Annotated in this window: 54 protein-coding genes and 1 pseudogene (2 of these 55 running past the window's edge); 35 read left to right on the top strand and 20 right to left on the bottom strand. The window is 43.8% G+C overall.

Features of this window, described 5'->3' with window-relative positions:
* The 9 genes from UQ64_RS16845 to UQ64_RS16810 form a co-directional block, all read left to right on the top strand.
* A protein-coding gene (locus tag UQ64_RS16845; RefSeq protein WP_156417583.1) for a hypothetical protein crosses the window boundary here: on the top strand, nt 1-287 show its 3' portion. It extends 286 nt beyond the left edge of the window; the window shows 287 of its 573 coding nt (coding positions 287-573); its start codon lies beyond the left edge, outside the window; it ends in the stop codon at nt 285-287.
* Nucleotides 288-297: 10 nt separating this feature from the next.
* On the top strand, nt 298-459 hold the full coding sequence (locus UQ64_RS31735) for a hypothetical protein (protein WP_209445817.1): 162 nt from the start codon (nt 298-300) through the stop codon (nt 457-459).
* A gap of 44 nt (nt 460-503) precedes the next feature.
* A complete protein-coding gene (locus UQ64_RS16840) occupies nt 504-1,712 on the top strand; it encodes an S-layer homology domain-containing protein (RefSeq protein ID WP_060624578.1) in 1,209 nt (402 codons plus the stop codon).
* A 501-nt stretch (nt 1,713-2,213) separates the two neighbouring features.
* Entirely contained in the window at nt 2,214-3,389 is a 1,176-nt protein-coding gene (locus UQ64_RS16835; RefSeq protein ID WP_060624577.1) for an S-layer homology domain-containing protein, read from the top strand.
* A gap of 10 nt (nt 3,390-3,399) precedes the next feature.
* Nucleotides 3,400-3,951: a hypothetical protein gene (locus tag UQ64_RS16830; protein ID WP_060624576.1), complete on the top strand. Its 552-nt coding sequence runs from the start codon at nt 3,400-3,402 to the stop codon at nt 3,949-3,951.
* A gap of 10 nt (nt 3,952-3,961) precedes the next feature.
* Entirely contained in the window at nt 3,962-4,201 is a 240-nt protein-coding gene (locus UQ64_RS16825; RefSeq protein ID WP_245238041.1) for an HNH endonuclease signature motif containing protein, read from the top strand.
* Nucleotides 4,180-4,695 carry an SMI1/KNR4 family protein gene (locus tag UQ64_RS16820; RefSeq protein ID WP_245238039.1) on the top strand — a complete coding sequence of 172 codons (516 nt, stop codon included), beginning with the start codon at nt 4,180-4,182 and terminating at the stop codon, nt 4,693-4,695. The genes UQ64_RS16825 and UQ64_RS16820 overlap by 22 nt, the downstream gene beginning before the upstream one ends.
* A 190-nt stretch (nt 4,696-4,885) precedes the next feature.
* A complete protein-coding gene (locus UQ64_RS16815) occupies nt 4,886-5,323 on the top strand; it encodes an SMI1/KNR4 family protein (RefSeq protein ID WP_060624575.1) in 438 nt (145 codons plus the stop codon).
* 402 nt (nt 5,324-5,725) lie between these two features.
* Nucleotides 5,726-6,064 carry a hypothetical protein gene (locus UQ64_RS16810; protein WP_060624574.1) on the top strand — a complete coding sequence of 113 codons (339 nt, stop codon included), beginning with the start codon at nt 5,726-5,728 and terminating at the stop codon, nt 6,062-6,064.
* 16 nt (nt 6,065-6,080) lie between these two features.
* Here the strand turns inward: UQ64_RS16810 and UQ64_RS16805 are convergent, their stop codons facing one another.
* Nucleotides 6,081-6,770: a Crp/Fnr family transcriptional regulator gene (locus tag UQ64_RS16805; RefSeq protein WP_060624573.1), complete on the bottom strand. Its 690-nt coding sequence runs from the start codon at nt 6,768-6,770 to the stop codon at nt 6,081-6,083.
* A gap of 80 nt (nt 6,771-6,850) precedes the next feature.
* On the opposite strand from UQ64_RS16805, the gene UQ64_RS16800 reads away from it, so the two are divergent.
* The gene (locus tag UQ64_RS16800; protein ID WP_060624572.1) at nt 6,851-7,609 is read left to right on the top strand and encodes an HAD-IIB family hydrolase; all 759 of its coding nucleotides are present in this window, start codon (nt 6,851-6,853) and stop codon (nt 7,607-7,609) included.
* A gap of 115 nt (nt 7,610-7,724) precedes the next feature.
* On the opposite strand, the gene UQ64_RS16795 is transcribed toward UQ64_RS16800, so the two are convergent.
* From UQ64_RS16795 to UQ64_RS16780, 4 genes are all read right to left on the bottom strand, one after another.
* Complete coding sequence (locus UQ64_RS16795; RefSeq protein WP_060624789.1) at nt 7,725-8,924, bottom strand: MFS transporter; 1,200 nt, start codon at nt 8,922-8,924, stop codon at nt 7,725-7,727.
* A gap of 66 nt (nt 8,925-8,990) precedes the next feature.
* Nucleotides 8,991-9,608, bottom strand: coding sequence for a sugar O-acetyltransferase (locus UQ64_RS16790; RefSeq protein ID WP_060624571.1), 618 nt, complete (start codon nt 9,606-9,608; stop codon nt 8,991-8,993).
* A gap of 70 nt (nt 9,609-9,678) precedes the next feature.
* A complete protein-coding gene (locus UQ64_RS16785) occupies nt 9,679-10,635 on the bottom strand; it encodes an ROK family protein (protein ID WP_082651179.1) in 957 nt (318 codons plus the stop codon).
* Nucleotides 10,636-10,785: 150 nt separating this feature from the next.
* Complete coding sequence (locus tag UQ64_RS16780) at nt 10,786-11,295, bottom strand: GNAT family N-acetyltransferase (protein ID WP_060624570.1); 510 nt, start codon at nt 11,293-11,295, stop codon at nt 10,786-10,788.
* Nucleotides 11,296-11,410: 115 nt separating this feature from the next.
* On the opposite strand from UQ64_RS16780, the gene UQ64_RS16775 reads away from it, so the two are divergent.
* From UQ64_RS16775 to UQ64_RS16750, 6 genes are all read left to right on the top strand, one after another.
* Nucleotides 11,411-12,325 carry a LysR family transcriptional regulator gene (locus UQ64_RS16775; protein ID WP_245238037.1) on the top strand — a complete coding sequence of 305 codons (915 nt, stop codon included), beginning with the start codon at nt 11,411-11,413 and terminating at the stop codon, nt 12,323-12,325.
* 60 nt (nt 12,326-12,385) lie between these two features.
* Nucleotides 12,386-15,472 carry a hybrid sensor histidine kinase/response regulator gene (locus UQ64_RS16770; protein WP_060624786.1) on the top strand — a complete coding sequence of 1,029 codons (3,087 nt, stop codon included), beginning with the start codon at nt 12,386-12,388 and terminating at the stop codon, nt 15,470-15,472.
* Nucleotides 15,469-16,581, top strand: coding sequence for a response regulator (locus UQ64_RS16765; protein ID WP_060624569.1), 1,113 nt, complete (start codon nt 15,469-15,471; stop codon nt 16,579-16,581). The genes UQ64_RS16770 and UQ64_RS16765 overlap by 4 nt, the downstream gene beginning before the upstream one ends.
* A 353-nt stretch (nt 16,582-16,934) precedes the next feature.
* Nucleotides 16,935-24,050, top strand: coding sequence for an Ig-like domain-containing protein (locus UQ64_RS16760; protein WP_245238035.1), 7,116 nt, complete (start codon nt 16,935-16,937; stop codon nt 24,048-24,050).
* A 178-nt stretch (nt 24,051-24,228) separates the two neighbouring features.
* A complete protein-coding gene (locus UQ64_RS16755; protein ID WP_060624567.1) occupies nt 24,229-24,720 on the top strand; it encodes an RNA polymerase sigma factor in 492 nt (163 codons plus the stop codon).
* Complete coding sequence (locus UQ64_RS16750; RefSeq protein ID WP_060624566.1) at nt 24,717-25,718, top strand: anti sigma factor C-terminal domain-containing protein; 1,002 nt, start codon at nt 24,717-24,719, stop codon at nt 25,716-25,718. The genes UQ64_RS16755 and UQ64_RS16750 overlap by 4 nt, the downstream gene beginning before the upstream one ends.
* A 72-nt stretch (nt 25,719-25,790) precedes the next feature.
* Here the strand turns inward: UQ64_RS16750 and UQ64_RS30160 are convergent.
* Nucleotides 25,791-26,039, bottom strand: a pseudogene (locus tag UQ64_RS30160) (winged helix-turn-helix transcriptional regulator); the annotation flags it as partial.
* A gap of 50 nt (nt 26,040-26,089) precedes the next feature.
* On the opposite strand from UQ64_RS30160, the gene UQ64_RS16745 reads away from it, so the two are divergent.
* The 6 genes from UQ64_RS16745 to UQ64_RS16725 all read left to right on the top strand — a co-directional run bounded on the left by UQ64_RS16745 (nt 26,090) and on the right by UQ64_RS16725 (nt 30,380).
* A complete protein-coding gene (locus UQ64_RS16745) occupies nt 26,090-26,344 on the top strand; it encodes a Rossmann-fold NAD(P)-binding domain-containing protein (protein WP_060624565.1) in 255 nt (84 codons plus the stop codon).
* 22 nt (nt 26,345-26,366) lie between these two features.
* Nucleotides 26,367-26,537, top strand: coding sequence for a hypothetical protein (locus UQ64_RS31730; RefSeq protein ID WP_209445816.1), 171 nt, complete (start codon nt 26,367-26,369; stop codon nt 26,535-26,537).
* 151 nt (nt 26,538-26,688) lie between these two features.
* Nucleotides 26,689-27,348 (top strand): class I SAM-dependent methyltransferase, encoded by a 660-nt coding sequence (locus tag UQ64_RS16740; RefSeq protein WP_060624564.1) that lies wholly within the window; start codon nt 26,689-26,691, stop codon nt 27,346-27,348.
* A gap of 124 nt (nt 27,349-27,472) precedes the next feature.
* Nucleotides 27,473-28,495 carry a CapA family protein gene (locus UQ64_RS16735; RefSeq protein WP_060624785.1) on the top strand — a complete coding sequence of 341 codons (1,023 nt, stop codon included), beginning with the start codon at nt 27,473-27,475 and terminating at the stop codon, nt 28,493-28,495.
* A gap of 541 nt (nt 28,496-29,036) precedes the next feature.
* Nucleotides 29,037-29,294: an AbrB/MazE/SpoVT family DNA-binding domain-containing protein gene (locus tag UQ64_RS16730; RefSeq protein ID WP_042125931.1), complete on the top strand. Its 258-nt coding sequence runs from the start codon at nt 29,037-29,039 to the stop codon at nt 29,292-29,294.
* A gap of 360 nt (nt 29,295-29,654) precedes the next feature.
* Entirely contained in the window at nt 29,655-30,380 is a 726-nt protein-coding gene (locus tag UQ64_RS16725; protein WP_060624563.1) for an HAD family hydrolase, read from the top strand.
* A 615-nt stretch (nt 30,381-30,995) separates the two neighbouring features.
* Here the strand turns inward: UQ64_RS16725 and UQ64_RS16715 are convergent.
* From UQ64_RS16715 to UQ64_RS16690, 6 genes are read right to left on the bottom strand one after another with little or no spacing between them, the layout of a single operon-like run.
* Nucleotides 30,996-32,126 carry a YheC/YheD family endospore coat-associated protein gene (locus UQ64_RS16715; RefSeq protein ID WP_060624561.1) on the bottom strand — a complete coding sequence of 377 codons (1,131 nt, stop codon included), beginning with the start codon at nt 32,124-32,126 and terminating at the stop codon, nt 30,996-30,998.
* Nucleotides 32,108-32,626: a GNAT family N-acetyltransferase gene (locus UQ64_RS16710; RefSeq protein WP_060624560.1), complete on the bottom strand. Its 519-nt coding sequence runs from the start codon at nt 32,624-32,626 to the stop codon at nt 32,108-32,110. Before UQ64_RS16710 ends, UQ64_RS16715 begins: the two co-directional genes overlap by 19 nt.
* A gap of 25 nt (nt 32,627-32,651) precedes the next feature.
* A complete protein-coding gene (locus UQ64_RS16705; RefSeq protein WP_060624559.1) occupies nt 32,652-33,764 on the bottom strand; it encodes a YheC/YheD family endospore coat-associated protein in 1,113 nt (370 codons plus the stop codon).
* Nucleotides 33,761-35,134 carry a YheC/YheD family endospore coat-associated protein gene (locus UQ64_RS16700; protein ID WP_060624558.1) on the bottom strand — a complete coding sequence of 458 codons (1,374 nt, stop codon included), beginning with the start codon at nt 35,132-35,134 and terminating at the stop codon, nt 33,761-33,763. The genes UQ64_RS16705 and UQ64_RS16700 overlap by 4 nt, the downstream gene beginning before the upstream one ends.
* Nucleotides 35,135-36,313: a YheC/YheD family endospore coat-associated protein gene (locus UQ64_RS16695; RefSeq protein WP_060624557.1), complete on the bottom strand. Its 1,179-nt coding sequence runs from the start codon at nt 36,311-36,313 to the stop codon at nt 35,135-35,137.
* A 10-nt stretch (nt 36,314-36,323) separates the two neighbouring features.
* Nucleotides 36,324-37,691, bottom strand: a complete 1,368-nt coding sequence (locus tag UQ64_RS16690; protein ID WP_060624556.1) for a YheC/YheD family endospore coat-associated protein — start codon at nt 37,689-37,691, stop codon at nt 36,324-36,326.
* A 332-nt stretch (nt 37,692-38,023) separates the two neighbouring features.
* On the opposite strand from UQ64_RS16690, the gene UQ64_RS16685 reads away from it, so the two are divergent.
* Nucleotides 38,024-38,362 carry a YlbF/YmcA family competence regulator gene (locus UQ64_RS16685; protein ID WP_060624555.1) on the top strand — a complete coding sequence of 113 codons (339 nt, stop codon included), beginning with the start codon at nt 38,024-38,026 and terminating at the stop codon, nt 38,360-38,362.
* Nucleotides 38,363-38,481: 119 nt separating this feature from the next.
* Here UQ64_RS16685 and UQ64_RS16680 read toward each other — a convergent pair whose 3' ends face one another.
* Nucleotides 38,482-39,057, bottom strand: a complete 576-nt coding sequence (locus UQ64_RS16680) for an LURP-one-related family protein (RefSeq protein ID WP_060624554.1) — start codon at nt 39,055-39,057, stop codon at nt 38,482-38,484.
* Nucleotides 39,058-39,248: 191 nt separating this feature from the next.
* Between UQ64_RS16680 and UQ64_RS16675 the strand changes: the two genes are divergently transcribed.
* Nucleotides 39,249-39,533, top strand: coding sequence for a hypothetical protein (locus tag UQ64_RS16675; RefSeq protein ID WP_060624553.1), 285 nt, complete (start codon nt 39,249-39,251; stop codon nt 39,531-39,533).
* Nucleotides 39,534-39,896: 363 nt separating this feature from the next.
* Here UQ64_RS16675 and UQ64_RS31310 read toward each other — a convergent pair whose 3' ends face one another.
* A complete protein-coding gene (locus UQ64_RS31310; protein ID WP_167348493.1) occupies nt 39,897-40,037 on the bottom strand; it encodes a hypothetical protein in 141 nt (46 codons plus the stop codon).
* Nucleotides 40,038-40,134: 97 nt separating this feature from the next.
* Entirely contained in the window at nt 40,135-40,350 is a 216-nt protein-coding gene (locus UQ64_RS30925; protein WP_156417582.1) for a hypothetical protein, read from the bottom strand.
* Between the two features lie 329 nt (nt 40,351-40,679).
* Here UQ64_RS30925 and UQ64_RS16660 point away from each other — a divergent pair, with 329 nt between their 5' ends.
* Nucleotides 40,680-42,014 carry a DRTGG domain-containing protein gene (locus UQ64_RS16660; protein ID WP_060624550.1) on the top strand — a complete coding sequence of 445 codons (1,335 nt, stop codon included), beginning with the start codon at nt 40,680-40,682 and terminating at the stop codon, nt 42,012-42,014.
* 95 nt (nt 42,015-42,109) lie between these two features.
* Here the strand turns inward: UQ64_RS16660 and UQ64_RS16655 are convergent, their stop codons facing one another.
* The 3 genes from UQ64_RS16655 to UQ64_RS16645 form a co-directional block, all read right to left on the bottom strand.
* Entirely contained in the window at nt 42,110-42,430 is a 321-nt protein-coding gene (locus UQ64_RS16655; RefSeq protein WP_060624549.1) for a YtpI family protein, read from the bottom strand.
* A gap of 87 nt (nt 42,431-42,517) precedes the next feature.
* A complete protein-coding gene (locus UQ64_RS16650; RefSeq protein WP_060624548.1) occupies nt 42,518-43,018 on the bottom strand; it encodes a sporulation membrane protein YtrI in 501 nt (166 codons plus the stop codon).
* Between the two features lie 5 nt (nt 43,019-43,023).
* Nucleotides 43,024-43,347 (bottom strand): YtrH family sporulation protein, encoded by a 324-nt coding sequence (locus UQ64_RS16645; RefSeq protein ID WP_042125960.1) that lies wholly within the window; start codon nt 43,345-43,347, stop codon nt 43,024-43,026.
* A gap of 326 nt (nt 43,348-43,673) precedes the next feature.
* On the opposite strand from UQ64_RS16645, the gene UQ64_RS16640 reads away from it, so the two are divergent.
* The 6 genes from UQ64_RS16640 to pyk all read left to right on the top strand — a co-directional run bounded on the left by UQ64_RS16640 (nt 43,674) and on the right by pyk (nt 51,939).
* Nucleotides 43,674-47,309 carry a DNA polymerase III subunit alpha gene (locus UQ64_RS16640; protein ID WP_060624783.1) on the top strand — a complete coding sequence of 1,212 codons (3,636 nt, stop codon included), beginning with the start codon at nt 43,674-43,676 and terminating at the stop codon, nt 47,307-47,309.
* Between the two features lie 74 nt (nt 47,310-47,383).
* Nucleotides 47,384-47,884 (top strand): phosphatidylglycerophosphatase A family protein, encoded by a 501-nt coding sequence (locus UQ64_RS16635; RefSeq protein WP_060624547.1) that lies wholly within the window; start codon nt 47,384-47,386, stop codon nt 47,882-47,884.
* 146 nt (nt 47,885-48,030) lie between these two features.
* Nucleotides 48,031-48,219, top strand: coding sequence for a hypothetical protein (locus tag UQ64_RS16630; RefSeq protein ID WP_042125966.1), 189 nt, complete (start codon nt 48,031-48,033; stop codon nt 48,217-48,219).
* 72 nt (nt 48,220-48,291) lie between these two features.
* Nucleotides 48,292-49,185 (top strand): acetyl-CoA carboxylase, carboxyltransferase subunit beta, encoded by an 894-nt coding sequence (gene accD / locus UQ64_RS16625; protein WP_060624546.1) that lies wholly within the window; start codon nt 48,292-48,294, stop codon nt 49,183-49,185.
* Between the two features lies 1 nt (nt 49,186).
* Nucleotides 49,187-50,188 (top strand): acetyl-CoA carboxylase carboxyltransferase subunit alpha, encoded by a 1,002-nt coding sequence (locus tag UQ64_RS16620; protein ID WP_060624545.1) that lies wholly within the window; start codon nt 49,187-49,189, stop codon nt 50,186-50,188.
* A gap of 332 nt (nt 50,189-50,520) precedes the next feature.
* Complete coding sequence (pyk, locus tag UQ64_RS16615) at nt 50,521-51,939, top strand: pyruvate kinase (protein WP_060624544.1); 1,419 nt, start codon at nt 50,521-50,523, stop codon at nt 51,937-51,939.
* A 205-nt stretch (nt 51,940-52,144) separates the two neighbouring features.
* On the opposite strand, the gene UQ64_RS16610 is transcribed toward pyk, so the two are convergent.
* Nucleotides 52,145-52,840 carry a G1 family glutamic endopeptidase gene (locus tag UQ64_RS16610; protein ID WP_245238031.1) on the bottom strand — a complete coding sequence of 232 codons (696 nt, stop codon included), beginning with the start codon at nt 52,838-52,840 and terminating at the stop codon, nt 52,145-52,147.
* A 109-nt stretch (nt 52,841-52,949) separates the two neighbouring features.
* Between UQ64_RS16610 and UQ64_RS16605 the strand changes: the two genes are divergently transcribed.
* From UQ64_RS16605 to UQ64_RS16595, 3 genes are read left to right on the top strand one after another with little or no spacing between them, the layout of a single operon-like run.
* Nucleotides 52,950-54,134 (top strand): MFS transporter, encoded by a 1,185-nt coding sequence (locus tag UQ64_RS16605; RefSeq protein WP_060624543.1) that lies wholly within the window; start codon nt 52,950-52,952, stop codon nt 54,132-54,134.
* Between the two features lie 38 nt (nt 54,135-54,172).
* A complete protein-coding gene (locus tag UQ64_RS16600) occupies nt 54,173-54,700 on the top strand; it encodes an acyl-CoA thioesterase (RefSeq protein ID WP_060624542.1) in 528 nt (175 codons plus the stop codon).
* Nucleotides 54,697-55,095 (top strand): FxsA family protein, encoded by a 399-nt coding sequence (locus UQ64_RS16595; protein WP_042186523.1) that lies wholly within the window; start codon nt 54,697-54,699, stop codon nt 55,093-55,095. Before UQ64_RS16600 ends, UQ64_RS16595 begins: the two co-directional genes overlap by 4 nt.
* 90 nt (nt 55,096-55,185) lie before the next feature.
* Here UQ64_RS16595 and ytvI read toward each other — a convergent pair whose 3' ends face one another.
* Nucleotides 55,186-56,301 (bottom strand): sporulation integral membrane protein YtvI, encoded by a 1,116-nt coding sequence (gene ytvI / locus UQ64_RS16590; RefSeq protein WP_060624541.1) that lies wholly within the window; start codon nt 56,299-56,301, stop codon nt 55,186-55,188.
* A gap of 394 nt (nt 56,302-56,695) precedes the next feature.
* On the opposite strand from ytvI, the gene UQ64_RS16585 reads away from it, so the two are divergent.
* Nucleotides 56,696-57,671: the 5' portion of a citrate/2-methylcitrate synthase gene (locus tag UQ64_RS16585; protein ID WP_060624540.1), read on the top strand. 137 nt of this gene lie beyond the right edge of the window; the window shows 976 of its 1,113 coding nt (coding positions 1-976); it begins with the start codon at nt 56,696-56,698; its stop codon lies off the right edge, out of view.

Raw genomic sequence — 57,671 nt, 5'->3', positions numbered from 1 at the left:
TTGGTGTTGGTATCCAGCCGATTGCTCTGGTGCCAATATATAGCTCGAAAGCGAAAGCGATTGACGATGACAACCCACTTGAAGAAATCGCCAGTAAAATATGCGAAGAGATGTATTTTGTGCGAGATATTCCGGTCTACATACCGCTAAGGAATATTAATACGCTCGGAATATACGGCAAACAGCAGGAGGTTCGTGATTTCCTCAATGGTGTTCTAGTTCATTTAACAACACACCAAGGCTACGATGATGTAAGGGTAGCTGCTGGATGCATATTCCTTAGGTAGTGGGGCAGTAATGCGACGAAAGGTTCTAATAGGTACCCGGAATTCAGCTGGGCGACATATTGCTTACGGAGAAAGCTGTGTACCCTCGGGGGTTACTGTTATAGAAAGTCTGTTCGATCCAGAGGAGGCCGCGCGAAAAGGATATTTTATTGAGGATTGTGCGGTTAGGTAAATCTAGATCTATAAATACATATTAGCGACGAAAGGAAGAATTATATGAATACTCTATTAAAACTAAGCAAAAAAGCGGCTCCGGTCTTCTTATTGCTAGCTGTAAGCTTGGCTTCATCGTCAACTTCTACGGTTAAGGCTGATTCTATTCAGTTTAGTGACGTTCCGGCGAAACATTGGGCGAAATCAGGGATAGATACGGCAGTGATCAAAGGATACGTAGTGGGATATCCTGGAGGGCTGTTCATGCCTAACGCCAACGTGACCCGTGCGGAATTCATCAAAATGATTGTGACAGCAACTGGACAAAGTGTCGAGGATACCGGAGGCAAATGGTATGAAAGTTACGTCAATGCTGCGGAACAGGCGAAGTTGTACGTGGCCAGTGATTTTGCCAATTCAGAGCTGGAATGGAACAAAAAGATAACTCGTCAAGAGATGGCACGTATTGCTGCCCGGGCAACCGGCTTACAGACAAAGGAAGATGACAAATGGATGTATCTGGCTGCGAAGTCAGGCTTAATCTCTGGACTAGGCGCAGGTAAGCTTGGAGAAAAAGAAAATACAACCAGAGCGCAATCTGTTGCTACCGTAGAGCGCGTACTAACTGTAAAAGGCGGAGGAAAGCTTCCGACCGATAAGTATGCGATTAGCAGCGCTGAAATAGCTTGGCATAAGACGAATATTTTTACTGTGATGCCGGAGATTGTAGGATATCGAGGTGAAGATTGGTCGCGATATGCCAGCATTGAAGATCAATGGCGAGAAGATAAGCTAACCTTAACCTCCAAAGACAATAAATACGTAGCAACCTTGCATGAACTTGTTGCAATTGATTTAGAAGATCCGAATGATCCTAATTTAAAACAAGTACCTCCTTTAAGCACACTTAAATGGAGTTATGGAGAATATGGGAATCCTGGACATCCCGTATCGAACTATAAAAAAGCATATCTCCTCTATTGGAAGTCAACAGAGAAAAATGATGCAACGGATCGTTATTTCGGTGATGGATTTGCACAGGTAGAATTAATAGGTGTAGGATTACCCAATCCTAAGCAAGAAGAGGGTGTATTAACGATGACCGCACCAGTTTTTCACAAGAAACGAGATGATTCTCCTTATATTATTGTTCCTAAGGTCACGAAAGATAAGCTGAGAAAATCGGTAAATGTATGGATAGCTACACCGACTTCTGGATATTTCCGTTCCTTTGCAGATATTTTAATTGTAAATCCTCATAGTGAACAATAGTGAAGAGGATGTTGATGATTGCGCTGTCAAGTAGGTCTAGATTTATAAATATATATTAGCGACGAGAGAAAGTTTTATATGGATAATCTATTAAAACTAGTGAAAAAGCAGTTCCTTTCTTATTAATGCTCGCTGTGTGCTTAGTTTCATCTTCAACTTCAGCTGTTAAGGCTGATGCTGTTCAATTTAGTGATATTGCGGCGAATCATTGGGCGAAAACAGGAATTGATAGACGGTGAATAAAGGGTAGGTAGTGGGATATCTGGGAGAATGAAATTAAAGAATACGCCGAATGGGTGGAGAAAAATAAAATTCAAATTGAAGGGGCGATTGATCCTGAAGGATTATGTAATGAATACAAAATATCAATTGAATTCTTTATAACTCATTTCACACTGCATGAACGTTCCATAGAAAGGAACTTGAAAAAACGGAGGTACATAATGAAAAAAATTATTAATTAACAGTCTAATAGTAGTTTCTTTAGTTGGGATTGGTTTATTGACACAGGTTCATCCGGCGATAGCAGCAGAGCAAACAATTACATTTAAGGACATTAAAAAGCATTGGGCTAAAGCTGCTATTGATGGGGCGGTGAAAAATGGATATTTCAAAGGGTATGACGACGGCACATTCAAACCGAATGAGACAGTAACACGAGCAGAGTTCGCTGCGTTACTGGCAAGGGCATCGAAGGTGCAGGCTGAGAAGGACCAAACGAATGTTTTTGCGGATTTGGTAGGACACTGGAGTGAGGCAGAAGTAAATCGGGCAGTTTCGCTGGGTTACATCAACGCCAGTGATTATCCGAACGGATTTAAGCCTAGCACACCCATTACACGTATAGAAATTGCCAAATGGATGGCATCTGGACTTGCAGCAGCCGATGTTGATTATAAGCAAGCCTTGCAGGACACGGTGACAACGGTGCTTCCGGTAAAAGAATATTTCAAACCAGGTATTCCGCAGTCCCAATCTCCATATATTGCGGTTTCACTAGGTACGAAGCTGATGAGTGGTTATCCTGATGGATCATTTGGTTTAACTAGGCAAGCAACCCGCGCCGAAGCCTCTGCCATTCTGTTGCGTTTAAATACGGTTGGTCAGCAGAAAGCAGATAGTTTCGTGGGATTAAATGAACTGCGAGAAGTGGGAACCAAGCGGACCAATATGGAGAGTATTAGCCCTTTTTCGACAAATGGCAGCTCATTCAATGATGTTGCAGAAAAGACTGACACATTACGTAATAACGCGGGTACGATTAAATTTCATCATTTTATTATAGTAGATACACAGGATTTCAAAAACCAAAAGGGAATTTATGCGCCGATGTTTGTAGATGAAAATGAGTATGTTAGTAGTTTAGATAGACGTGGAATTTATAGAGCTTTTGTGGAAATTACGATTTATCCGAAGACTGAACATTTCTCATTGAGTCATTATTACAATGGAGCTGAGATGTTAGTGAATGGAGAAAGAAAAGTTACCGACTTTCTTCAGGAGAAATACGGGTATTTGACGTTACCCTATCTAGATACTGAGGAGTTCTTTTCTAATTACCGAAATGGAAAAGGAGTGAGGTTGTGGGTAGCGCAATTTATAGATGTTGAGTATCCTTACCGAGGATTGAAAACAGATGATGGCTCACGTGTTAGTTATGACATGAAAATAGAATAGGTGAAGTGGTATGAAAAAATGGGGGATAAGCTTTCTGTTAATAGCTTTATTAGTTGCCCAATTTCCAGTTTCATCTTACGCAATAGGATTTTTTAAGTATGGATATCCACCAGATGCTGTTGTTACTCCGCAAGGTCCTGCACCAATGCAAACTTTGAAAGTAAAAGTAACTGGAAAGAAAGAGGCAACACCTATGATCATATGGGTGCAAACAGATGGGCCGAATTGGAAAGCGACTTGGGAAGGGGGATCTGAAATAACCGATACAACTGGATCTGGAGTTAGTGCGGTACCTAATAAAAAACGTACGGATTTCATATTGGATATGAGTGTTTATGCACCGGATTTAATGGAAGACTCTAAACATAATGAATTTACTAAATCTGAAATTAAAAGTTTTGGAATATCAGATATGAAATGGATAAGCGCTAATAGCTATACGCCAGCTATAACTGGTGAAGATCCAGAGTTTCAGGTGGGGACGTTGACTGCTAACATAAAGGTGTATACAGGATATGATGATGAAGACAAATTAATATATAACGATAAGCCTGAATTTTGAGGGTGCAGGCGTGGTAGTGCATAGTGATGAGCTCCCAAAAGATTTGTGGAAAAAAGGTGATACAGAACAGTTTGACCGGTTAAATGATAATCTTCCAGAAGACATAAGAAAACTGGTTGAGAACGGATCGTATACATGGCACCACACTGAAGTCCCTGGGAAAATGCAATTGGTTCCTTATGGAATTCATAACATTACAACTCACAATGGCGGAAGGTCTACTGGAATGTGGGCAGATGCCGCAAGATAAATAAGAGGGAGGAAATTATTACGAAAATAAAAAAAGAGACTATAGTTTATCCTTTACCGTCTGATCAACTGTTATCGAAAGAAGAAGGTTTTTGGAGAGTAGAATTGCCATTAGAATATAAAGAATTTATTAAAATAAATAATGGAGGTGCTCCAGAAATTCGTTCGTTTATTTGTAATGATCATAGCTATGCAATTACTAGATTTTTATGCATTCTTGAGAATCCAACAGAAAATGAGTTTGGAATATTTGATATTGATGCTACTAAATCTCAGCTTGATGAGAGACTAATTGATGATGAGGATTTGGTAGGAGTTGCATTATTACCAGTTGCTGTTTTATTTGCTGGTGATTTTCTATGCTTAGATTTTCGTGAATCTAGAAATAATCCTAAAGTTTGTGTGTGGGATCATGCAAATTCTGGTGAATTTGACCCAGTGAGCTATCATGTTGCAAATAGTTTTGAAGAATTCCTAACAATGCTAACTGAATAAAAAACATTAAGGGCTAACTAGTACCGAATACACCCATCACTTATGTATTGCCCGAATAAAGATTTAGTCATTTCGTTTGTACGTACAGTAATGATTGAAAAGTTAACGCTAAAGCGTTACAAAAAACAGGTCGATTATGGTTTAATACCACCATGATTGACCTGTTTTTTGTGACCTGGAGGAGATTAAATTGGAGATACAAGGAAACAATGAAGTTTTAACGGAATCTAGACTTCAAGACTTCGAAAGAATAATCAGAGTTAAACTTCCTCAACAATATCGAGAATTCTTATTGAAAAACAATGGGGGTTATCTTAGACCATATTACTTTACTATTTCTAAAGAGCAAGGCAATGGTATGGTAAATATTTTCTATGGTATTGGTGAAATGTATGGCAATTTAAACAAGAAAATTGATATATTTGACGATATAATGGATATAGGATTTATTCCAATTGCAGATGATCCAGGTGGGAATCAAATTTGTTTAGGTCTTACTGAAAAGCCTTTTGGGAATATTTATTTTTGGATTCATGATGAAGACCCAGAAGATATGAATAATATGTACTTCTTTACTAAGGATTTTGAGGAATTTTTAGAGAAACTATACGATGAGACGGAAAAATAGTTAGATTATTATTCTTCGATGCATTGTGTGGGCTGCCCAATGTCAATTGAACTCATTATTTAACCAATATCTCACTTAACTCATGTAATACCGCTACATGATTCTTGATTTCTTTTATACGCACATTAATGATTGAAAAGTATAACCTAATTAACGCTGAAGCGTTACATAAAACAGGTCGATTATGGTCAGATACCCCCATGACTGACCTGTTTTTTTATATTCATTTTCCGGTGTCGTAGCTTGCTGTGCCAATTCAAAATCCCTCCCAATTAAAGATTTAAAAAGGAGTAAAGCACCCTCAAAAGGGCTTTACTCCTTTTTAACATCTAGTCTAAGCTATGGTATTATTACATTATATTTTCCTGTAAATAACAAAATATAGAGTTTGGAGGTTTATGAATGAGAAGTAAGCGGAACTTGATAATGCTGTTATTGTTTGCTTTGACGATTATACTTTCAGCCTGCAATCATAACAAACCTGCAGTGTTGTCCATGAATGAGTTGCGTGACTTAGCCCAAAGAGGCGAGGAGTTAACCTGGGAGGATTTTGATGCCTATCCCTTTGAAGACGTTGGTTCAGGCTTGTACATCCGTAAATATGAAATCAATGATGACTACCATGTGTTGGTGGGTGGCGGAAGTGTTGATGCAGCTCCTCTGTATATAAATCTTGTCAAAAGAAACGGAGAAAAGATCGATATCCGTTATGATGACATCGATCATTTTATCCTCAATTGAATGATGAACTTTTAGGTTATTCAAATCTTATTCCGTTAGACATTTCATCCAAACGCTCCCAGTCGAGTACAACAATTTCTTGTTTAACTTTATATAAGATCTCCATGTCGGTGAGCCGCTGAATGACACGGTTTAAATGGCGGGGGGTCGTCCCAATCAAAGAGGCTATATCTGGGATGTATGGCGTCTGAATTTCTTTTCCAAACTCACGTTGGAGTTGAATAGTCAATAAATAACTTGCAAACCTTTCCTCAACTGAGCCCAGCAAGTTCGTTCGGGATGCGGATGTGCAGGTTAGAAGCTTGTAGGAGAGATGTTTCAGCAACAAGTCTTTAAATCTGTGGTTATCCATTAGGTCAGACTCAACCTTTTGTTTTGAGATAAATAAGAAGGTGGTTTGTTGTACGGCTTCCACTTGTGATTGGACTGGAACCTCTTGCACGAACTCAATATCTCCGAATAAAGACAAGGGTGAGCAGAACCGTAATAACAAGGATTTTCCCGTTCCCACACTTGAAGAAACCTTAGTACGCCCCTCCACTTGAAAATAAATTCCGTCCAGCTCATCGCTCTCATGCAAAATGATTTCATTCTGCTCATAGACACGTAACTGAATTAAAGCATGTTTTGATGTCGTGAATACTTGATTTAGATTAAATTGGGTAATGTAATGTGCTATAAGATTTGGATCCTGAATAGTTTTCATTGCGTACTCCTTTTTGGACATCGGTCCTTTCTATTATATACGAACTCGTTATTATAGAGAAAAAGGGGAGGATATAGACTATGAAATTTATTTTTGATTTAGATGGAACCATATGTTTTAGCGGCAAACCTTTGAGTGAACGAATCGTACAAGCCTTGGATGAACTTATTGAAAAGGGTCATGAGGTCATCTTTGCGTCAGCCCGGCCTATTCGTGATTTATTACCTGTGTTACCTGCCCATATGCATCATTATCCGATGGTAGGTGGGAATGGCGCGTTTATTGCAAAGGATGGGAAGGTTATTTCGACGATACATTTTGACCCGCAGACTGCGGAGAACATCCTGAATTTGATTCAAGAATTTGATGCAACTTATTTGATTGATAGTCACTGGGACTATGCATATTCGGGTTCTGATGATCATCCCATTCGAAGAAATGTAGATCCAGAACAACGCGCCAAAAATGTAAGTCCATCTGAGCTGGATGAGCTTGTGAAAATAGTTATTTTGAGTAGCCTAAACGGGGAACAATTATTAGATCAGCTACATAGTCTACCTGTTGTGATTTATAGACATGGTCAAGAGGACATTATAGATATTAGCCCTAAAGGCATAAATAAATGGACAGGATTACAACAATTAGGCATAGAACCGCAGCAATTTATCGCTTTTGGTAACGATGCTAACGATATAGAAATGTTTAGACATTCTGCTCATTCGGTTTGTGTTGGAGAACACACAGAGCTTGGTGAATTGGCAACGGAAAAGGTGAGCAATGAAGAGGAGCAAATTGTTAGAAAAATGCGGGAGCTGATGAGTGGGCTGCAGATCGCTTAGTCCATCAACTGATGATCTTGGTCACCGTTCGGTGCAGCACGGATAAGGAAACTCTATGATTCAACAAAAAACCTGCCGATTAAATCGACAGGTTTTTTAAGTAATATAGATGAGGTTAGATAAGTTCTTGGCGGCGATGTAAATAACGATATAGCACACAACCGGATATTGCACATATCGCCGCACATAATCCGATAAAACCATAACCGGCTTGAAGTCCGCGTAGCAAGCCTGTTTGTGTCTCCGCGCCGTAAAGCAGCTTCACACATTCGATCACAGCACCTATAGCATAGTTGCCGATTACGCTACCCACTCCCATTAACGTGACTGTAAATGTGATGGCGGTGTCGCTACCATGCGGATATCTCTTTGCGATAAAAGCCATAACCGTTGGATAAATCATCGCAATCCCGATGCCTGCTGCGGCGAATAGAAAGGCGAGCTTTTCTCCACCCAAAATTGCGGCAAATGTACACAGGGCAGAGAAGGCTGAAAATATGATAAGCGATAGGTTAAATCCAATTTTATCAGTAACGGGTCCGAGCAGGAGTCTTGCTAACGAGAAGCAGAGAAAGAAGGTCGACAGCATCCCAGAAGCAGTAACCGTATCCCACAGGTATGCTTTTTCAAGGAAATTTACGAGCCATCCGCCTACGGCAAGCTCCGACACTACTCCGAAGGAAAGGATAAGAACCATTAGCCATAAAGCAGGATCTCGGACAAGCGTTTTTAAGGGAATACGGTCCTCATATGGAAGATCGTCACCCGGAAACGTACTCCGTAAGGCAAATAGAATAGGCAGTAAAGAAAGGCTAAGCATTACTAGATACATTTCGCGCCAATCCAGAGTATGACCGAATATACTTACCGTCATCAGCCCTGTTGCCAGTAGGGGAGCTAACGTTGAACTAAACCCGTAAAAGAAATGGGATAAGTTCATCATGGTCCCGGTATTTTTAACGAAAATACGTGCTCCCAGAATGGCAAGCCCAATCTCAAGCATTCCGTTTCCAATATACATTAGGAAGTATGAAGCCGAGAAGAGAGGATAGCTATGTGAGATGTAAATTAGAACCCCAGAGAATATCATGGATGCGAAAGCAATAATACTGACAGCCTTGATCCCCCACTTACGAACCAATACAGCTGTAAAGGAACAGGCGATTAAATAACCTAGAGCGTTTAGGGATAAAAGGGTACCTAGCTGCTTTTCATCCAAATTGAAGTCAAACTGAATTCTTGGAATGGCTGGCCCTTTAATGTTTTCTGATATCCCAAACACAATAAACCCCAAAAAAATCGTTGCCAATTGCATGGCATAAACCTTATTAAATCCGCCAAAGCGCTTTTTCAACGTGAGAACCTCCAGAATCGGGTATCTTTATTGCTCGGTGTCTTTGTAGTACTCTTCTTTAAGCTTTTCCCAGTGTTGTTTATCGTCCTCCGTAATTTCTCTTAGCACTCTGCAAGGATTCCCCACAGCGATTACATTGTCAGGGATATCTTTAGTCACTACTGAACCTGCGCCGATGATTACATTGTTGCCGATATTTACCCCGGGATTGATTACCGCGTTTCCGCCAACCCACACATTGTTTCCAATCGTAATCGGTGTACCGAATTCAAGCATACTAATACGAACGTCCGCATCAATGGGATGGCCAGCGGTATATACGCTTACTCTGGGTCCAAAGAGAACATTCTCACCTATCGTTACTTTTGCTACGTCAAGGATAATGCAGTCGAAATTGGCGTAAAAGTTATTTCCGACGGTAATATTGCTGCCATAATCACAGCGGAAAGGCGGCTCAACATGCAATGATTCACCCGTAGACTCGAATAATTGCTTAAGTAATTCTACTCTATATTCGCCTTGTTCTTCCGTCGTATTGTTAAATAAACGAGTGAGCATTCTAGATCTTTTACTGTCTCTAGCTAATTCTTCTCCACCAGCCATGTAAAGCTTTCCTGCAATCATATTCTCTTTGTTTGTAGCCATTCGTAATTCCTCCTGAAGTTCTTGTTGGTTTTAGATCCATGATGCAAATGCTAGGGGTAATAAAAAATACTTACCGCCGCTTCTCAACCAGCTGCAACGAATAGGTCAAGCTTTCCAGCGTGATCGCAATTAATCCGTTCATGTAATAATCATCAGGGTGATCCAGCACAATTAGGTGAGGCATATGCTCTTCTGGAATGAATGCCAGACAATTTTGATAGATATGTGGCACATCCTCTTGTCTAACTTGTTCACCTGTGAGCGCTATTGTCTCAGGGTTAATAACTGCCGTTAATGAGGCGATGGTATGAGCTGCCAACGGGATAAACGTTTCTGTCTGTCCCAAACGAGTAAATTGCTCCTCACGCGAGATTCCAAACGGTAAAAATGAGACTTCACCCGCGAATCTAGTATTGCCTTTGTGGATATGCCCGTCGATCATCATCCCTGCACCTGGAAAGGCTCCTTTGATAAAGGTCACTACGGCGATGGTCTTATCCTCTTCATAATCCTGCTGTTTATAGAATCCGTAAACGGTTAGATTCATATCATTTTCGACGGTGACTTCAACCTCGTATTTCTCTCTGAGGAGTGACTCTAAGGGGGCATGAATTAAAGTCTTGATATCACAAATATTGATGACACCTCGATGAACTAGTCCCGGGATACCAATACCAACGGCTTTGATATTGTTATAGGCTTGGATTAGTGTGCCTATTAAATGATCAATGGTTGTAGCGTCAATACTCTCAGCTTTGATACATCCATCATCTACACGTTCGCCAACGGAATTTGTTACTGCATAGGTTAAGGATTGGAGTCCATCTTCAATCTTGGCATAGATGCATGCGATGTAGGAGAAATCGACATTATAGATGAATCTTCGGGCCGGCCGACCTCCATTCGAAGGCTCCAGCTCAGTCTCAATGACTTCACCTGTCTCCATAAGTTCATTCAGAATATTTCCGCAGGTGGCAATACTTAACCCGGTGGCGGTAGCAATCGTTGATTTGGTTCCTTCTTTCATCGACTTTAAGGCTTGCTTGATAAGCTCCTGATTTATCTTTTTAACACGAATAGAATTGTTTGCGATTTGGTTTATTTTATTCACCTCTAGACTTTTGAAAATGGTTATTAAAAGTATTATCAATACTATAACTTGGTGTTTTATAAATGTCTAGCCAATAACTTTATAATAAAAAATCGTCGCATGTAATTCACCATTTGCTGATATTGCATAGCTCGGAATACGTCCAGCTTGTATGTAGCCCATTGAAGTATAAAGGAGGTTGGAAGGGTCACCTTCTCTTGTATCTAGCACTAATAACGATCGTTCTTCCTGCGTAGCTCTCTCTTCAGCCTTTTCCATAAGAGAACGAGCAATACCATTTCGACGATAATTAGGGTGTGTCATTAGCTTTGCGATTTCGGCTCGGTGAGTTCCGTTTGCTTTTGTGCTTAAATGTAGTTGTACACTTCCCACGATAATATCATTCATTGTTGCGACAAAAAGGATTACATCGGCAGCCAAGACATTCTGCCAATATAATGTAGAGTCTGAAGGATCTAAGGGTGGTAAAAAACCAATGGAGGCCCCATCCTCCACCACCTGTATTAGAAGCTTTGAAAGCTCATCAATAGATTCTTTAATCGTAAATAATTGTTCGATTCTGACATTGCTAACCATATAAATTCCTCCAGCACTTATAAGTTTAAAAATATAGCGAAATCATAACTGAATACATATAATTTGTATAACGAATTTTATAGATCGTAATCATTAATATTTTGAATCATAGAGGGTGTTATCCATAGACTTATCTCAATTAGAAGCTTTTTTGGCGGTATGCAGAATTCGAAATTTCACTAAGGCATCAGAACATCTACATATCTCCCAGTCCGCCGTTACCGCAAGAATAAAAGCTTTAGAAAACTCCGTGGGCAAGGTGCTCCTTATACGTGATAACCGGAATGTTAGCTTGACGCAGGCAGGGATATCTTTTGTCCCATATGCTGAGCGGATGCTTCGTTTGTTTGAAGAGAGTAAAGTGACTCTATCCGAAGAACTGGAGAACTACATCATTTTGAGTGGACCCGGGTCCGTATGGCATTATTATTACCTGCAGCATATTCTTTCATTTAGACGTGATCATCCCAAGGTAGCCATCAAATTCCTAAGTTATATTGATTCTAGCTATATGATCCGTGATCTTTTGCTGGATGGAATAGTCCAGGTTGCTATTAAATATGACCCGCCGGAACACCCTAAAGTGACCAGACACCTCCTGTTTGATGATGAGATTATTCTGGTCTCCACACAATTAAGAGAAACGCCTATAAGCAGGGGGGATTTTTTTCAGCGGGAGTATTGTCATTTAGAATGGGGAGGTCCGTTTCCGGAATGGTTTACTAGTATCGTTGGAGCGGGCTATGTGCCTATAGTTCAGACCGATCACTCGATGATTATGCTGGACATGCTGCTACTAGGAGCAGGCTTTGGATTTCTACCACGATCTATAGCACAGCATTATCTCGATCAACAGAAGCTATTTCAACTTCAATGTGAGTTGGACACGCCGATCATAAAGGCTTACGCCCTTTATTTAACAGAGAATGCCGAAGACATTCGTGTACGGCTTGGGCTGGAGATGCTCGGGTGGATAGGTAAGGTTTGTCTGGAAGTAACTTACAGGCGGGACTTTGAGAGATTTTTGTGAGAGCAGCGGGGTAGAATTGTAGAATTACTCGCATAGAGAGGAGCCTGAAGGTTGAGAACGATGAAATATCGTGGATTAGTCGGGATGGGGTTGTTTTTTATCCTTGCCTTTTCCCTATTAGTAAATATATATTCCCCAACGATTCAGGACCAAGAGACCCCGGTGGCGAAGCAGGGCGTACTGGATTTGTCGAGATGGGACTTTGAGAAGCAGGGACTGGTTGATCTAGACGGAGAATGGGAGTTTTATGAGAATAAATTACTGAGTCCATCTGAGATTCAGCAAAGTATAGATAAGAAATCTACATATCTAACTGTCCCAGGCACATGGAAAGGCAAGATCATAGAAGATGGGATGGACCGTAAAGGGGCTGGCACCTATCGACTTAAAGTGTTGGTCAAAGATTCGGATGAGATTCTTGGTTTGAAAATAAGAAGTATCCGTATGTCTCAAAAGTTATTTATCAATGGGAAGCAGGAAGGAAAGAGTGGGGTTCCTTCAACGGTCAGCGAGTCATTTAAGCCAGGAAATACTCCGTATACGGTGTTTTTTCATTCTAATACCCAAGAGATAGAAATTGTAATACAAGTATCTAACTTTAACTTTATCACCGGGGGGATTGTGAATTCAATCCCTCTGGGTGTCCATGTGGATATCACAAAAGTGAACAGTATTCAGATCGGGACAGACATTGGAATAATTATGATACTAGGCATGTTTGGGGCTTATCATCTTAGTTTCTATTTCGTTGGACGTAGAGAGAAGGGTTATTTACTAAGTGGTTTATATTTGCTATTTCTCGCATTGAATAATTCCCTGTATGGGGAGAAAGTTTTTCAGAGATTACTGCCCACTTTCCCATTTGAAAAAGTTTATAAAATGTTGGAATTAAGCCAGTTTGTCAGTGGGATTATTATCATTATGTTCTTTTTCTCGGTAGAGTCTCGGTTGATGTCTAATAAAAAAATGAGAATCGTGTTGTCACCATTTTTTCTGTACCTAATATCCGTTTTGATACTACCCTATAGTGTACATATTCGTATGAAATATCTTTTTGCAACCTACCTTGGCATCGTTATGCTTGGAATTATAGTGAGAATGATATACTTATATCTTCGCAGTCAGAGTCAAACGACGGATCGGAAGGAATTGTTTCTGTTCATTGGTGGAGCGATTTCGTTACTAACGTATTTTATAAATGTGAGTCTTTATTCCGAGAATATTCTTCAGACTGACATGGTTGGTAAATGCGGAGCTATAGGTTTTATCGTGTTTATTAATATTATGTTAGCTGTGCGATTCTCAAACACCTATGACAAGACGGAAACGCTGTCCCGTCAGTTGTTAATCTCGAACCAGCTTAAAGATGAATTTCTGATGAACACTTCTCATGAGATCAAAACTCCGTTGCATGGCATTATGAATATGACATCTTTTTTATTAGAAGATAGCGAAGATAATCTGTATCCGATACAGAAACAGAATCTTTGGTTAATTAAGGATACTTCTACGAAGCTGTCTATGCTTATTCAGGATTTGATTGATGTTAGTCTTTTGAAGCATGGAGAATTACGACTACAGCAGACAGTGGTTGATCTAAGAGTGGCTTCACAAATTGTATTTGATGTATTGCAGTTTGAGCTCGCGGGAAAATCTGTGCGATTAGATAACCAGGTGGACCCCGATGTTTGGGTGCTTGCGGATGATAGCCGACTAAGACAGGTAATGTACAATTTAGTTCACAATGCCATTAAGCATACTGATAAAGGATTAATTCAGATAAAAGCTTATGTAGAGGGAAATACGGTGTCAGTCACGGTGGAAGATACAGGAACTGGGATATCCCCCGATATGCATACAGCCATATTCGAATATTTTGAACAGATCTATAAACCTCTTCCGCAAGATGGCTACACAGGAATGGGCGTTGGTTTGTACATTAGTAGGAAGCTCATCGAACGGATGGGCGGTGAGATTCGGGTAGATTGGTCTGAGATTGGCCAAGGTACTCGAATGATCTTCACATTGCCCAAAATCGAGCGGATCCCAGGCTACCGCGAAGTAGCAGCTACAGGGGTGGGGCAGCACGCGCATTTTGAGAAGACCTCGCTTGATATTGTAGATCAGAGTGGATATACGATCCTAATTGTGGATGATGAAGCTTCAAATATCCATATTCTGCTGAACATTTTAAGACGGCATCATTACAATATAATTACGGCGTTTTCGGCTAATGAAGCAATGGACAAAATGGAACAATACCCAAATGTGGATCTAGTCATATTAGATGTCATGATGCCGGGTATTTCAGGAATTGAGTTGTGCCGAACTTTGCGGGTGCGTTACTCCATTCTGGATTTACCTATTCTGTTTGCTACAGTAAAAGATGCGCCAACGGATATTGCACTTGGCTTCAGGGCTGGGGCGAATGATTATATTACCAAGCCATTTGATGGAGAAACGCTGATTGCGAGAATTCAAACGCTGATTGCAATGAAAACATCGATACAGGAAGCTATCCGAAATGAATATGCTTTTCATCAAGCGCAAATTAAACCTCATTTTCTGTATAACGCACTGAGTAGTGTGATCTCTTTCTGTTATACAGATGGAGAGAAAGCCGCCTATTTGTTATCCATGTTAAGTCAGTACATCCGTTATATTCTCGACATGGACCGTTCCACTTTAGTTGTTCCTTTGCACCGGGAGTTAGAGCTAATTCAAGCCTACGTGGAGATCGAAAAAGCTCGGTTTGGAGAGCGGTTCGATTTTATTTTCAAAATGGATGAGGGTCTACGTTCTGTGGAGATTCCTTCCTTATGTATTCAGCCGTTTGTCGAAAATGCGATCAGACATGGGTTGTTTGAAAAAGAGGGTCAGGGCAGAGTTTCGCTCACGATTCAAGCAGGAGGTAACTACATGAAGGTTATTATCGAAGATGATGGTATAGGTATACCAGATGATCTGCTATATCAATTAACCGGAGACGAGCAGTTGGATGGCAGTATCGGTATCCATAACATTCGAAAGCGTATAAGCGCTATTCCCGGAGCCACTCTTACAATTCATTCCGACCTTGGGTTCGGGACCAAAGTAACAATGTATTTACCAGCAAGCCTTGGGGGCATGGAGGGAGAAACACGATGATTCGTGTAGTGATTGTGGAAGATGAGAAACCAATTTTGAATTTGATGAAGGTACTGATCGGTCGTAATTCAGATTATACCATTAGCGGGGCCTTCTCTAATCCATTAGAGGCACTGGAGTGTATACCTGATTTACAACCTGACGTTGTGTTTATAGATGTAGAAATGCCAAAGATGAACGGGATTGAGCTGGCGAGCAGAATTCAGAAGCTGATGCATCAACCGGAAATTGTATTTACAACCGCCTACAAAAATTATGCACTGGAAGCGTTCGAAGTAAGTGCACTAGATTATATTCTTAAGCCGATAACACCCGAAGCGATCAATAGGGTCACTGAACGACTTGTTAAACGAATGAGACCTGTGGTGATACTAGAGCCAAAGAAAACAGCCCCGATGATCAGGTGTTTTGGTGGATTTGAAGTTTGCGATTCAGAAGGTAAGCCCATTCACTTTCGAACACGTAGAGCAGAGGAATTATTCGCTTATTTCCTATGTAATGCAGGTCGTTATATCAGTAAATGGAAAATAATGGATTTATTATGGCCGGATATGCAGGATGAGAGAGGGGCATCCAATCTGTATAATACGATATATATTTTGAAAAAAATGTTGAAAGAAAAGGGCTTCGGCATGGAAATTCGCAAAATGAATGATGGTTATATGCTAGAGACCGGAAATGAAAATTATGATGCTCTTGATTACCAAAGGTTTCATTTAGAAATGGCTGAAGGGAAACAAAACACTACGCAAATGGAGCGGCTTTGCTTCTTATATCAAGGGCCTCTGCTGGATGGGAAGCCTTATCTATGGAAAATATCGCTGGAGGAAGCTTATTGCAAGCATTTTACAACCTGGACTCGTTTGCTAGTGAGTAATGATTGTGCTACTCAGGACTGGCATAAAGCGGAGCAACGATTAGATAAGTACTTAAGCTTATATCCGCTTCATGAAGAGATGAACCAGCAAATGATTGATATATATGCCAAACTCGGTAATAAGGATAAGATCACACGCCTCTATGAGAAATTCGAGATTGCTTATCGTTCAGAGCTGGGCATGTTTCCTTCACCAGAGTTTAAGGAGCGTGTAGCTGCATATCTGGCCTAATTTTTATAAAAGAGTTAAAGCAGAGGGAGAAATCTCACTGCTTTTTTTGTTTTTTTGGCATTACCCGACAATTTATGAGATTTTGGTGAGTAATGGTTGATATGATTTCCTAAACATGGGATAACAAAATATATAGGAAAGAAGTTGAGAGTGTGCTTCGATTAGTCAGGTCCAAGAAAGCAATAAGCATTTTATTATTGGTATTACTAGTCAACATATGCTCGTCCCTATTTATTAGGGAAGGAGGGCGTGTATATGCGGCTGAGGATAGCTCGGTTCAGGTATTTAATAAAGCGTACATTACTAGCTTTTCTAATGGCACCGTTGATGTTGTAAATCTATCGGATCTCACGGTGGAAAAAGCGAAGATCAAAGTGGGGAAGACACCCAACAGTGCTGCCATAAATCCGGATAAAACACAGGTATTTGTAACGAACCGGTTAGATAATACCGTTTCAGTTATTGACCCGATAACGGATACTGTTAGTGCAACACTTACGGTTGGGAAGGATCCAAATGGGGTTGCCTTTAATCGGGATGGGAGCAAAGCCTATGTGGCCAATAAATTTGACGGTACACTTTCGGTTATTAATACGAGAACACTTGAGGTCGTTGATGTAATAGTAGCGCCAGGTGAGCCTGTTGCAATGGTTGCAATTGGAGATAAGCTTTATGTAACAAGGCAAAAAGCTGATCTGGTCTCAGTTGTAGATATCCAAAGCGACTCAGTAATTTCGGAAATTTCTGTAGGGCAGCGTCCATTTGGCCTTTCAGTTAATCCCGCAGGCACCAAGATTTATGTAGCTAATCAGGGTCCTGAACAACAACCGGGATCAGTGTCCATTATTGATACGGCAACCGGGGTTAAGGAAGCAGATATTACCGTTGGCATGGAAACCTCTGCGACAGAGGTGAGTCCGGATGGTAGTAAGGTGTATGCCGTAAATACATATGACAATACATTGTCGGTGATCAATACGGCTACTCTTGAAGTGGAATCCACGATTTCTGTTGGTGGTTATCCATACGTTATTGGTCTTTCCAAAGATGGTCTTCAAGCGTACACCGTTAATTATTCTTCGGATAATATGAGCGTAATAGATACAACTACGAACTCAGTTATTAAGACTATATCACTCAGTCCAGGTCCCTTTATGGTAGGTAGCTTCATGGTTCCTGTAGCTGTAGCTGTCAATACAGACCCAGGGAATGGTGGCGGTCAAGCGGACACAGAAGCGCCGATAGTATCGACATATGCCCCTGAGAAAAATGCGCAGAATGTGAAGGTCGATACAGACCTTACGTTGACTTTTAATGAGAATATAAAGGCTGTTTCGGGTAAAAGCATAACGATTTGGAAACCGAAAATCACTTCTAATGCTGGTGGTTCCGAATATCCAGAACTGCTTGCAAGCTCAACTAAAGTAGAGACGATTGCCGCTGATGATACAAGTAAAGTGACAATTTCGAACAATATAGTAAAGATCAATCCAGGTACAGATCTAGATTATAAGACTAATTATTTCGTGAAGATCGACCCAGCTGCGTTTAAGGATTCAGCAGGTAATCTCTATGAGGGCTTGAATGGAGAGATAGAGATTCTTGATGGCCAAGTACATGTGCCGGATGGCTTCACGGGTGCTGAGGTATGGGATTTCAAAACAGGCGCCGGTAATGATACCACTGCACCTATAGCGACAGAGTTCTCTCCTGCGAAAAAAGAATTGAATGTAGCAGTAGATGCTAATTTGACTCTTACATTTAGTGAAAATGTACGTGCGGGAAGGGGGAAATTTATAAAGATTATGGAGCCAGGACAAATGATCTCGGATGGATCATCTAACCATTATATAGAGCCAATCGAGTTCGAACGAATTTCGACGAGTGATACGAAAAAAGTGACGATTTCAGGCAATAAAGTTATAATCAATCCATCAAAAAATATGGCAAATAATAAATATTATTATGTGATGATGGATTCTGGGTCTTTCCAAGATATTTTCAGCAATGATTATGTCGGGATATCCTCTTTTGTCCAATATATTAATAATAATCTGATGGAGTATGGTATGGCCCCTCCTTGGTATTTCAAAACTGGAGCTCCAGCGGATATTGTTGCGCCTACTGCGGTAGGATTAACACCTGCGAATAATGCTAAGGATATTGCGGTGAATACGAACCTTGAACTGACGTTCAGCGAAAATATCAAGACAACTGGCAAAACGATCAAGATTCTGAACAAGGCAGACAATAGTGTTGTAGAGACGATTATAGCGAGTGATACTACGCTAGTCACGGTATCAGGCAGTAAAATGACGATTAAGCTTGCTTCGGAATTGGCGTATGGTACAGGGTACTATGTGCAGATTGAAGCCGGAGCTATTCAAGATATCATAGGTAACAGCTATGCGGGCATCAGTGACAAGACGAGTTGGAACTTCACAACAGTAGCTCCAGATCTCACTGCTCCAACAGTGACCTCTCTGGCACCCGTTATTAATGCAACAAAAGTACCTCTGAACACGGAACTGACTGTCACGTTCAGCGAGAGAGTAAAGGCATTAGCGGGGGAAGAAAAATATATTAGAATCATGTCACCGGGTAGTTCTTTTTATTCTGAAGATTATTATGAATCTCATCCCCCCGAAGAGGTAGAATTGATTGCTATTGATGATACTAATAAAGTAACAGTTGCAGGGAACGTAGTAACTATTAAACAGACCAAGCTGGACTATGGTCGTGAATATTATGTAACCATTGATGAGGGTGCTCTGGAAGACGTGGCAGGCAACAGCTATGAAGGTCTGTACGGTTTTGCGGAATATCAACAATTCTCTGGTTCACCTGGGGTAATCAAGAATATAACGGAAAACACATGGATCTTTGAAATGGTAGCCAAACCGGACACCACGCAGCCATTTGTAAAGACGTTTACACCTGTCAATAACGCGTCAGAGGTTGCGGTTGATACGAACCTTGGGTTGACGTTTAGTGAGAAGGTAGTTCCAGTTGCGGGCAAATACATCACGATCCTCAAAACGTCTGATGATAGTGTAGTTGAAACTATCGCAGCCAACGATGTGACAAAGGTAACATTGTTGGATGTGAAAGCAACTCTTAAGTTGTCGTCCAGCTTGGCAGCCGGAACAGGTTATTACGTGCTGATCGAAGCGGGTGCTTTTAAAGATGAAGCTGGAAATTTGTTTACAGGCATTACTTCCAAAACGGTTTGGAGATTTACAACAGCTGCGGAAATTACAAACGGACCTACTGTAATATCGCTATCTCCTGCTGATGAGGCAACAAATGTTGGAGTGGACTCCGATTTGAAGCTTACGTTTAGTGAAAATGTACTAGGAGTATCAGGCAAAAAGGTAGTGCTCAAAAAGGAGCTTGATAACAGTACTATTTATACATTCGATATGGGTGATATAACCAGTGTTAGCGTCTCAGGCAAAACAGTGACGATCAATCCTTATTTGATGCTGTCAGATCATGACGGAAAATATTTGGACTACAATACGAAATATTATGTACAGGTTGAAGCTGGAGCACTAAAAGATGCGAAAGGTAATGCTTTTGCAGGTATTACGGATATGACCACTTGGAACTTCACGACAGGATTAGCTCCAGAAAAGACGGATCTTACGGCTACAGCATATTCGCCGATAAAAGGGGCTACGAATGTAGTAGCGGATACAAATCTGAAGCTGACATTCAGCTCAGCTGTTCAGGATGTTTGGGGTAAGAAAATTGAAATCCGCAATAAGTCTGACGATAGTATCGTGTACAGCTTTGAGACGGGTACTATGGGCATCAATGTATTGGGTAACACCGTAACGTTTACTCCAATGATTGTAACGCCTGGCAACGGTGTGAAAGTGGGTTATCTACAACCAAGTACAGAATATTATGTCCTTGTTGCGGCTGGAGCGTTTAAGGATGCTGCTGGTAACAAGTACGCTGGAATTACGGATAAAGCAACTTGGACGTTTACGACTGAACCAGATACGGATGGGGACGACATCCCAGATAGCTTAGATCCATTCCCAACGGATCCAACAAAGCCAGGTAACGGTGGTGAACTGGATACAGACGGAGATGGTATTCCAGATAGTCTAGATCCAGATGATGATAACGATGGTCTGAGCGATGAACAGGAAATCGTGCTTGGAACAGATCCGAAAAAGGCGGATACAGACGGCGATGGAATCAACGATAAGGAAGATCCATTCCCGACGGATGCAACGAAACCGGGAAAAGTCGGTGATGAGTTGGATACAGACGGTGATGGTATTCCGGACAGTCTAGATCCAGATGATGATAATGATGGCCTGAGCGATGAACAGGAACTCATTAACGGAACAGATCCGAAGCATCCAGATACAGACGGTGACGGAATCAAAGATAAGGAAGATCCATTCCCATTGGATCCGACAAAGCCAGGTAACGGTGGTGAACTGGATACAGACGGCGATGGCATTCCGGACAGTCTAGATCCAGATGATGATAATGATGGTCTGAGCGATGAACAGGAAATCGTGCTTGGAACAGATCCGAAAAAGGCGGATACAGATGGCGATGGAATCAAAGATAAGGAAGATCCATTCCCATTGGATCCGACAAAGCCAGGTAACGGTGGTGAACTGGATACAGACGGCGATGGCATTCCGGACAGTCTAGATCCAGATGATGATAACGATGGTCTGACGGATGAACAGGAAATCGTGCTTGGAGCAGATCCGAAAAAGGCGGATACAGACGGAGATGGAATCAAAGATAAGGAAGATCCATTCCCGACGGATGCAACGAAACCGGGAAAAGTCGGTGATGAGTTGGATACGGATGGCGATGGCATTCCGGACAGTCTAGATCCAGACGATGATAATGATGGCCTGACCGATGAACAGGAACTTATTAACGGAACTAATCCGAAGCATCCAGATACAGATCATGACGGAATCAAAGATAAGGAAGATCCATTCCCAACGGATCCGACAAAGCCAGGTAACGGTGGTGAACTGGATACAGACGGTGATGGTATTCCGGACAGTCTAGATCCAGATGATGATAACGATGGTCTGACGGATGAGCAGGAAATCGTGCTTGGAACAGATCCGAAGAAGGTGGATACAGACGGTGATGGAATCAATGATAAGGAAGATCCATTCCCATTGGATCCGACAAAGCCAGGTAACGGTGGTGAACTGGATACAGACGGTGATGGTATTCCGGACAGTCTAGATCCAGATGATGATAATGATGGCCTGAGCGATGAACAGGAACTCATTAACGGAACAGATCCGAAGCATCCTGATACAGACGGTGACGGAATCAAAGATAAGGAAGATCCATTTCCATTGGATCCGACAAAGCCATCCTTAAGTCATCTAATAAATGATTTCAATAAGTTGGATATTATCTATGGCGAAGGAGATCATGCGAAGCATGTGGCCAAAACGTTATATTTGACTGAAAAAGGTGCTTCCGGAAATACATCAATCACTTGGGAATCAAGTAAACCTGATGTCGTTAGTGCAACGGGTAAAGTAGTTCAGCCTGGACCTGATGAAACTGATATCGAGGTCACTTTAACTGCAACGATTCTTGACAAAGAGACTGGTGAAAAGCGTACAAAGGTATTTAAAGTGACCATTGTCAGAATGTCAGATGAGGATGCTGTTAGAGATGCTGCTAAAGCATTAGGGGTAGATAAGGCTTTTAAATTCTCGGATGGAGATACATGGGAGTCAGTTACAAATGAATTCTTGTTGCTTGGTACAGGAAAACATGGAACGAAGATAACATGGACCTCGACCAATCTTGATGTTCTTAAACTATCTAGCAAAGATGGTGAAGAACATGGTAGCGTGAACAGACCAGAAGTGGGTGATAAGAATGTAATTGTTACCGCTACGATCTCTAAGGGTACCGCCAAGATTACAAAGAGTTTCCTTCTGGTTGTTACTAACAAGAACATAATGAAGGAAAAAGAAAATACACGCCAAGAGAGCGGAAGAACGGCTGATGTAAAGGCAAACGGAAATGACATGATTTACACAGAGAGTCTGAACATACTCAGAACAACGCTCAGCAATCAGGTTAAGATTGATACTGTTATCGTTGATCCGTCAAAAGTGGAAAGTCTGACGAATTCTTTTAATCCTCAGGATGGAGATATTAAAAACCGGACGCTAACTGTTGAGATTAAGCAGCAAGCAGATGATAAGGCAGATGAGATTGCCATAGAGATTCCGGCTGCAGCGGTTTCGGCACTGGCTGACAGAAATGCGGGTATGAATATCTTTACTGATGAAGGATCTGTTAAGTTGAGTCAGGAAGCTTTAAAAGACGCAACAGCGAAGGGTACAGATCTTTATTTCCGAATTGTACCTATTAAGAACGCACAAGAGGATAGTGAGGCTAAAAAAGCAGCGAATACTGACCATAAGGTTACGTTAGCAGCTGCTGGGAATCAGATAAACTTACTGGGTCTGCCAAGAAAGATCGAAACTAACTTTGGTGGATTTACCACAAAGGTTGTTCTCCCATTAAGTGGAATTACCATTCCAACTGAGAATAGACAAGCTTTCCTAGATGCTTTAAAGGTGTTCATCGAACATACGGATGGCACGACAGAGTTGGTATCAGGAACTATTCAATATGAGAACGGCGTAGTAAAAGGGATCCAATTTGAGATTTCGAAGTTCAGTCGTTTTCAAATCGTGAGTTTCTCCTCTCAGCCGAATAAAGAGAATAATTCGGAAGGAACGAACACGTCCGGTGGCACTACAATCACTAATCCTACTAAAAATAGTGGCACGGACAAGGAACAACCTAACAATCCAAATGTATTCCATGAATCGCATAAAGGATATATTTTAGGCTATGCGGATGGCAGCTTCAACCCGGAACGAATGATTACCCGTGCGGAAATGGCAACGATTTTGGCACGGTTATGGGGTAAAAATGAAGCACAAGCTTCTTCATCTTATAAAGATGTAGATACAACTTATTGGGCTTTGCAGTCTATTAGTGTGGTTACAGCACAAGGGTTAATGAAGGGGTATGAAGATGGCAGCTTTAAGCCGAATCAGCTTATTACTCGTGCTGAAATGGCTATCATTGTAGAGCGCTTGCTGGATAACACACAAAGTGGGACCAGCAGCTTTAAAGACATTAATAGTGGACATTGGGCAAAAAATGCGATTGACCAAGCAAAAGTAGCTGGTATTATCAACGGATATTTGGATGGAACATTCCGTCCGAATCAGACATTAACTCGTGCAGAAGCCGTTGTGACGATTAACAGACTTTTGGTAAGAGGACCATTGCTTGGAGCACAGCAGAAGTGGAAAGACGTCAACGATAAACACTGGGCGTACGGACACATTCAGGAAGCTAGTAAGGACCATTCCTTTGAGAAACAGCAAATTGGTGGAGAGCAATACATTCCTGAGGTAAAATAAATGAATCTTTTATAAGTGAATAAATATTTTTTGAAAAGAGAACCCCTTACGCTATACGGTATCTATATACTGTTAGCGGTAAGGGGATTTTTTGCGAAACTTTTCTTTTAGAAGTTTTTTCTACCACCAGCTAACTTTCCAAGAACTTAACCGTTATACATACGAAGGGAGGTGCAGGATGAAGCCCGGGCAGCTACATCAGATACTTCAACCGAAAATGCTAGAAATCCAAAAATACTTGATTCGTCTCGGGGCACCTGCAGCCGACGCGGAAGATATCGTACAGGATACGGTGTATAAGGCACTTTTGTACATCGACTCCATTGATGAGAACAAATTCAGTGCATGGTTATATAAGGTAGCGATTAATCGCTATTATGATCTGTGCCGCCGCAGCAAGCGGATAGTTATTCCTATTGATAATGTGGATGTTCCAGACATGGAACTGCCGGAGGATCATTTGTTGCTAAAAGAAAAACGGGAAGACATTGACCGCGTTCTTGCAGAACTACTTCCGCTCCATAAACAGCTCATTATTATGAAGTACGAGCTGGAGTTGTCCTATCAGGAAATAGCAGAGCTCCTCGGAATCACAACGGATATGGTCAAATCGGCATTGTTTCGCGCCCGCAAGCAATTTCAAAAAAAGTATAGAGGTGAAGCGGAATGACAGCACCATGGGAAGAAAAGGATGATCAAAACCTTTCGAAAATAATTAAGAAAGCCAAACGAAAAACATTGATTCGTAATACGGTCATTTCGCTGGTTGTGACCATTATAGTATTGTTCGGCGGCATGCTGGGTATCTCTCAACTAACTAGCTGGCTAGCGATGCGCGGGCTGAATGAGGAGAGGATCATGATGGAAATTAGCAATCCTAACCTTCATGAGCTGAGAACTGAGCTGGATCTAGGCTTTTTATCAGGCAAAGTTGAACTGAGTACTTACAAGGTTGTTGAGGGTGTACCGGTCGTGTGGGATACTAAAAAACTGGATTTTAGTATGAGCAGCCGTTTTTCTCTCCTTAATAGGGGATACTCTAGTATTAATGTTCCTGATCCAGTAATGACTAGCCAAAATTATGAATATTACCGAGGATATAACAGTCAAAATGGACAGCGGGAAATGATGTTCTATGTACCCGGGGTGAATTATAACGGAAAAGTGCTGAATGATCTGCCTGCACTCGAACAAATGGAACCTGGCAAGCTGGTAGAGATGGCTGTTTCATTTGATAAAGGCTATACACAAACCGAAGTTGAAGAAATGCTACCAGTTGAACTGGCACAAGTTTGGTATTGGGTAGATACGTATGATAATAAGAAGAATCTTGAATTTATTACGAACGACAGTAGCCCGAATAAATATGCCTTACCGGAATCAGCGAGACAAGTATACGGTTACGGTGTCAAATGGGAAGGGCTATTTAAACCGAAACCAGAGGATTTTTTACAATCCCTAACATATGGTCTTCAGAAGGAGGGCAAATATTATGGGGAATTTGAGAGAATCTCGAATTATTTGAAAAAGGATAAAGCGGCACCGGATGCCAGTGACGTACAGCTACTCGGAGTCGTCGTTACTGGAACTGCGAAGGAGCTGCAAAGCCTCAAAGGAAAGGCATATGTAAATACGGCAGTTCTCGGAGCGGTTGTAGATAAATACTAGATCGGATAGTAAAAAAAGAAGCCCTGGGAACGATGTTCCCGGGGCTATTTTGATCATTTTACAACCAATTATTTATTCTATTGTCCATTTGGCCGACCATAGCTTCATTTCCTTCAAAATTTGATGCAAATCCACACCTTTTGGAGTTAAAGAATATTCCACTGTAACTGGTACGGTAGGAAATACATGGCGCTCAAGTACACCGTGTTCTTCTAAATGGCGAAGGGTACTGGTCAACGCACGAGGGCTAACATTAGTGATTTTTCGCTGAAGCGCTCCAAAACGTTGGGTGCCGTCAAATAACTCTCTTAAATACGAGAAGAGACGCCCCTAAAGAATCCTTATTGGGAGTACTCTAGGATGGAGCATCTTTGTGGACATTGACGCATAATTCGGATTTTGCTAAAGGTTATGTCGGATTGCTTGGGCATCCGGAAGTGATTGGGGGAGGCCATTCATATTACTTCCGACGAAGTGTTGAACTGGATCAGATCTATGCAGCCATAGGGCAAGCAGCAGGTGTGGAGCCGAAAGTGGTTCATATCTCTACAGACTTTATCACAGCCTTCTCCCCTTCAGGGACGGCGGATGGCTTGATCGGATCAAGCGGTCAGCAGTGTCTTTGACAATAGTAAAATCAAACGTCTCGTGCCTGACTTCCAGGCGACCGTTCCTTTCTCTGAAGGGATAAAGCAGTCAATTGCTTGGTTCGAGGCTCATCCAGATCAATGCACGGTCGATGCGGAATGGTCTGATCTTCTGGATTCGTTGATTGAGAAACATGGAATTGAGGCCAAACCTCTTTCATTCTACGCATAAGGTTTATACAGTTATATTTAAAGACGGTTTGTTCCTAAGGGAGCAGCCGTTTTTTTGGGTTTGTCTCGTTCAATGTAAGGTTATGGCATGAATCAGCAAATCATGAATATACTCTCACTACCTTAAATTCCGTTAAAAAGGAGTCCTGGCCATGCCAACACATCCCTTTGTCTCGCGTTTTTTTGTAAACTCAGATGCAAGTCGTGAGAAGTTAATTTATGATTTGCCAGAATCCTGGTGGAGTCGTCCCTTTGAATATGAGTGGTGTATTAACTTTATTTCTCCACATGGGGTTGTACTGGATGCAGCCTGTGGAATTCCTCATCCCTTGAAATTTTATTTAGCAGGGGTATGTGCAGAGGTTTATGCTTGCGATATGGACAGCAGGGTTATTTACCGGGAGGACATTTTAAATGCGATTACAGATGAGATCGGGGAAAAAGCGGCGAAGCAGGTTATAGCTAGAAGAACTAACAACTTGCATCTTGCTCAGGCCAATCTTGCGGACCTACCTTATGAGGATGAGAGCTTTGACACTATTTTTTGCATATCAGTACTGGAGCATTTGACCTTAGAGGATACGGTGGGCACTTTACGGGAATTTCACCGAACGTTGAACGAAGAAGGGCTACTGGTACTAACGTTTGATTACCCGACGGTAAACCTAAATCTTATGAATGATTTGCTGCTGCAGGCTGGATTTCAATACTGGGGGGAGACGGATTTTGAGCTGCCTGCAGATGCCGTGTCCACAGATTTGTGGGGCGGGTTACAATGCTTCCGGGCTGTTTTGAAAAAATCAAAGCGATAACAGGTCTTCTTACCCTTAAATTAGTAATCTATTTCCAGTAAGCTAGAATAATAGCTAATATAGATTCCATAATGAGGATAGGAGGCTGTATTTTTTGAGATTAGGGTCGAATGTACTGCGCAGCATGCTACTCACTACACTTCTATTATCACTGATCCTCCCTTCGACGATTGCATCTAGTGCAGCTTCGCCATCTTCAGAACCTATCAGACTTGCTTTTGCTGGTGATATTCTCTTGGACGGTTTTGTGGGTGATCAGATCGCGAAATACGGAGTGAACTTTCCGTTTGCGAAAGTCGCACCTGCCTTACAAAAGGCAGATATCGCCTTCGCGAATCTGGAAACGCCAGTGTCTATTCGAGGGAAGGCGGCAGAGAAGACCTTTGCTTTTAGGTCCAAACCAGCAGTGCTTGGTGGCTTAACCTATGCTGGGATTGACGGCGTATCTTTGGCTAATAATCACATTTTAGATTTCGGAACAGACGCTATGCTCGACACACTGGTGCATCTGGATCGAAACAAGATTGGCCATACAGGAGCAGGCAAAGATGTAGAGGAAGCGTTCAAACCGTATACAAGGACGGTAAGGGGGAAGAAGATTGCAATTTTAGGTGTAAGCCGAGTGCTTTCAGGCCCTTCTTGGTATGCCGGCAACAATAAACCGGGAGCTGCCTCAGCGTACACCTCGCAGCCTATGCTTACGGCTATTCAGAAGATGTCTAAGGAGAATGATTACACGATTGTGTACATTCACTGGAATGAAGAGTTTAAGGATTACCCTGAACAATACGCCCGTACGCTAGCCAAACAGATGATTGATAGTGGTGCAGATATCATACTCGGCACACACAGCCATTGCCTGATGGGCATCGAATACTACAAAAATAAACCGATCTATTATTCACTTGGAAACTTTGTGTTTAATCGTTCAACACGTGGTGGAGAAAAGACGCTTCACTCGATGCTAGTGAATATTGAGATCAATGATGCCCAGGTGACGAGTAAGATTACGCCAGTCAAGATTATAGGGGGACAGCCCAACTTTATGGAGGATTCTTACAACAGGAAGACAATCAAGCTAATGAATAACCTGTCTTATAATGCAGTTATTGATGCAAATGGCAGGGTCACGGAGAAGAAATTATAACGATATAGCAGATCGACCAGAGATTGCTGGTCGGTTTTTTTGTGATTAAATTCAATTTTTTGTGTTAAATTTATCCAATATTTGATCTTTCTATTAATAATATGTGATACTTATATTAAATAAGAGTGTAGTAGAGCATTAGATTGTCGAAAAAAGTAGATGCATAAAGCCTAAATAGTCTGTATTAACTTTATTAGATGTATTGTTCGCTCTGATATACGCCGAAGTGTTTACAGACTTGATGTATTGGGTAAATGAGATTAATAATAGGGATACTTCGCAAGCTGATTTGTAATCGCAATGTTGGATATTTATTAATTTCAAGACGAATAAATTGGATCGCTTTACAGCGTTTTGTCGAAAGTGTACATATCTTTGTCGAATAATTGTCGATAAATATCATATTTTGTAGAAAATTAATTGACAGGGAAAGAATAGCACTTTAATATTAGTGTATAGCGTAATCATTACTATCACATAGAAGCCTACATAAGCTTTTAGCAAAAATGATTATTAATGTAATTTCAAGGGAGGATGTACGATGATGAAAGCGACAGGCATAGTAAGAAAAGTAGATGAATTGGGACGTATCGTAATTCCTATTGAATTACGTAGAACGATGGGAATTGACATAAAAGACCCGCTCGAGATTTTTGTAGATGGAGAGAAAATTATTCTTAGAAAATACGAGCCAACTTGTATCTTCTCCGGAAGTGCAGAGAACCTCATCAATTTCAAAGGTAAAATGGTAAGCAAAGATGTTCTTGATGAGCTGATTTCCAGCTTTGACAGAGTATAATCGATAGATTACACATTTTTGTTAAAAAAAGAACCGGTACAGCAAGCGCGAAATTGTGCATGCTGCCGGTTCTTTTTTTAATATCACATTAAAAAAGCAGCAAATCCCCTTGGGAAATAGGAAACTTGCTGCAACACAAATGCTTATTCGGACTCCAGCACACTTTGAATTGAAGTGACATGGATATCTCTTCTTTATATTTCAACTTGATATATTACAAGTTGAAATATAAACTGCAACAAGAAATGTAGAGAGCATGGACATTCCGAAGTGATTTCATATATCATAGGGCTTGTACTGGAAATTTCGTGCAGATGAATGTGCTTACCTGAAGCAAAAGAGAATGGGGAGGAACAACAGATGAGTAATGAGGTACAAGGAACAGAACTGAACGCGGTTCACTCGGAGTTGAACAAGCCGGAAGCGATTGTTTTTGATATGGATGGAACACTGTTCCAGACTGAAAGTCTTTTATTACCTGCATATCATAAAATGTTCGATATTTTGCGGGAAGAGGGACTATATGAAGGACCTACACCGCCGGAAGAGCGTATTCTAAGCAGCTTAGGAATGCTACTGGCAGATATTTGGAAGAAGGTTATGCCTGAAGCAGATGAGGCCGTACACCGCCGTGCAGATGAGCTGCTATTGCAGCTAGAGGTCGAAGGACTTGAAGCAGGTGGGACGTTACTGTATCCTCAGGTGGTCGAAACACTGACTGCGCTAAAAGAGCGTGGAGTGCGGTTGTTTGTGGCTAGTAATGGGCTGGAGGAATACATTCGCAGTATAGTTGTGGTGCATGAGCTTAAAGAGTTATTTGAAGGATTGTATAGTGCGGGTGGTCAAGGCACTGCGACGAAGACAGAATTGCTACGCATTTTGCTAGACAATCATGGAATCAAGAGTGCCTGGATGGTAGGCGATCGCTCGTCCGATGTGGAGGCAGGCAAGGGAAATGCTCAAACCGTCATCGGCTGTGCGTATGCAGGCTTTGGACGTCAGGATGAGCTGAAGGGCTCCGATGTTATTATCACTTCCTTCGATGAGTTGATCGACTTGTACGATAACGCATCGGTTAGCGAATAGGAATATCGCGATTTATTTTTGTCAAACGAACAAAAGGCAAACCTCATCTAAGTAGAGGGTTGCCTTTTTTTATTGTTAAGGTTCTAAATACAGATGCAGGAATAGCTCAAAGCTAAAAAGATATACATAAACTAAGGGGATGATCCGATAGATCGTTGAAAGGGGTTATTCCTATGTAATGATAAGGAACGGAGAAGCATGTCAAAGGAGTATAAAAAATGATAATGAGTTTCCTTTTTATTGCTTTAAGTGCTGCACTTGGAGTGGGTATGTGGTTTTTAGTAATAGGTATAGTCTTTTCTATTGGTGGCGGAGACCTATTTATAGTTACTCATTATGATTCCTTATTTTTTTATATTGCTGTTTTTTTGTTATGTATCGTGAGCTATCTTTTGTTTATAAAACATCTATTAGAAAAGGACTTACAGCTATTGCTCCATATTTGTGTGGGTACCACTATTCTCTTCTTTTTTCTAACACCTTTGCTAAACTAATCAAAAATTTTCATTTCGACGAGATTTTTCAAAAATTAGTTCCTTGGAACATCAGAGGTCATACAACAACCGCCTTTCTGCATCCTGCAGAGAGGCGGTTGTTAAGTTGTTGAGTATCATTCTATTCCTCAGTAGTCTTAGCTGCCGCAGGGGCACCTTTATTATTATAGATCCATAACGCATATTCCAAAGGACGCACTAGTGCTTTACGATAGGTGTTGCCGTCCCCTGATCGGGCGAACACTTCACGGGCAGGCTTTGGATTAACCTCCAGCACATAGATTCTTCCTTCACGATCAATGGCGAGATCCAGTGCGAGTTCACATAAGGCTCCGAAACTTTCTTCAAGGAAGGCCGCGGCATCAAGTCCTAATTTCTCAGCAGTTCGCATGACCTTATCGGTCTTATCTTGACTACCCAGCCATTCCTTCAGGAGCGTTTCAGCTCGAACGGCATGCCCACCGCCATGCAGATTGGAGGTTACACTTCGGGCCGCACCAACTCTTGCTGCCATGCCTGTCAGTTCCCAGACTCCTTGCCCATTCTTTTGAACGAGCATGCGATAATCATGGAAACGTCCGCCAGGCAGACGTAGTGGAATCCCCTGTTGGACGAGGAAACGTCCACCAATACACCATTGTCGAACGATGGAATCCAATCGGGAGGCAGAGACCTTTCGGGGAGGAATAATCCGGCGATCTTGGCGACGGCCTTGAATATCAAATACCCCTTTAATGTTCTTTACCCGCTCAATTCTAAGGATACCGCGTCCACCTGTGCCGTTTGCTGGCTTGATATAGAGAACCGGGCTCTGCTTTAACATTCGGTGCAGATCCGCAGAGGAGTTATACAGTAATGTTTCTGGCATATGCTGCCGGAAGCGACTCTTTTGTGAGAACGTTTGGTGAATGGTCCATTTGTTGCGCAGTGGACGATTCAGAAAGAGCAGATGTTTATAGCGTTCACGGAAACGAAGCAACTGTTGAAAGCGCGTGCTGCGCTGGATACGGCAACGGTCATAAATCATGTTCGGGAAGGAACGCCATTTGCGTGACCATTTCCCGCTCTTTGGATCAAAGACAAGGGCATGGATCTGTTCTTTGCTTGGATGGACATCCATGGGGGTAAACACAAAAACATCCAGGCCCATTCGACTGCCCTCAATGATCATTCTCCGGTACACGGCCTTTTCTTCAAGCTGCTTGGCTTCATTTATATACAAAGTAAGAATGCCTAAGACGGGCTCTGGCACAGGAGTTCACCTTCTTGTGGAGAGTTTGTAGTACTGACGGTATTCTGTGGAGACCGGATCAATAAAGTTGGCTTGCCAGTAGGGCCACTAGTAAGCGCCACTGCGGCAAGACCAACATTGAAACACATTTTCAGGCTGGCTGTATTATCGCTGGCAACACAGCATTCCAGGCGGCCTAAACGCTTTAACTGGGCGGCCATAAGGGCGGTGCCGGTATGCCTATTTCGGTATAAGGGATGCACGGCAACGAGACAGGCTTCTTCACCGAAACCGGATACGAAGCTTACTCCTGCTAGCTGGCGCCCATTCTGACCGCGTACGGTGGCGACAAGCAGCGAGACACCTGGCTTTGACAACTGTTCTGGAGTTAATCGGGCCATTACCTTGCAAGCTTGGTTTGTAATCCGACGCTCCCCATGCTCTCTTATAAACTCAAGCAGTCCGGTTAGCCGCAATTTCCACTTTTTAGCATCAGTGTCGTAGATGGAGGATATCTGCATGCTGTGTCACATCCTTTAATGAATTCTACTTGGAATGGCGTGCTAAGTGCTGGCCATATTGAAAGATTCGCTCCAAGGAAAGCTTGCGAATCGCAGGCTCATCAAATTTCATCGGTCGGGAGTTTGCTTCAAAGAACCAGAGTCCACCGTTCTCATCTACACCAAGATCCATCGACATCTCACCGAGCATAGAATCAGAGGCTCTTTCAATTTGTCTGGCAATTAACAGAGCAGTTGTAGGTACACTTTTTAAGATGGAGGCTGCTCTTTCGGTTCCAAATGTGCTTTCCAGCATGGTGGAGGGCTCCTCAATACTTCCGCCACGAGGTACATGCGTAGTGATACTGCGGGCACCAGCTAGACGCGCACCTATGCCGGTCATTGCCCAGCCGCCTCTGCCGTTTTTCTGCAGAAGTACACGTAGATCAAATGGTCGTCCTCGGTGAGCCGCTAGTTCAATAGCTTGCTGTACGATGTAGCGCGAGTTTCCCTTTTCTTTTCCTATCCGTGCCCAGAGGCGATCTACTGAGGCAGCTTTGTAGGTCACATTTTTTTTGCCGCTTTGAATTTGCAACCGATAGGGTAAAGTGGTATCTGCACGGTATTTTAAACGCATAATTCCTTTACCTGCTTTGCCATTCTCAGGTTTAAGATAGAGACTGGTATGATTATTTAGCATGGCGATAAGCGTATTTGCACTGCGTAAACGTCTGGTTTTTGGAACATGCTTCGAGGTAGCATACGAGCCTTTCAACCATTCAAATAGACTCCATTTATTGAAAAAATATGGATTATATAGCTTAATGCCTGGATGTTCCAGGCATTGAGCTATTTTGCGTACGACAGCAGGTTTTTCCTCATCCTCACGGGTAGGAATTCGGTTATAGATGATTTGTGGAAGAGGTACCGGAATGCTGTACCATATTCTTCCGCTGGATGATGGGACATAACCGTTCACCATCCGTTCCTCGAGCTTCAAGTCACGGACAGTGACGACGTAGACAAGAAATCCCAGTTCCTTGCCTGTGCGAATGATGTCCCGGAAGTTATTACGGTTGCCATTAAATTGCCTTACTTTATCGCTGGTTGTCAGTATGGCAATAACGGGTTTTGTTTCATCCGGAATATGGGTGTTCACATCTCATCCCTCCTGCGAAATTTGCTGAGGTATAGACAATGCTCCAGAATGTGCTCGATGGAAGCTTTGCCCTCAGCGCGCAGGGAAGGATGACGGAAGATGGAACGTCCTGGTTTGGCGTTGGCCTCGAACATCCAGATGTCTTCATCCTGATCAATGCCGAGATCAAAGCCAATTTCACCGAGCAAATGACGATGCTGGATTTCTAAGGATTCTGCCAGCTTAATGGCTGTACTCTTCGCACGCTGTAATACTTCGTCTGCTCTGCCGCCGAATACACGCCCGAGCGCCTGCCCAGGTGTAAGCAATGCCCCCCCGTTTTTGAGGTGAGTGGTGACACTGCCTCGGCCGGCTTTCTTAGCGCCAATACCGACTACAATCCATTGATTACTGCCGTTTTTATGCATATGGAATCGGAAATCAATGGGGCAGCCCTCAATTTCAATCAAACGTATTCCCTGTTGAACGATATAATTTTGCAGACCTTGACCGTGTCGTGACCGAAGCATACGCATGAGGCTTTCAAAGGTAGTGAAGCGCAGAAGTACGTTTTTTCCACCTTTGCGGTAGCGGGCAAAATATCCTTTTTTCGGCAGATAGGTAAGTCGGTAAATCCCGTGACCCAGGCTGCCTGCGGAAGGTTTGTAATATACAAAATGGTGGTGATCCAGCATTTCTCTCATTTTTTCGGAGGAGGGATTGCTGTGTGTCTCAGGTACGTAACGGTTTGCAGCTCCGTCATTCTCTAGCAACCGATAAATATCGGATTTATTGAAAAAGCTCCAGTTAAAGTAAGGGATTTTCTTGCGCATAAAGCGTTCGCGAAGCTGGTTGATATAAGGTGAAGTCTCCGCTCTCCGACTGGGTAGCCGATTGTAGACAACATCAGGCAGAGGAACCATTTTACGTTCGAATTTGCCGCCTGCGGTTAAGAAATAACCATAGACCTGCTCCTGCTGCCAGTTGATATCACGCGGCATAAAGGCAAATATATAACATTTGTTACTGCCTTCCCGCAGTAATTGCTTTATAAAGCCAGTGCGAGAACCGAAGGGTTGATTTGAAGATGCTGGCCCATCGGTCAATACACCGACCAAAGGTCCAAGCTGTACCTCGTCGTTTTGCAGATTGCGTAAATAGATACCACCAGATTTCGGAACCTTGATAGCACTCTTTACACCAGTGGCGAGGAATAGATGATTTCCGGCGCGCTTGATGGGCTTGATCATGGTCGGGATGGCATCTTTACCGAGTCTAAGGCGAATGTTCTTCTTCCCGGTTAATTTCAAGCTCTTCATCAGTGCACCTGATACATATACAACTCTTTGGGGCTGCTTAGTAAAATGCACATTGCAAAAAGTGAGACTCATTTATGAATCCTCCTTAGGAACCATTGTTATCATTCTCCCGTTTATAACGGAGCTGTCCGTAGATAGGGATGGTATCCGTCGCTGTGTGAGTAGCAGATGGCGCGCATAAGACAGTGGATTCTCGGCGGCGAGCTTAGCAGCCCGGCGGTCGCCCGTCAGCCGGAATACCGTGCGCCCTGGCTTGGAATTTGCTTCTAGTAAATGAATCCGACCGCTCGAATCAATACCGAAATCTAGGCCGAGTTCTCCAAGCCTACCGCATGCGGCCTCCAGAAGAGGAGGCAAGTATGCAGCTTCTGTAGCAAGCTCCTGCATGATGTCTTTTCCGTCCTGACCATATTCTGCAAGCAAAAAGGGCAAGGGAGGAACCGCAGTTCCACCGCCATGCAGGTTCGAAGTCAGTGAACCATGATTTCCCAGCCGAACGGCCATGCCAGTAAGATCCCAGCGACCGAGGCCATTCTTTTGCATCAATACACGCACATCGAACGGTTGCCCCTTACGATTAGTTAGGTGCAGATAAGGCTGTATAATATAGCGGCGTGTGCCGATAAATTCATGAATCCACTTCAGTCCTTCATCCTGTGAGCTGAATACATATTGAAAGGGTGTATTTGTCCCATCACGCCCTCGTACTCTTATGCCTCCTCCAGAGCGTCTGTTCTGCAGTATGGCATGCACTGTACGTTTGCCATGAGAGCCTGCTTTGGGTTTTAGGAAGACCCCGTATTCTCTTTCAGCGAGCATATTGCTTAACTTGCGTGTACCGGTATAGAGTACAGTTTCTGGCAGTAAAATAGCTGCTCTTCGGTTGCGCTTTAAGATCTCGTATACGCCCCATTTATCAGGTAAACCTCGTGACCAAGGTAGTGAGCGGTGAAGGAAAGAGAGTGCAGATGTAGCTTCTTTTCTTTCTTTCGGATTATTGTAAAAACAACGATTATAAATGATATCTGGTGGCGTAGAGGTCGTATTGTACCAGCTTCCATCTTTCCATGTATAACCGGTTATGGATGACCCGTCTGCCGCTACTCCGTCCGGATGAAATACGAGGACTTTAAGGTTATATCGTGGAGCTGCACGACATAAATGACTGCAAAATTCTGGCTCGGCAATCGGAGGATTCCCGTGGCGACGGCCCGTCATAATGCCGAGGAACCCCATAGCTGTTTCAGTCATTGCGTCCTCCTTATAAACCGGCCAAATAGCGGCAATACAGAATCATTTGCTTGACGGACGGTCTGATTTTTTGATCGTTTAGCGGTGTATTATCGTTCTTGGAAGGTTTAGAGTTAACCTCCAAGAGCCATATTCGTCCGGATTGATCCAGTGCCAGATCGATTCCGAGCTCTCCGAAATGAGCAGGGATGAAGGTTTCTACTCCTCTTGCAATGGCAAGTGCTGCTCTTGGAAGCTGAAGCTGTACGCTATCCTTGGTACCTGGAGGAAGGCTGCTCTTGCTAACGGCTTCACGGACAGTGCTGAGACTGCCACCTCTTGCTAGATTGGAGACGAAATGATTGCTTCCAGCGGTACGAGCGACAATGGAGGTAACGCCCCATTTACCGGTACCATTCTTCTGTACAAGTGCTCGAAAATCTACAGGACGCCTTCCGAGCTCCATCAAAGGCAATCCTTGTTGAATCTGGTAGCGTGTTGTCTTCATCTTGGGAGCAATGGACTGGTACAGTTTAGCTAAAGTCGGGTAGCTTTGCTTGCGTGTACCTATAGAGGTAGTAGATAACAAACGGTACCCTCCGCCTTCTTCTTTGGAGATTCGGAGAATGCCTTTGCCGAGACTGCCTCGTACAGGCTTTAGAAAGACGCTTGGATATTGGCTACACATCTTTTTTACAACAGCAAAACCGTTCAAAGCATGCGATTCCGGTAAATACCGCTTCAATGTAGGGTCTTGCGATAAAGCTTCAAATACTTCTGTCTTGTCAAGAAATTTTTCGTTGAAGAAATGCGTTCCATACCGTGATTTTACATCCGCTAAAAAATGCTGTACGCTAGGTTTATTCTCCACCTTTCGCGTCGTTAGCCGATTGTTGATTACATCGGCGATGGGCAGACTCATTTTCCTCCAACCCTCGTTGTATACCCAGCCCTGTATGGAAGAGCCGCTTGTATCCAGCGCTTCCGGGGTAAAGAAATATACATAGGCGCCTTGTGCGTGGCAGGCATTTGTTAATTCTCGACAGAACATGGTAATGGGTCCAAACAGCCTGTCGAGATTATCTGGATGATCACGGCTGACGAGTACACCGATCAACGGTCCAAGTCGCAAGGTACGACTTATGGAGCTGTAAGAAGCGTTGAGGGTTTGCCGATGTTTCCATCCGGTCCGCCGCGCCAGTTCTTCGCTTACACGCAGGCTGTCGGATTTGGGAGCCGGGATAATGGTAACCTCCTGCCGGAAAGAGCCGAAAGCCAGCTGGAGCGTTCCGTGAGCCGGGATTTTGAGTCTTTTCATGGATCGTCCGCCAAGCATTATAGCGTTTTCCTGCAGGATGCCCGAGTGGACCGTATGGACCGGGATCTTGAATTGGGACATCTTGGATCTCCTTCCGGTAGGCAGCATGATGCCGGCAATTTGGTAGCTAAGGGTTACATATCATTCATCATATGGAGACATATGACCCTTGGTGATTGACCTACTCTTTAAAAAACCTTGCCGCATCATTTCATAAGTCTGACCCAAGAAGCGAAACAAGCATGGGATGAATCAATATTTGGAAACTTAAGCAGTGCTTCCGATGTGAGTTTTGTACGAGGACGAATCGAGAAGTAGTGGCTTACAAAACTTAAGCGTATGCTTCCGGTGCGAGTTTTGTACGAAGTAACTCTAGGAAGCGAACGCTAACAAAACTTTTAGGAGGAATCATAATGAGTATTCACGACAAAGCACATGAACTGGCGAAAGCCATTAAAGAAAGCACTGAGGTAGCGGATATTACTAACGCGATGAAACTGGTAGAAACAGATCCTGAAGCCAAAGCGATGCTCGACAACTTCCGTAACGGCCAATTGGAGCTTCAACAACGGATGATGAGCGGAGATATGCCTCCACAGGAAGAAATGGAGAAGATGGAGAAATTATTCGAGGTGCTTAACCTGAATCTTGGGATTCGCCGTCTGTTCGATGCAGAACGCCGTCTGAGTGTTGTAATCGAGGATGTAAACAAAATCATTACCGAGAGCTTGTCGCAATTGTATGGCGAATAAACGCTTTTAGTAAGCGAGTATTCACTTGAAAAGTATCATCAGTGCAATCTAAAGAGGGTGTTCCTAAAGCCGTTTGGCATGGGAACACCCTCTTTGTGACTGCGTATGAACTAAACTAGCTAATTTTGTTTGCCTTCGATTGCGCAGAGAAGGATCCCAGCTGCCAAACCTAGTCGGCGATCAAGCATTCCTTTGGGATCTTCAGAGAAGTCAGCGATGATTTTGGTAACGAAGGGGTTGAAGTTCTGTTTGAAAGCAGGAATCGTTGTATCATCCATCTCGATATTATATTTCTGAGGGATAATGGAGATGAAGCGGCGAAGTAAGGCCATCGCGGTGCTATCCTCTTTGATTTTTCCGATTTCCTGATCATGACGATCAAGAATCATCCATTCATCTTTCAAAATAGATTTGAGTCCCTTACGGCGCAGTGCACCGATGTGCTCGCCAGTCTCCGTATCATGCACATCATAAGTAGCGCTAAAATCGACCACACTGCGGGCTTTTATTCGCAGAAGCTCCTTATTCATGCTCTCGTCCGTATACAGTGCAATATCCTCTTTCAGCTTGAATGCTTTCATTTGTGAATAGAGTAAAAGCTGCTCCGTGTTATCATAAATATGAAGTTTCGCACCCATGATCGAAAATACCTTTTTTCGAATTATGTATTCGGTATGAGTATAAGTTGTATTCAAGTCCAAATCGCCCCCTAAATGAAATTATCATCTCATATATAAGCTTTGCTAGCTACATAAATGCATACTATTTATATATTTTTTTGAATAGAAGTATATTTTTAAGGACTTGTCTCATATTACAGGCTTCATGTTCATAGAGTAGAGATATAGATTCAATCGAATATCTTGTCTACGAGGAGCTGTTAGTTATGAGAAAAAGAAACAAGTTCAAACATGTTGTCTATCTGTTGGTGGCGTTGGGCATGCTTTTGTATGCTCTGCCGAAGTTATCGCTTGCGAATGGGCCTAGCTGGGTATTTGGTTTTGGAGTGGTCTGGTCACTTTTCGCCTTTATGGTCATCGCGGCACATCTGCATTTTATTATTGGCGTTGATGAGGAGAAGACCAAGCGTTTGGAAGCTGTGCGAAAAGCAAAATTGGAACAGTGGCAGTCCAAATGGAATGAAGAAACTAGAGTTACACAAAGATCATAGAATTGGGGCTGCGTTCTTAAGTAACTAGATTTGAATATTCCCGTGAAAAGCGCCGAACTGGCGAAAAGAGAGGCATAAATGTCTTGGAATTGCGGAAAAAGCGCCGAACTGGCGAAAACAGAGGCATAAATGCCTTAGATCCCCGGAAAAAGCGCAGAACTAGCGAAAAGAGAGGCATAAATGCCTTAGAATGCTGGAAAAAGCGCCGAACTGGCACAAAGAAGGGCATAAATGCCTTAGATTGCTGGAAAAAGCGCCGAACTAGCGAAAAGAGAGGCATAAATGCCTTAGAATCCCAGAAAAAGCCCACTAGCAAAAGCCAGTGGGCTTTAAAAATCCCCCCGCGAAGCAGGGGAATTAAAGTTATCGTGCCCCTGTAAAAGGATTGATCTCATCCGAGAGATCTTTTCCGGCTTTCTTTTCTTCTGCAGATATCCGTTTACCAAGAGCCGCGTAGTACCACACCGCAGGAACGAGAACCGCGAGTATAAAGAGAAATTGCATAAAGTCATCCCCTTTCACCTCTACAGCATAACATATTTTTCCTTTTTTCTTAAGGGTGTATTCTCTACTCATCTACTCAGTTTGTCTAACAAACGGATTACTCTTTACTGGCCGAGCATTCTACTTCAAATACATAACTGGTGCTCCCCTGAGTCCATCTTGCTTGGATAATATACAGATGTCTGCCGCTACCTGCAGCGAGTTGAAAACTGTTCTTTTCCACGGAAAGAGCTTCGTCCGGTCGTTCCTCACCAGGAAATGAAGCTATAACTTCTATCCAAAAAGAGAACTCATAACTTATGCCGTCCTTCATGTTTACGGTGGTTCTGTAATCGCTGGGAGCAATATCTAATTGGCCTCTAGCATGCTTAACTCTCAGAAAATAAAAAAGAGGAAAAGGTTGCTAAATAAAGGAAGTTTATTTGCGTGAAGTTTATAGCGTCTGCAGAATCATTCCATTTGCTAAAGTAGGTGTTTCAAGCGATTATCAGATCCAAAAATATTGTAATAATTTCCTTGATTGTAGATTGTGTACGGGCAGTTGAATTCGAATCCGATGCTCATGAATCGGTTGTACTGTGCCATTCTCTACGTGTATAATAAGTACAGTATAGTACAGATCGGAGTACGGGGGTGTAACAGTTGGAAGGTCAAGGCGATGCAATTACTAAACACGAGCAACTGCTGCAGCATATTGAAAGTCTTAAGGTAGGGTCCAAAATATCTGTTCGTAAGCTTGCAAAAGAAATGTTGGTCAGTGAGGGAACGGCTTATCGTGCCGTAAAGGAAGCTGAGAATCTTGGGATCGTCATTACGAAGGAACGAATTGGTACAGTACGTGTAGAAAAGAAGCCTCGTAACATTTCTGAACAGCTGACGTTTGGTGACGTGGTTGATATTGTGGAGGGTCATGTTCTTGGCGGGGCTAGCGGACTGAGTAAACATCTACATAAATATGTAATCGGTGCGATGAAGGTCGACGCAATGATTCGTTATATAGACGCAGACAGTCTGCTCATTGTGGGTAACCGCGATGATGTTCACTCCTTGGCGCTAGAGCAGGGTGCCGGGGTTCTGGTTACAGGTGGCTTCGGGACGAGCCGTGAAGTGAAGGCATTAGCGGACGAATTGGACCTCCCCATCATTTCATCAAGACATGACACGTTTACTGTGGCTTCAATGATTAACCGTGCTATTTTTGATAGATTGATTAAGAAAAAAATTATGCTGGTAGAGGATATTGTCGACAGCAAGCCGCGAATGAATACGTTGAAAATTTCAAGCACCGTCGGTGAGCTACGGCAGATTTCAGAAGACACTGGAGAGCAGCGTTTTCCCGTTACAGATGAATGGAACCGAGTGATTGGGATTATCGGCCGACGCGAAGTGGAGGATCTGACGGAAGGGCAAAGCATTGAAAAAGCTATGGTTCGGAGTCCGGTTACCGCTGCGCTTCACACCTCGCTAGCCTCAGCTGCGCAGATCATGATGTGGGAAGGCGTCGATTTTCTACCCATTGTAGACCGTAACCGCAAATTGGTAGGCTCCCTAACACGTAAAGAAGTGCTGCAAAGTCTGCGAGATGTACGCAACACACCACAGCTTGGAGAAACCTTCGATCATCTCATCTGGAACGGTTTTGCGGATGAGCGGGATGAAGAGGGACGATTGTTTTTTCATGGCTTTATTACGCCTCAGATGGCCACAGACCTTGGTACCATTTCTGAAGGGATATTGTCTACACTAATGACGCTCTCTGCGTTTAAGGCAGCTAAGGATATTACAGGAAATGACTATGTATTAGATAATATGTCCACCTATTTTATTCGGCCGGTACAAATCGAACACGCGATTGTTGTAATGCCGAGACTGCTCGAGATTAGTCGTCGTACATGTAAGCTTGAAATAGAGATCAGCTATTCGGATACCCTGGTAGCGAAAGCTGTCCTAATGCTGCAATCCATTGATCACGGCTAAGGGATAACGAATCATAAACATGCTAAATAGACTGCCCTCAACGATGATAGTGAGGGTAGTCTATTTTATTCTTGTAATCCTATCAGGTATATAGTCTAGGCTTTCGACTGATGTTGTTCTTGGTTACGAATACGGCTGTAATAACTATAGCTGCGTAGTCCTGAGAAGATGTTAAACACACCAATCAGAAGAAAGGCAGCTTCAACAATGATATTAACGGTGGAGCCGCGAAACAGAAACATGGAAATCAGGGAGAGAGTGACGAGCATTGCGCCCAGCATCACATTCATGACGGAGCGTTTTAGCCCCTTATCTTGAGGGTTTAAGGCACGGCGGGAGGATAAGCTGAACACAGCGGCACCGATTACAAAGATCACCAGCAGGACAAACAATAAGTATTTGATAAATAAAACCATGGACAGCCAGCTCCTTTATCATGTCGTGCAAAAGCCTTGAAGTAATTTCCACTTTTGTCTGTCCATTATTGTATCACACGATGGTTGTCAGTTGCGCTTAAAAGGACTGATTTCTACCCAGATTTGCAGAACGCCTTCCATGACAAGCATCGTCCGGATTTTGACAGAGTATTCTTTATCCCGCACAATGTATAGCTTTCCATCCAACAGCAGCCTAACCAGTTTACTGTCTGTGTCAATATCAAACATGCTGCGCCCACGCATCGGCTCCAGATCTGAGCCCATTTGGCTTATAATTAATTTTACAGTTACGGGGTCAAGGGGGTTATCTTCTTTGGACTTGCTCTCTTCCGAACGGATTTTGATTTCTCTGATTACGGTAGAGGTATTATTGTATTTTTTGAGCGTTTTAATATCTTCCTGATATTGCTCAATGTCTACGCGTAAGTCTTGATTTTGCAGCCACAACACATTATACCCAACATGGAAAATAGCGTTGTATATGACGGCCCCCACGACGATCCCAAGTACGAATATAGCGGAGATCTGGGTGAATCTACGAAAACGACTAAAAGGTGGAACTCTCACTGGCTTTACCCCCTGCCGCACACCCATTTTACTAGCTCACTGCCCATATGGGCTCCGAGAAAAGCGAAGGCAATATACATGATTTGCTTGATGGCAGGGGAGAGGTTGCCTCCAATCATGTTGCTTTCAATGACCCGTAAAGGGTCCATAGTACCCCCTACAGCGGCGGCAAGTGCCCATATTTTAATCCGGTCTGCTACATCTAGCATCGTTTGCGTCGGTGGTTGCAGGGATACTACGGCGCCGATTCCGCCGACCATAGCTCCGCCAAGTACGATGCCGAAGGCGATAAAGAAATCGAGGATAGCTTTGCTCATGAAAATGCTCATAAAGGCCCCTTCCCGGACGAGGCATCTATAAACGTTGCCTGTCCATGTGCTCTTAATCCATTCTATGGGCGGGTCCCCCTTTAATATGATAAAATAGTTTCATCTTATAGTGCGAGTTCAAAAAGTACGGTTTTCAGCACCGAGAAGATTGAAGGAAGGTAGAAAATGAGGAGCGGAGCGTAGTGGAAGCTTTTGTGAGCACCGGAAGTTTCGCCTGAATTCAATATTCGATGTCGAGTAAGCTTCTTGGGTTACTTCGTGATCAAAAGCGGACTTTTTGAACAACTATTTATGTTTGATTTTTGTAGTAGGAAGGAAGTGGGATGATGAGCCCTTTCGTGCATTTGCATGTGCACAGCGAATACAGTTTACTGGACGGGGCGGCGCGCATTACCGATCTCGTGCGCCGGGCCGGCGAATACGGCATGAAGTCGCTGGCGCTTACGGATCATGGAGTGATGTATGGGGCGATCCCCTTTTATAAAGCGTGTAAAAAGAATGGAATCAAGCCGATTATCGGCTGTGAAGCTTATTTAACCGCGGGCTCTCGCCGTGAGCGAGGCAGTCGTAAAGATCAACCGATTTATCACCTGATTCTGCTCGTCAAGAATGAAACCGGCTACAAGAACCTGATGAAGCTGATCTCTATCGGTCATCTGGAAGGTCATCACTATAAACCTCGTATTGATATGGAGGTTCTGGCCGCTCATTCGGAGGGGATCCTATGCCTCAGTGCCTGTCTTGGCGGCGAAGTGCCGCAGCATCTGTTGCATGGAAGAGATGACGAGGCGCGAAAAGCTGCGCTGCGTTATAAGGAGATTTTTGGCGAAGACTTTTACCTGGAGCTTCAAGATCACGGGATTTCCGAGCAAAAGCGAGTGAATCCGAAGCTGATCGCACTTGCCAAGGCCTGTGAGATCCCACTTGTAGCTACGAATGACGTCCATTATTTAGCCAAGGAAGATGCAGAGGTACAGGATGTTCTGATCTGTATTGGAACAGGTAAAACTGTGGATGATGAGGAACGGCTCAAGATCGGAACAGATCAGCTGTTTCTAAAAAGTAGTGATCAGATGGCGGCGTTGTTCCCGCATGTACCTGAAGCTATCAGTAACACGCTATTGATCGCAGAAAAATGTAATTTGGAGCTTACCTTCGGTCAACATATTCTACCTGCTTATTCACCAATTCCAGAAGGTAAGGACTCCGCTGCTTATTTGCGAGAGTTGTGCTTTAAAGGGCTTGAAGAACGCTATATAGACACACCGCTTTGGGCATCGTCTGAGCAAAGAGAGACGGCTGAGACGCGTCTTGCCTATGAGCTTGGCGTCATCGAGAATATGGGTTTTAGCGATTATTTTCTAATTGTGTGGGATTTTATCGCTTATTGTCATCGTCAGGGGATTGCTACTGGTCCGGGCCGGGGTTCCTCCGCTGGGAGTCTTACCGCTTATTCCCTAGAAATCACGGATGTAGATCCGCTTAAGTATAACTTGCTCTTTGAACGTTTCTTAAATCCAGAACGGATCACGATGCCGGATATTGATATCGATTTTAGTGATGAGCGTCGTGATGAGGTTATCGCTTATGTGGTGGAGAAATACGGCAAAGAACATGTGGCACAGATCATTACGTTCGGAACCATGGCTGCACGGGCTGCAGTTCGTGATGTGGGCAGGGTACTGAATTTACCTTATAACGAGGTAGATAAGGCTGCCAAGCTCATCCCAGGACAACTAGGCATCAGCCTTGCTAGAGCGCTGGAGACTACTCCAGACCTAAAAGCGATGTATGACAGTAATCCGAAGATCAAAGGCTTGCTGGATATGGCAATGAAAGTGGAAGGTATGCCTCGTCATGCTTCGACACATGCTGCCGGGGTTGTTATTTCCAAAGGTCCACTAACAGATGCTGTACCCCTTCAAGAGGGCAACGAAAGTACAGCGTTAACTCAGTACTCTATGGAGCATTTGGAAAGTGTTGGGCTGCTGAAGATGGATTTTCTGGGCTTGCGTACTTTGTCGATTATCGAACGCTGTATGAATTCGATTAAAGAAATGACTGGCAGTGTTCCAAATTTTAAAATGATACCAGATCATGATCCGCTCACGTATGAAATGCTGGGTGCTGGTGAGACGACTGGGGTCTTCCAGCTGGAGTCGGCGGGTGTAAGACGTGTGCTGAAGGATTTGAAACCTAATGGTTTTGAAGATATCGTATCGGTTCTAGCCTTGTATCGTCCGGGTCCGATGGAGTTTATCCCGAAATATATAGCAGGTAAGCACGGTCAGATCGAAGTAGAGTATCCGCATCCTGATTTGAAATCTATATTAGCGGATACCTATGGGATTATTGTGTATCAGGAACAGATTATGCAGATTGCTTCGCTTATGGCTGGATTCTCGCTTGGTGAAGCGGATCTGCTCCGCAGAGCGGTCTCTAAGAAGAAGCGCGAGACGCTGGATAAGGAACGCAGCCATTTTGTACAGGGGAGCTTGCAGCAAGGATATAACGAAACGGATGCGAATGCCGTTTATGATATGATCGTACGGTTTGCCGATTATGGCTTCCCTCGTGCGCATGCGGCGGCTTATGGCGTGCTGGCTTTTCAGACGGCATATCTTAAGGCGCATTATCCGGTACAGTTTATGGCATCTATGCTGACCGCCGTGATGGGGACCCACCGTAAGGTGGCGGAATATGTACTGGACTGCCGCCGCACGGGCATCGGCGTGTTACCACCGGATGTGAATGAGAGCGGCGTGCTGTTTACCCCTGTTCCAGGCGAAGAAACGGGAACAGGGCATATCCGCTTTGGGCTCGCAGCGATTAAGAACGTCGGCACGCTAGCAGTGGAGAATATTATGTCGGTCCGTAAGGAGCGACCGTTCGACAGCCTGCTCGATTTCTGTCGACGTGTGGATCTGCGGGTCTGCAACAAGCGGGTAGTGGAGTCTTTGCTGCAGGCAGGAGCCTTTGACTGTCTGCCAGGTCATAGGGCTCAGCTGCTGGCTATGCTGGACGAGACCGTCGACGCCGCGACGAAATGGCGCAAGGAGCGGGATGAACTGCAAATCCAGTTGTTCGACGATTTGGTGGAGACGCCGAACTGGGAGATTCGGTATCCGGATATCCCTAAGTTCACAGTAGGACAGCAGTTGGAAATGGAACGTGAACTGCTGGGGCTGTATCTATCAGGTCATCCGCTCGACGATAGCGCTGAGCTGCTTGAGGAGCCGGGTATACAGCGGCTGATGGATCTCGGTGAAGCCGCAGATGAGAGCCAGACGGTTACGGCCGGCATGGTCGTATCCGTTAAGGAAATTACGACGAAGCAAGGGAAATCAATGGCCTTCATCGAATGGGAAGACCAGATCGAACGCTGCGAGGTCGTGCTCTTCCCTGAGGTGTGGAAGCGAAGCCGCAGCTTGATTGCCAAGGGCGCGCTGCTGGCCTTGCGCGCCAAGGTGCAGCAGGAGGACGAAGGCTTCAAGCTGCTGGCCGAGGAAGTGGCGCTGCTATCCGCGGAGACTATCCGCGGTCTGCTGCAGCGCCGCAGTGCCGCCGCGTCCCGCCCGTATAGCGCGGGACGCTCGGCCTCAGCAGGAGCGCCGCAGCGCAGCGCAGCTCCTGCATCGCGGAGCGGGGCCGCCACTGGCCCCGCTGACAGACCTGCAGGCGGCGCAGCTGCGCCTGCAACACCTGCACCGGCCGCTGCGCCAGCGCCGGCCTCAGGCCAGCGCGTCTTTATCAAGATCACGCCGGCCGCCGAGAATGCTGCGCAGCTGTCGCGCCTGAAGGAGCTGCTGCAGAATCATCCAGGACCAGTAGCAACGATTCTGTTCTACGAACGGGATCAGAAGCTCCTGGCCCTTAGCGATAACTACCGGATCAAGCCTACCCAGGAGCTGTTCGCGGCTATCGAGTCTATGCTGGGGGCAGGTACCGTAAGAATAAAATAAGAACAATTCAACCCTTTTCCGCATACATTAGGAAACCACAGGGCGAATCCCTGGGCGGAAAGGGGAATCACATCATGTCCTATCAAATGGCAGTTGATCTGTTGGAACGTAGAGGCGTATCACTTTCTTCCATTGCTGAAATCGTATATATTTTACAATCGGTTTATTATCCCGGTTTATCCAAGGAAGAATGCCTTTCCAGTGTGAAATCTGTTCTGGGAAAAAGAGAAGTGCAGTACACGTTAATGACGGGGATCGCACTTGATGAACTAGCAGAGAAGAAACTGCTTCCGCAGCCGCTCCAGGCAGTTATGGAGGCGGATGAGTCACTTTATGGAGCGGACGAGACTCTAGCCCTTGGGATCACAGGGGTATATGGTATGATCGGACTTACAGGATTTGGGTACTTGGACAAAATAAAGCTTGGAATCATTGGTGAATTGAACGATGATAAGGGGAGTATTCACGTGTTCTTGGATGACTTAGTAGCGGGAATTGCTGCAGCTGCTTCTGCCAGAATCGCTCATCGGCAGGAAGGGGCGAAAGTATATCCTCTAGTCACGGACACGGAATAAATGACCCGATTCATTTCGATTGAACGAGTTCCTCAGTCTTGCTTCCTTTGCCCTACGCCTGTTGCGGGAAAAAAGAAAACTGTGTTATCATAATTCCATTATACGGGATACGGCTGGGAATTAAGATTGGGGAGGCCTTGCAAGGCATGTGGACGGTAATATATATCGCGCCGACCGCCAAAGTGGCGGATATGATTAAGAGTAAGCTAACTGAAGAAGGTTTTTTAGTAAAATGCCGTCCAATCAATATGTCCAAGCAGCAGTTTGAGATATTGGTTCCTTCGGGTGAACTGGAGGAAGTACAGGAAGTCCTTAATCTTATTCTGCATCCCTGAATTTCTATCAAGAGAAAAGTCATGACAGCGGCAAGCTGCATAACGCAAATAAACGGCTGAAGAGGTGCGGGTGTGTTCAAAGATTTATTTCAGAAGAAACGGAAGTACGCGACTATTCCTTCAGAACGTCTGGAGCGAAGCGGCGAGCCTGCAGAAGGCGAACGCCCCAAACGGGAAATTCCAGAAGGATTAATGAGTAAATGTAATAAATGCGGAACGATCCAGTATAGCAAGGAATTGGAAAAGAATCTAAAAGTATGTCCTACTTGTGGTCATCATTTGCGATTGAACGCTGTAGAGCGTATTGCTATGACATTAGACCCAGAGGGCTTTATTGAGTTTGACAGTGAAATGTATTCTATAGATCCGCTGAAATTCCCGGGTTATGCCTCTAAACTGGAGCAACAGCAACTTAAATCGGGACAAACTGATGCCGTGATTACAGGACAGGGATCTATTGGCGGACATCCAGTGATCGTAGCTGTGATGAATTTTGAATTTTTCTCGGGCAGTATGGGATCTGTAGTTGGTGAGAAGATTACCCGAGCGATTGAAGAAGCTACGGAGAGACAGCTTCCACTCCTTATTTTCTCAACTTCAGGCGGAGCGAGAATGCAGGAGAGTATTCTAAGTCTTATGCAAATGGCGAAGACCAGTGCAGCGATTGCTCGTTTCAATGAAGTGGGCGGTCTTTATATTTCTATAATTACAGATCCGACAACCGGCGGAGTATCGGCGAGTTTTGCTAGTCTTGGCGATATTATTATTGCAGAGCCTGGGGCGGTATTCGGTTTCGCAGGACGTATAGTCATTGAACAGACGATTCGCCAGAAGCTTCCGGATGATTTCCAGACGGCTGAATTTAATCTGCAGCATGGCTTGATTGATATGGTTGTACACCGTAAAGAAATGCGCGCCACACTGACCAAAATTTTGGAAATGCATGATGTGAAAGGGGGATTTTAGGTTGGCAGGAGAGTTGCCTTTTGAAATGCCTCTGGTTGAAATGCGCAAGAAAATTGCCGAGCTAAAGCAGTTTGGCGAAGAGAAGGGTATTGATTTTACGGATGAGGTAGCAAGGTTGGAAGAACGGTACCGTGTGCTTGAGGAGGAAGTATATTCTAATATCTCTCCTTCCCAAAAAATGCATCTAGCCAGACATCAAGGACGTCCGACGTCTCTTGATCTTATGAACCAGATCTTCACAGATTTTATTGAGCTGCATGGTGATCGAATGTTTGGGGATGATCTTGCTATTGTAGGCGGTATCGCCAAACTGAATGGCGTCCCGGTTACGGTTATTGGTCAACAGCGCGGTAAAGATACGAAAGAGAATATTTTACGTTTTTTCGGCAGCGCACACCCTGAGGGCTTCCGTAAAGCGCTGCGTCTGATGCAGCAAGCGGACAAGTTCAAACGTCCCATTATAACCTTCGTGGATACGAAAGGTGCATATCCAGGTAATACAGCTGAGGAAAGAGGCCAATCTGAAGCGATCGCTCGCAATTTGCGTGAAATGTCTCAGTTTGGAGTCCCTGTCATCTGTGTTGTTATCGGAGAAGGCGGGAGTGGCGGTGCACTAGCACTGGCAGTTGGTAATAGAGTGCTTATGCTGGAGCATGCCATCTATTCTGTAATATCCCCTAACGGTGCTGCTTCGATTCTATGGAAGGATGCTTCGAAGGCTGATCAAGCGGCGGAAGCCATGAAGATAACGGCATCTGATCTGCTTGGAATGGAAGTCATTGAAGAGATTGTTCCTGAGCCCAAAGGCGGCGCTCACCGTGATTACGAAGCTACGGCAGCTGCAATTAAGGATGCGTTATGGCGTCATCTGCAGGAGCTGATGCCTCTGAATAGTGCGGAATTGAAAGAAGATCGTTATCGTAAATTCCGTAAAATTGGTGAGTATGCTGAAGCCCAGCAGGAGCAAGTTTTCCTTGAAGAAGATGTGAAATCTGAAGTGTAATAATGGGGTTTCCATTTGCACTTTAAGACATATCACCATGCTAAGTGGATCATATTGAAATTAGTGTAAATTATACATTTTATTGGAATTAAAATAATCTCGATGCAATGCCGGGATTATTTTAATTTTTTTTGTGCGTTCAGATAATTCGACCTCAAATTACATCTAAAAGAGCCTACAACATTGATTTTGTGTCTAAGTTGCAGTAATATTCATAAGGGCGTAGTTAAAGGCACATGTGACAAAGTTCCTATTTAATTAGTTAGCCTTGTAGTAGATTTTGTAGTTGGAAAAAGTGAGACAGAGAGAACGAAAAAACGGAGGAAAACCTAATGCGGAAAAGTAAAATTGTATGTACGATCGGACCTGCGAGTGAATCGTTGGAGAATATCAAAAAATTGATTTTGGCTGGTATGAATGTGGCCCGTTTGAATTTCTCCCACGGCGATTTTGAAGAGCATGGTGCTCGGATTAAAACGATCCGTCAAGCATCTAAGGAACTGAACAAAACTGTTGCTATCCTGCTCGATACAAAAGGACCGGAGATTCGCACAGGCAAGTTGGAAGTAGAACCGATTGAACTAGTTCAGGACGAGTACCTGACACTAACTACGGAAGAAATCCTTGGCACACAAGAACGTATTTCCATCACGTACAGCGAGCTTCCTAATGATGTTCAAGTAGGATCCACCATCCTTATTGATGACGGTCTGATTGGTTTGACAGTTGTCGACATTCAAGGAACTGAAATCAAGACCCGTATTGTAAACGGTGGTACGATCAAGAGCAAGAAGGGCGTTAACGTACCAGGAGTAAACATCTCCTTGCCGGGTATTACGGAAAAAGACACCAACGATATTCTTTTTGGTATCGAACAGGACATCGATTTTATCGCCGCTTCCTTCGTTCGCAAAGCTAGCGACGTTCAGGAAATTCGTGAGCTGCTTGCGAAAAACAACGCTTCTCACATTCAAATCATTTCCAAAATCGAAAACCAACAAGGTGTTGATAACCTTGATGAAATTTTAGAAGCTTCCGACGGCCTGATGGTTGCTCGTGGTGACCTTGGTGTTGAAATTCCAGCTGAAGATGTACCTTTGGCTCAAAAATTGATGATTCAAAAATGTAATGTTGCTGGCAAACCAGTAATCACAGCTACACAAATGCTGGATTCTATGCAACGTAACCCACGTCCTACTCGCGCTGAAGCAAGTGACGTAGCAAACGCTATTTTCGACGGAACAGATGCAATCATGCTTTCCGGAGAAACTGCTGCTGGTAAATATCCAGTAGAATCCGTTCTTACAATGTCCCGTATTGCTGAGAAAGCGGAGTCCGCTCTGGACCACCGTGAAATTTTCTCAAAACAACAAACTGCACAAGAAACTACAGTTACAGAAGCTATCAGCCAATCCGTTGCAATTTCTGCTTTGGATCTGAACGCTAAGGCTATTCTTTCTTCGACTGTTACAGGTCATACTGCACGCGTTGTTTCCAAATACCGTCCTAAAGCACCAATCATTGCTGTTACGACACAAGAAAGAACTATGCGTCAATTGTCCCTCGTTTGGGGCGTAACGCCAGTATTCGGTAAAGTAGCTACTTCCACAGATGAATTGCTTGAAACAGCAATCCAAGGTGGTAAGGATTCCGGTCTGGTTCAAGCTGGCGACCTAGTTGTGATTACTGCAGGAATTCCACTTGGACGTTCCGGTTCCACTAACTTGGTAAAAGTAAGCACAATCGAGTAGTACTCGACTGGCTTTGCCTGCTTCGTAGTTTTTACTTAGCCAAGCAAAAACGCGGTTGGCGTCCCTAAAGGACGGTAAGCGTTTATGCGAGAAATATAAGGATAATGTATAGTGTGAAACTTATATTTTAAATAAAAGAGCTGTCTCAGATGTAGTGAAAATCTACAAATGAGGCAGCTCTTTTTTTCTAAACCCATTTATGCTGTTAGTATATTCGTTTGACGCTAAAAGAGTCTCCTCGATGACTTGGACTGGAAGGAACAGCAACGGTGATGTTATTCTGGACCATGATCCCTCCGTTGGAAAGAGTTAACCTAGGTCGTTTTCCATTGATCCGGCAGCAGTTAAAATAGGTGGTGCATATGCGAGCCAGCTTTGCGATGGAACCATCGACCTCAGGAGCCTCCATAATCCATTCGCCAGACGTCTGTGGACCAGAATATCGCTGAAGCGTTCGGAAGGTCCAGTTTCGGCTTAAATTTCGGAGTGTGATAGACCACTTTGTGTGGCTTATTTTTGTGATAGTACCCTTCATATGATCTCCCGGGTATACTGAAAGAGGGATTACGGTCTCAGCGTCAGGTAATATTTCCCACCAGGCGTAATAACGGGCAATCCCATTTACGAATTCATGACCTGTTCCCGTCTGGATAAGGCTGCTGTTCTTGAATCCGTCGATGCCAATCCATGCGGAGGAATAGGTGGATTTGTGGGTTGGCTTTACGTATGGGACGATCCATTCACCGGAAATGCGATTGAAGGCGCCTTTTCTGCCAGTAACAGTGTAGCCGCTCCAGTTCTTAGATGACCAGCCAAAGGCAGAGCTCTGTCTATTGCTCGCATTAGACTTGTCTGTTAGACAGGGATGATTTACCATGAGAGAATTATGTTTTATGCTCAACTTGTCCACCGCCTTTATAGTACTGCTATATTAAATGCGATGATTACATATGAAGTAAGGGTGTTCTGTTAAAATATAAAAATATAAAGTTGGAGGATTCATAGTACAAATGGAAAAACTATCGAAGCTGCGCGGCTTTTATCTATTTTTAGGATTGGCCGGCGGTTCGTTTGGCTCTTATCTTTCGCTGCTGCTGGTCCATAATGGACTTAATAGTGGACAGATAGGTATACTAATGGCAACAGGCACACTAGTTGCAATCACCATTCAGCCGATGTGGGGGATTATCTCTGATCGGTATAATCAGACACGTTTAGTACTAATCCTAAGTGTGGCGGTTCCAGCCTTACTAGCCGTCTTTTATCGTTCGGAATATTTCATTGTACTTCTTCTGGTGTATACGTGCTCAACGATCTTCTCCTCTACACAGGCTCCTATAGCCGATTCTTACGCGATCTCGGCGGCGAATAGAGCTGGAGCCACTTACGGTAGCATCCGGCTTATGATGAGTATTGGAGCGGCTCTGGGAGCTTATGCAGGAGGGATGTACGTATCTACCTTCTCTGTATCGACGATATGGCTGCCTTTTCTCTTTTTTAATCTGATTGCAGTCCTTATTGCGTTTACATTGCCAAAGCAGGCGGAAGAGAATCATATGATGAGGCAATCGTTTACTCAGGGGGTAAGACAACTGCTGGGGAATCGGGTCTTTCTTGCGTTTTTGGGTGGCAGCTTTCTTGTGAACCAGACGATGGCTGCTTTTGGTACATATTTTGTAATCGCTTTTCAATCGGTTGGAGGGTCTACGCGCTATGCAGGGATTGCGCTCTTTCTCGCATCGGTGACGAATGTTCCTTCCATGCTGTTTGCTTCTAAAGTAATCAAGAGGTTAGGGCGTGAGCGTACCTTGCTCCTTGGGGCCCTTATTTATGTCCTGCGGTGGGGCATTCAGGTTGCTTTCCCCTATCCATCGGTAATGATCGGAGTGCAGGTGCTGCACGGTCTTTCATTTGGGTTCTTTTATATTGCTGCAGTCGAATATGTATCTCAAATCACTTCTAACGAGATGCAGGCTACTGGCCAAAGTGTATTTAATATGGTGTTCGCAGGTTTTTCTGGCATTGTCGGTAATTTACTGAATGGATTCTTGCTCAATCAAGGCGGGGTAGAAGTAATGAATCTGTCTTGCATGTTGAGCTCTATCGCAGGAGCAATGCTGCTGTTCTACGTTGCCAGAAGCTCTCGGCGCAAATTATCAACGACAACGTTATCTTCAGACAGGGCTCAGGCTTAAACGCTCCCCTGCTGCTATGCCGGAAGGAGTATTTTTAGATGAAATTAGAGCGAGCTGGCTTACCCAGCCGATGGTATAAGTCGACCCTGCGTGTTCGATATCAGGAAAGTGATCAGATGGGCGTCGTTTATCATGCGAATTATTTGAACTGGTTTGAGTCTGGTCGCACGGAGATGTTTCGCCAGGTTGGTTTTACTTATCGCGAACTTGAGAAACAAGGCGTCTTACTTCCTGTTACCTCCGCAGATTTGCAATTTAAAAGTCCGGCGCGATATGATGATCTTATCTCCGTGTATGCGCGAATGACTACCTTCTCAGCGTTAAGAGTCGTATTTGAATATCAAGTGCGTAGGCTTTCGGAAGAAGAAGGCAGAAATTCAGAAGATTTAGTGGCTACTCTAGGGGAGTTGCGCTCGATGGATCCACCTGGAGAACTGCTGGTTACCGGCACGACAAGTCATGTTTGGGTGAACCAGGAATGGAGGCCAGCTAGACTGGATCGAGCCCTTCCAGAGCTCTTTCACGCAATACAAGAGGCGCTGCGGGAAGAAGGGAGTTCAGTATGATTAGAAGCAAATGGTTATGGGCTGGACTATTTATTATTCCTGCTGTGGAATTATTCGGTTTTATCTATGTGGCAGATCAACTTGGAGCATTTAAAACGCTGCTGCTTATGCTGACCACTTCGGTAATCGGTCTACTAATGATGCGATTTGAAGGTAAGAAAGTGCTGCAGGACAGCAGAACACATATGCAGGAGGGCCGCGTTCCTGGTCGGACGATGCTGGATGGTTTATGTATTTTTTTCGGAGGATTGCTACTGATATTGCCGGGTTTTGTAACTGATATTGTCGGGTTCACGCTAGTATTTCCATTGACTCGGCCTTTGTACCGTATATTTTTGCTGAAGTGGATTGAGAAGAAGATGAAGAATGGCACCTTCACCTTTTACCGTCGTTAGTATCCTGTTCACAACAATAACAGAGCGGACCCTGTCATTGCTGAAGGGCCCGCTCTTTTTACTATTTTACGAATCGATGATTATCGGTTCCTATCTTAATCTGCCGCTAACAATGTAGCTGTGTAAAGCTCGGAATACGCCCGCTCGGTTAAAGGCAACAAGGACTACTAGGACAACGGGACCGATGATTAGCCCTAGCATACCGAACAACTGCAGACCTGCGAACATGCCAATCAACATGGCAAGGGGATCAAGTCCAATGCTGCTGGCGAGCACCTTCGGCTCAAGTACCTGCCGGGTAATGAGAATAACGGCATAGAGAATGGATAGTCCAATCCCCAGTGCCAGATTGTCCGTCATATAAGAGTAAAGCGCCCAAGGCAGCATCACAATTCCCACACCGAGATAAGGCAGCAGATCCACAAAGCCAATCATTAAGCCGATAGCAAATGCAGACTTCACACCCAGCAGCAACAGCCCGATCACAACAATGATCGCTGTGATGGAGATCAGGATAACTTGAGCGCGAAGATAACCGGAGAGCGCTCTGCGTAAATCCCTCCAGATATCTGACACAGGCTTTAGGAATGCTGTGGGTAGCCAGCCTGTAAGTTTATCATTATGCCGCTCCCAACTCGTACTAATGAAAAAGGCAGCAAGGACAACCACAATAAGAATTGTACCCATACTAGGAAGTGCGGAGATCAGTTTCAATATTACATTAAAAAATCCTGTGACCACTTGCGTGACTGCGTAACCTACAGTTTCCGTTGTTCTGCTGATATTGCTGTCAATCGTAGCATGATAGTCAGGATTGTCTCGGTAGAATTGATTAATCTGGTTGATGATGTTCTGTATGCTTGCATTCTGGCTTAAGGACATCAGGAGATCTTTCCATTGGTCGGTGTGGAGATTTAAGGTCTGCAGCAGGACGATTAATTCTTTCACGAGTCTTGTAATCATCGCGGTCAGGACTAGTGTAATTCCGCCTATATAAAATAGCAGAGCGAGCGACACCGCCAGCCAGCTTGGTAATTTAAAGCCTTTAAGAATAAGCACCAATGGATGCATGATATATGCGAGCAGCCAAGCGAGCAATAGGGGGTATAACAGCGGAAGTAATAGATAGATTGCCAGCAGGAGGATGGAAGTAGCCAGAACAACCCACAGGCCTCGCAGCAGTCTTTTTAATACCAAACGATCCATACCGAGACCACACCTTCTTCATTCCTGCATGTACAGGGGAATAAGAGCTCGTCTTCATATATATTCATAGAACCCATTTAAAGACTAGAGTGCGGGATAAATATTAGAATGGGACCAATCTATAAACTGAAATGGCAAAAGTGAATCAGGGGTTTAGAAGTTTTTTTCTATCTCTCTGATAAAATCATTTGATGCGCTGCAAAGCTTTCACATTGTTCACATAACCGACAAAATCCAGTATGATGAATAAAGATACGAAGCGTGTTGGTCATACAGCATTCCTGACGGAGAAGTCCTTAAACGTACTTATTAGATTTTTTAATGCTTTAAATTGGAAATGTTTTCATGGAACTAAGATTGTTTTTATACCTTGTTGGCAAAGGAGAGATATGCTATGACAGCTACCAAAGGCTTGGAAGGTATCGTTGCAACAACTTCATCCATCAGCTCTATTGTGGATGGTGTACTCACTTACCGCGGTTATGATATTGATGAACTTGCAGAACATGCTACCTTCGAAGAAACTGCTTATTTGTTGTGGTTCGGCAGTCTGCCGACGGTGCCAGAGCTGGAAGCGCTCAAGCGGGATCTTAGTGCTTTTGCACAGATTCCTGAGCAGGTAATCGAGCAAATGAAGCTCTATCCAAAAGACGCCAACACCATGGCAGCGTTGCGGTCGGCTGTATCAAGCCTTGCTCTCTATGATGAAGCGGCTGACGATATGAGCAGAGAAGCGAACGAGATTAAGGCCGTAAAACTGCAGGCACAACTCCCAACAATTGTTGCGGCACTGTCGCGTATTCGCAAAGGGCTTGAACCAGTGGCTCCAAAAGAAGGCGTTTCTATTGCTGAGAACTTCCTGTATATGCTGTGGGGAAAAGAGCCGGACAGCGTATCTGTCAAAGCGCTTGATACCGCACTTGTTCTTCATGCAGACCATGAGCTGAATGCTTCGACTTTTGCTGGCCGGGTTACGGTTGCTACATTATCCGATATCTATTCTGGGGTTACCTCCGCGATTGGTGCGCTCAAAGGACCGCTTCACGGTGGGGCGAATGAAGCTGTTATGAAGATGTTAGAGGAGATCGGAAGTTTGGAAGCGGTTGAACCGTTTATCCGTAAGAAACTGGATAACCGTGAGAAAATCATGGGCTTCGGTCATCGGGTATATAAGAATGGGGATCCACGTGCAAAGCATCTGATGAAGATGTCACTGGAGCTTGGCACGATGAAAAATGACACTACCCTGTACGACATGTCCGTAAATATTGAACAATTGATAACGGGGCAAAAGGGATTAAGACCGAATGTTGATTTCTATTCGGCTTCTGTTTATACACAGCTAGGGATAGAGCGTGAGCTGTTCACTC

Origin of the sequence: Paenibacillus etheri (assembly GCF_001012825.1) — a bacterium.
Lineage (GTDB): Bacteria > Bacillota > Bacilli > Paenibacillales > Paenibacillaceae > Paenibacillus_AQ > Paenibacillus_AQ etheri.
The sequence above is the reverse complement of the archived record's forward strand: the minus strand, read 5'-3'. Positions and strand labels throughout refer to the sequence as shown.

Excerpts from the sequence above, each read along its gene's own strand:
- UQ64_RS31735 (WP_209445817.1), top strand. The coding sequence starts at position 298 with ATGCGACGAAAGGTTCTAATAGGTACCCGGAATTCAGCTGGGCGACAT.
- UQ64_RS16840 (WP_060624578.1), top strand. The coding sequence starts at position 504 with ATGAATACTCTATTAAAACTAAGCAAAAAAGCGGCTCCGGTCTTCTTA.
- UQ64_RS16830 (WP_060624576.1), top strand. The coding sequence starts at position 3,400 with ATGAAAAAATGGGGGATAAGCTTTCTGTTAATAGCTTTATTAGTTGCC.
- UQ64_RS16810 (WP_060624574.1), top strand. The coding sequence starts at position 5,726 with ATGAGAAGTAAGCGGAACTTGATAATGCTGTTATTGTTTGCTTTGACG.
- UQ64_RS16805 (WP_060624573.1), bottom strand. The coding sequence starts at position 6,770 with ATGAAAACTATTCAGGATCCAAATCTTATAGCACATTACATTACCCAA.
- UQ64_RS16800 (WP_060624572.1), top strand. The coding sequence starts at position 6,851 with ATGAAATTTATTTTTGATTTAGATGGAACCATATGTTTTAGCGGCAAA.
- UQ64_RS16795 (WP_060624789.1), bottom strand. The coding sequence starts at position 8,924 with ATGCAATTGGCAACGATTTTTTTGGGGTTTATTGTGTTTGGGATATCA.
- UQ64_RS16790 (WP_060624571.1), bottom strand. The coding sequence starts at position 9,608 with ATGGCTACAAACAAAGAGAATATGATTGCAGGAAAGCTTTACATGGCT.
- UQ64_RS16785 (WP_082651179.1), bottom strand. The coding sequence starts at position 10,635 with ATGAAAGAAGGAACCAAATCAACGATTGCTACCGCCACCGGGTTAAGT.
- UQ64_RS16780 (WP_060624570.1), bottom strand. The coding sequence starts at position 11,295 with ATGGTTAGCAATGTCAGAATCGAACAATTATTTACGATTAAAGAATCT.
- UQ64_RS16770 (WP_060624786.1), top strand. The coding sequence starts at position 12,386 with ATGAAATATCGTGGATTAGTCGGGATGGGGTTGTTTTTTATCCTTGCC.
- UQ64_RS16765 (WP_060624569.1), top strand. The coding sequence starts at position 15,469 with ATGATTCGTGTAGTGATTGTGGAAGATGAGAAACCAATTTTGAATTTG.
- UQ64_RS16755 (WP_060624567.1), top strand. The coding sequence starts at position 24,229 with ATGAAGCCCGGGCAGCTACATCAGATACTTCAACCGAAAATGCTAGAA.
- UQ64_RS16750 (WP_060624566.1), top strand. The coding sequence starts at position 24,717 with ATGACAGCACCATGGGAAGAAAAGGATGATCAAAACCTTTCGAAAATA.
- UQ64_RS16740 (WP_060624564.1), top strand. The coding sequence starts at position 26,689 with ATGCCAACACATCCCTTTGTCTCGCGTTTTTTTGTAAACTCAGATGCA.
- UQ64_RS16735 (WP_060624785.1), top strand. The coding sequence starts at position 27,473 with ATGCTACTCACTACACTTCTATTATCACTGATCCTCCCTTCGACGATT.
- UQ64_RS16730 (WP_042125931.1), top strand. The coding sequence starts at position 29,037 with ATGATGAAAGCGACAGGCATAGTAAGAAAAGTAGATGAATTGGGACGT.
- UQ64_RS16725 (WP_060624563.1), top strand. The coding sequence starts at position 29,655 with ATGAGTAATGAGGTACAAGGAACAGAACTGAACGCGGTTCACTCGGAG.
- UQ64_RS16710 (WP_060624560.1), bottom strand. The coding sequence starts at position 32,626 with ATGCAGATATCCTCCATCTACGACACTGATGCTAAAAAGTGGAAATTG.
- UQ64_RS16700 (WP_060624558.1), bottom strand. The coding sequence starts at position 35,134 with ATGAGTCTCACTTTTTGCAATGTGCATTTTACTAAGCAGCCCCAAAGA.
- UQ64_RS16695 (WP_060624557.1), bottom strand. The coding sequence starts at position 36,313 with ATGACTGAAACAGCTATGGGGTTCCTCGGCATTATGACGGGCCGTCGC.
- UQ64_RS16690 (WP_060624556.1), bottom strand. The coding sequence starts at position 37,691 with ATGTCCCAATTCAAGATCCCGGTCCATACGGTCCACTCGGGCATCCTG.
- UQ64_RS16685 (WP_060624555.1), top strand. The coding sequence starts at position 38,024 with ATGAGTATTCACGACAAAGCACATGAACTGGCGAAAGCCATTAAAGAA.
- UQ64_RS16675 (WP_060624553.1), top strand. The coding sequence starts at position 39,249 with ATGAGAAAAAGAAACAAGTTCAAACATGTTGTCTATCTGTTGGTGGCG.
- UQ64_RS31310 (WP_167348493.1), bottom strand. The coding sequence starts at position 40,037 with ATGCAATTTCTCTTTATACTCGCGGTTCTCGTTCCTGCGGTGTGGTAC.
- UQ64_RS30925 (WP_156417582.1), bottom strand. The coding sequence starts at position 40,350 with ATGAAGGACGGCATAAGTTATGAGTTCTCTTTTTGGATAGAAGTTATA.
- UQ64_RS16655 (WP_060624549.1), bottom strand. The coding sequence starts at position 42,430 with ATGGTTTTATTTATCAAATACTTATTGTTTGTCCTGCTGGTGATCTTT.
- UQ64_RS16645 (WP_042125960.1), bottom strand. The coding sequence starts at position 43,347 with ATGAGCATTTTCATGAGCAAAGCTATCCTCGATTTCTTTATCGCCTTC.
- UQ64_RS16640 (WP_060624783.1), top strand. The coding sequence starts at position 43,674 with ATGAGCCCTTTCGTGCATTTGCATGTGCACAGCGAATACAGTTTACTG.
- UQ64_RS16635 (WP_060624547.1), top strand. The coding sequence starts at position 47,384 with ATGTCCTATCAAATGGCAGTTGATCTGTTGGAACGTAGAGGCGTATCA.
- UQ64_RS16630 (WP_042125966.1), top strand. The coding sequence starts at position 48,031 with ATGTGGACGGTAATATATATCGCGCCGACCGCCAAAGTGGCGGATATG.
- pyk (WP_060624544.1), top strand. The coding sequence starts at position 50,521 with ATGCGGAAAAGTAAAATTGTATGTACGATCGGACCTGCGAGTGAATCG.
- UQ64_RS16605 (WP_060624543.1), top strand. The coding sequence starts at position 52,950 with ATGGAAAAACTATCGAAGCTGCGCGGCTTTTATCTATTTTTAGGATTG.
- UQ64_RS16600 (WP_060624542.1), top strand. The coding sequence starts at position 54,173 with ATGAAATTAGAGCGAGCTGGCTTACCCAGCCGATGGTATAAGTCGACC.
- UQ64_RS16595 (WP_042186523.1), top strand. The coding sequence starts at position 54,697 with ATGATTAGAAGCAAATGGTTATGGGCTGGACTATTTATTATTCCTGCT.
- ytvI (WP_060624541.1), bottom strand. The coding sequence starts at position 56,301 with ATGGATCGTTTGGTATTAAAAAGACTGCTGCGAGGCCTGTGGGTTGTT.